Below are 57671 nucleotides of genomic sequence, written 5' to 3' on the forward strand. Positions count from 1 at the left end.
GAGTGCGGCAAGGGCACCTATGTCCGCGCGCTGGCCCGCGATATGGGTAGGATTCTCGGCACTTACGGCCATATCTGCGCGCTGCGGCGGACCCTGGTCGGCCCATTTGGCGAGAACGACATGATTCCGCTGGATCAGTTGGAGGCTTTGTGCGATAGAGCCGCGTCCGGCGAGGGTAGCCTCGCCGACGCGCTTATGCCCGTTGAGACCGCGCTGGACGACATCCCGGCACTGGCCGTCACTCGGGCTGATGCGGCAAGGCTCCATCGGGGCCAAGCCGTTTTGTTGCGCGGACGGGATGCGCCCACTTGTAGCGGCACAGTCTATGTCACGGTGGCAGGCCGGCTTCTCGCGCTTGCCGAAGTCGGCAATGGCGAAATCATCCCCAAGCGTGTGTTCAACCTGACCGGCCTGACTGCCAGCGCCGATCGCAACGAGAGAAATTGACCGATGTCGATTGCCGCAGAACGCAAAGCGGAAGTCATCAAGACGAATGCCAACAAGGCCGGTGATACCGGCTCGCCAGAGGTTCAGGTCGCGATCCTGTCGGAACGCATCGCCAACCTCACCAACCATTTCAAGACCCACGTGAAGGACAATCATTCGCGTCGCGGTCTCTTGAAGCTGGTCTCGACCCGCCGCTCGCTCCTCGACTATGTGAAGAAGAAGGACGAGGCGCGCTACAAGGCGCTGCTCGAGAAGCACAACATTCGTCGTTAAGAGTTCTTGCGCGCGCCAACCGGCGCGCGTTTTCGCGCGTGATTTCGAACGAAAGCGTTTGTTTAAAGGTTTTTCGTCGAGGCTGCGTGCGCGTCGGATGCGAGCCGTTGACGGCGAGCATCCGGGCATGATGGGCGAACACCGCGCTTCGGTGTTCGCGTTCGTGCCGACTGACAGTCCAGCAGCAATCCGGCGGCTGGGCACAACGGGCAAGGCGCCCGTATGACCCGAAGGGATGGACGCCATCCGAAATCCAAAAACCATGGCAGGATCGCAGGACGCTGATCGCCCGCTTCGATCAACGTCCCGCAATCTTGCGCATGGTTTTTGTTTTTCGACCCGTCCTTCTTTCGAGAACCCATGAAAGAAGACCTCTATGTTCAATAAGCATTCAGTCGAGATCGACTGGGGTGGACGCCCTCTCAAGCTCGAAACCGGCAAGATCGCCCGTCAGGCCGACGGTGCCGTCGTCGCGACCTACGGCGAGACCGTGGTGCTCGCGACCGTCGTAGCCGCGAAGTCGCCGCGCGAAGGCGTCGACTTCCTGCCGCTGACCGTCGACTACCAGGAGAAGACCTACGCAGCCGGCCGCATTCCCGGTGGCTATTTCAAGCGCGAGGGTCGTCCGACCGAGAAGGAAACGCTGGTCTCCCGCCTGATCGACCGTCCGATCCGTCCGCTGTTCGTCGACGGCTGGCGCAACGAGACCCAGGTGATCGTGACCGTGCTCTCGCACGATATGGAGAACGATCCCGATATCGTCGCGCTGGTGGCCTCATCGGCTGCGCTGACCCTGTCGGGCGCTCCCTTCAAGGGCCCGATCGGCGCCGCGCGCGTCGGCTTCGCCAATGACGAGTTCATCCTCAACCCGACGCTCGACGAGATGGTCGACACTCAGCTCGACCTCGTCGTCGCCGGCACTGCGGACGCCGTGCTGATGGTGGAATCGGAAGCCAAGGAGCTGAACGAAGAGATCATGCTCGGCGCCGTGATGTTCGGTCACCGCCACTTCCAGCCGGTGATCAACGCGATCATCGAGCTCGCCGAAAAGGCCGCGAAGGAGCCGCGCGAGGTCACCACGATCGACAATTCGGCGCTCGAAAAGGAAATGCTCGGCATGGTCGAGCAGGAACTGCGCGCCGCCTACGCCATTCCGGTCAAGCAGGATCGCTACGCCGCGGTCGGCAAGGTCAAGGAAAAGGTGATCGCGCACTACTTCCCGGAAGGCCAAGAGCCGAAATACGACAAGCTGCGCATTGGCGGCGTGTTCAAGGAGCTCGAAGCCAAGATCGTTCGCTGGAACATTCTCGACACCGGCAAGCGCATCGACGGCCGCGATTCCAAGACCGTGCGCAACATCGTCGCCGAAGTCGGCGTGCTGCCCCGCGCCCACGGTTCGGCGCTGTTCACCCGCGGCGAGACCCAGGCGCTGGTCGTGACCACGCTCGGCACCGGCGAGGACGAGCAGTACATCGACGCGCTGTCGGGAACGTACAAAGAGACGTTCCTGCTGCACTACAATTTCCCTCCCTACTCGGTCGGTGAGACCGGCCGCCTCGGCGGTACCAAGCGCCGCGAGATCGGCCACGGCAAGCTCGCCTGGCGTGCGATCCACCCGGTGCTGCCGCCGCACCACGAATTCCCCTACACCACGCGCGTGGTGTCGGAGATCACCGAATCCAACGGCTCCTCGTCGATGGCATCGGTCTGCGGCGCCTCGCTCGCGCTGATGGACGCCGGCGTGCCGTTGAAGCGGCCGACCGCGGGCATCGCAATGGGCCTGATCCTCGAAGACAAGCGCTTCGCGGTTCTCTCGGACATCCTCGGTGACGAGGACCATCTCGGCGACATGGACTTCAAGGTCGCCGGTACCGAGCAGGGCATCACCTCGCTCCAGATGGACATCAAGATCGAGGGCATCACCGAGGAGATCATGAAGGTCGCGCTCGGTCAGGCCAAGGATGGGCGTATCTACATCCTCGGCGAGATGTCGAAGGCGCTCACCAACGCCCGCGCCGAGCTCGGCGAATACGCGCCGCGCATCGAGACCTTCAAGATCGCCACCGACAAGATCCGCGAAGTGATCGGCACCGGCGGCAAGGTGATCCGCGAGATCGTCGAGAAGACCGGCGCCAAGGTCAACATCGAGGACGACGGCACCGTGAAGGTCGCTTCCAGCGACGGCGAGGCGATGAAGGCCGCGATCAAGTGGATCAAGTCGATCGCCTCCGATCCGGAAGTCGGCCAGATCTATGACGGCACCGTCGTCAAGGTGATGGAGTTCGGCGCTTTCGTGAACTTCTTCGGCTCCAAGGACGGCCTTGTCCACATCAGCCAGCTCGCCTCGGCGCGCGTGCAGAAGACCTCCGACGTCGTCAAGGAAGGCGACAAGGTCAAGGTCAAGCTGCTCGGCTTCGACGACCGCGGCAAGACCCGCCTGTCGATGAAGGTGGTCGACCAGGAGACCGGCGAAGACCTCGAGGGCAAGGGCGAGAGCCAGCAGCCCGCGCGCGAAGCGGCCGGCGAGTAAATCTCGCTACCTGCCAGAAACACGAAGGGCGGCCTCGCGGCCGCCCTTTTTGTTTGTCGCTTGCCGAACTTTGGAATCAGGCCGCGATGTCGTAGCGATCGAGGTTCATCACCTTGGTCCAGGCCTTGGCGAAGTCCTTGACGAACTGCTCCTTGGAATCCGACGTGGCATAGACCTCTGCGTAGGCGCGAAGCTGCGAGTGTGCGCCGAAGATCAGGTCGACGCGCGTGCCGGTCCACTTGACCGCGTTGGTCTTGCGGTCGCGGGCCTCATAGGTGCCGTCGGTGCCGGCCGGCGTCCACTGCGTGCTCATGTCGAGCAGGTTGACGAAGAAGTCGTTGCTCAGCGTTCCCACCTTCGAGGTGAGGACGCCGTTCTTCGAACCGTTCGCATTGGCACCGAGCACGCGCAGACCGCCGACGAGCACCGTCATCTCCGGGCCGGTAAGCCGGAGCAGCTGCGCACGATCGACCAGAGCCTCCTCGGGCATCATGAACTGCTGCCGCTTGCCGATGAAGTTGCGGAAGCCATCGGCCCGCGGCTCCAGCGGAGCAAACGAAGCGGCGTCGGTCTGCTCCTGCGAGGCATCCATGCGGCCCGGCGTGAAGCCGACCTTGACGTCGACGCCGGCATCCTTGGCGGCCTTCTCGACCGCGGCGGTGCCGCCGAGCACGATGAGGTCCGCCAGCGAGACCTTCTTCGCACCGGATGACGCGTTGAAGTCCTTCTGGATCGCTTCGAGCTTGCCCAGGACCTTCGAGAGCTGAGCCGGCTCGTTCACTTCCCAATCCTTCTGCGGGGCGAGGCGGATACGCGCGCCGTTGGCGCCGCCGCGCTTGTCCGAGCCGCGGAACGTCGAGGCCGACGCCCAGGCGGTCGAGACCAGCTCCGAGACCGACAGACCCGAGGCCAGGATCTTGGTCTTCAGCGAGGCGATATCCTGCTCGCTGGCCAGCTCGTGATTCACAGCAGGGATCGGATCCTGCCAGATCAGGGTTTCCTTCGGCACCAGGGGGCCGAGATAGCGCACCACCGGACCCATGTCGCGATGGGTGAGCTTGAACCAGGCACGGGCGAAGGCGTCCGCGAACTGATCGGGATTCTCGAGGAAGCGGCGCGAGATCTTCTCATAGGCCGGATCCATACGCAGCGAGAGGTCGGTCGTCAGCATCGTCGGCCGATGCTTCTTGGACTTGTCGAAGGCATCGGGAATGATCGCCTCGGCGCCCTTGGCCGTCCACTGCTGCGCACCGCCGGGGCTCTTGGTCAGCTCCCATTCGTACTTGAACAGGTTCTCGAAGAAGTTGTTGCTCCACTTCGTCGGCGTCGTGGTCCAGGTCACCTCGAGACCGCTGGTGATGGAATCGCCGCCAATGCCCGACGCGTGCTTGCTCTTCCAGCCGAGGCCCTGATCTTCGAGCGCGCCCGCTTCCGGCTCCGGTCCGACCAGCGACGGATCGCCGGCGCCGTGCGTCTTGCCGAAGGTGTGGCCGCCGGCGATCAGCGCGACGGTTTCCTCGTCGTTCATCGCCATACGGAAGAAGGTTTCGCGAATGTCCTTGGCCGCGGCGATCGGATCCGGCTTGCCGTTCGGGCCTTCCGGATTGACGTAGATGAGGCCCATCTGCACCGCGCCGAGCGGCTCGGCGAGCTGGCGTTCGCCGCTGTAGCGCTCATCGCCCAGCCACGTGCCTTCGGGACCCCAATAGAGCTCTTCCGGCTCCCAGACGTCGACGCGGCCGCCGGCAAAGCCAAAGGTCTTGAAGCCCATCGACTCCAGCGCGACGTTGCCCGCCAGCACCATCAGATCGGCCCAGGAAATCTTGCGGCCGTATTTCTGCTTGATCGGCCAGAGCAGACGGCGTGCCTTGTCGAGATTTGCGTTATCGGGCCAGCTGTTGAGCGGCGCGAAACGCTGCTGTCCGGCGCCGGCGCCACCGCGACCGTCGGTGGTGCGGTAGGTGCCCGCGCTGTGCCAGGCCATGCGGATCATGAGGCCGCCGTAGTGACCGAAGTCGGCGGGCCACCATTCCTGCGATTCCGTCATCAGAGCGGTCAGGTCCTTGATGACCGCGTTCAGGTCGAGCGACTTGAATTCCTTGGCGTAGTCGAAGTCCTTGTCCATCGGGTCGGACTTGGGAGAATTCTTGTGCAGCATCTCGATGCTGAGCTGGGTTGGCCACCAATCGCGGTTCGCCGGCACACGTTTTCCACCCGAAAACGGGCACTTTGAAGTGTCGTCCATGAATACCTCCTCTGGTGGCGTCGAACTCGCGCCTTTGACCAGGTAGAGGCACTCTAAGCTTCACGTTCGATCAGGGGAAGTTGACTTTAATGATCGCAGCGATAAGATTTTCTGATGCTAAACCTCACGCTGCGCCAGCTCCGTTATTTCGACGCCCTGGCGCGTCACAGTCATTTCGGGCGCGCGGCTGAGTCTTGCTCGATCTCGCAGCCTGCCCTGTCGATGCAAATCAAGGAACTTGAGGAGGCGCTCGGCGGTCTGCTGCTGGAGCGCAGCGCCCGGCAGGTGGCGCTGACCCGATTTGGCGAGGAGCTCGCGCAGCGCGTCCGCGACATCTTGCGCTCGGTCGACGAGCTCGGCGATTTCGCCCGCGCCTCGCAGGACCGGTTCTCCGGACGGCTGCGCATCGGCATGATTCCGACGATCGCGCCCTATCTGCTGCCGACGATCACCAAGAATCTGACGCGCATGCATCCGGAGCTCGATATCCGCGTCCGCGAGACGATGACGCCGCGGCTGATCCAGGAACTGGTGGAGGGTCGGCTCGATACCGCCATCGTGGCGCTGCCGGTGTCCGAGCCCTCGCTCACCGAGGTCGCCCTGTTCGAGGAAAAATTCCTGCTGGTGCGGCCGAGTGCGGATGAGGGAACGCCGGCACCGTCGCGGGAGATGATGCGCGAGATGCGGCTGCTGTTGCTCGAAGAGGGGCACTGCTTCCGCGATCAGGCGCTGTCATTCTGCAACATGCAATCGGCGCCGCCACGCGAGATGCTGGATGCCAATTCGCTATCGACGCTGGTCCAGATGGTCAGCGCCGGCATCGGCGTCACGTTGATCCCCGAGATGGCGGTGTCAGTTGAGACGCGATCGGCCTCGGTCTCGCTCGCGCGCTTCCGCGACCCGCAGCCGTCACGCACCATCGGCATGGTCTGGCGCAAGACCAGCCCGCTGGCGCGGCAACTGCTGCAAATCTCCGAGGTGGTGTGCCTGTCGGCGGGCAAGGTACGCGCACGCCCATCCGTGCGCAGCAAGCCGACCTGAGGCCTCGATGTCGCATCCCCTCATCCGCCCGGCCCGCGCGGACGAATACGACGAGATCGGCCGTGTCTGGATGGAGAGCTGGGTCTCGACCGGCCTCGGCGAGACGAGCGACTTCCTGCTGGCCAACCTGCGCGCACGCATCCGGCGCGAGATCGAGGACGGCTGGAGCCTGTTCGTCGCCGACGACAACGGCACGATCGCCGCAATGCTGGCGCTGCATTTGCCAAAACTCTATCTCGACATGCTGTTCGTCGCGCCCGCCTATCAGGGCCAATCGCTCGGCCGCCAATTGCTTGGCTTCACGCGCACACAAATGCCCGACGAGATGTCTCTGCGCTGCATCCGCGAGAACGAAAAAGCCTGGCGCTGGTACGAGCGCGAGGGCTTTGTGTTCGAGAAAGAAGAGGTCGAGCCGTCGAACGGGTTCATGATGAAGTATTATCGGTGGCGGCGGCAGCGACCCGCCGGATAGGCAGTGGTCGCCTGGTGCAGCTTGCGGTTGTCACGGTTCCAATTTACTGTGGCGTATCCGCCGTCCTCCTGTCCCCTGATCTCCCGGAATCGATGCTTCGAATTGCTGTCTCGCTGATCGCGTTGCTGTCCCTGCTCACTACGGCAGCCGCGCAAACCCCTCCCGCAACCACCGCGCCTCCCGCTCAGACGGCGGCGCCAGCCAAGAAGGCAGTCAAGAACGGCGCCGAAGGCCAAACCGGCTGCACAACAGCCAGTTGCGGCGGAGAGCGGCCCCTGTCAGATCGGCGTCATTTCCGCGATCGGAGACCAGTTCTCGGTGCAACATGTCGGCCTCACGATGTTCGGCAACGAGTATATGGAGGCGCCGATCGAGACGTGGGGTATCGATGATCTGTTCGTCGCGAGGGTTCGCGCCACGGCTCCCGGCACGGCTGTCCGAAAGGTCGCTTACGCAAGCGGAGCCTTTAGGCCGTACTATCATCCGGAAGCGAAACTGTTCCGCAATGACCGCGACGACCTGACGGCGCTGGTGCGGCAGATCGCCGGAGCTGCAAATTGCGAACGCTACGTCGTAGCCACGAAAGCCCGCGTTTCGGTGGATGGCACCAATCAATCAATCGAGGGCCTCGGGGTCTACAAGAATTGGGCGAGCCCTTCCGGGCGCGGCGTCGTGGTTTCCTATTTCCGCATAAACGTTTTTGACGGACGGACTTTCGACATCCATCGGGCGCCTACCCGCAGCTTCGGCGATGTGATTGCTTCGAGTTTCTCCAACAAGAACGACAATATGCAAATCCTCAACAATCTCGAATTTCCCAAGACCCCTGAACAGGTGACCAGCAGTGCATTGCTGCGTGACAGCACACGCAGTCTGCTCACGGCCCAGCTGGACAGGTATCTACCCGCGTATATCAAGGGCGAGTAAGCGCCTTTGCCGAGGGGACGCGACAAAGACTATCGCTCGTCAGCTTCCTGCGGCTGGGCTGCATTTGACGTTTTGGCCCGGCTCGTCGTCCTTGCGGCCGTCGCGTGGTGCTTTTCGACATCTGCTTGGGCGCAGACCAAATTGGTACCACCAGGGGCGGAAACGGCAGGATCAGCCGTCAAGCAAAGCAACAACAAGACGACCACGCGGCGTGAAGCGACGGGCAAACCCGCTCCCGTGGTCGGCGGCCCGTGCGACTTCGGTGTCGTCGTCACCACCGGCGATGAGTTCACCGTGCTGACGACCGGCCTGACCGTATTTCAGCACAAGAAGACGGTCGTCCCGATCCCGGGCTGGGGACTCAATGATCTGATCTTCGCGCGGATTCGCGCCACGATCCCTGCCGGCGTGTCCGTTCTGAGAATCCCCTACAACCCGGCGAAATTTCCTCCCCGCGATGAGTCCAAGGACACATTGAAGGACAGGTTGTTCCGCGATCTCAATGCGGAGCTGGCCCAATACATGCGCGACGTCGTGAAAGGAACGAATTGCCGGCACTACATCCAGATCCTCAATTCAATCAGCCCTTTCGGATCATCCAACTATACGGTCCGCGGCTTCGGCATCCTCAACCATGATGTGGTGCTCGGGCGTCGCATCTATCTCTACGCCCTGGCGTTTGTCCGCATCTTCGATGGGCGCGACTTCTCCGTTGTCAGACAGAGTTCTGCGCTGATCAACACGCATCATTCCCTTATGGTGCAGAGGCTCTTGGGCGTGCAAATCGGCGGCCCCTATCGCGAACTACCCGCAGAATCGTTTCCAACCCGCCCTGAAGATGCCGCCGACAATCCCGCACTGCGCGACGACGTGCGTGCCATGCTGACGGAAAGCCTCGACAAGACGCTGCCGCTGCTGATCGGGGTTCAACGAGCGGCGCGCAACAGCGACGCGCGCTGATCGACACGTCCTTCGCAGCAGGAACTGGTCTCGATTATTGAGAAATCGTGGGCACGTCGCTTGCGCGCCTTTGCCCACTCTACGAGAGCTAATCCTGCGCCTTCAAATCGTCCGGCCGCGGCATCAGGACGGTGTTGTAGCCGGAATCGACATAGTGGATCTCGCCGGTCACGCCGCCGGAGAGATCCGACAACAGATACAGCGCCGAGCCGCCGAGCTCGTCGAGCGTCACGCCCCGGCGGAGCGGCGAATGTTTTTGCATGAAGGCGAACATGGCGCGCGCCTCGCCGATGCCGGAGCCGGCGAGCGTGCGGATCGGGCCGGCGGAGATCGCGTTGACGCGGATGCCGCGCGGTCCGAAATCCGAGGCGAGATAGCGCACCGAGGCTTCCAGCGCCGCCTTGGCCACGCCCATCACGTTGTAGTTCGGCATCGCGCGTTCCGAGGCGCCGAAGGTCAGCGTGATCATGCTGCCGCCCTCCGTCATCAGCTCGGCGGCGCGTTTTGCCACTTCCGTGAAGGAGAAGCAGGAGATCACCATGGTGCGCGAAAAATTCTCGCGGCTGGTGTCGGCGTAGCGACCCTTGAGCTCGTTCTTGTCGGCGAAGCCGATCGCGTGGATCACGAAATCCAGCCGGCCCCACTTTTCGCGCAAGGCCGTGAATGTGGCGTCGACGCTGGTGATGTCCTCGACGTCGCAGGGCAGCACCATGTCGACGCCAAGCTGCTCCGCCAGCGGCTTAACACGCTTGCCCAGCGCCTCGCCCTGGAAGGTGAAGGCAAGCTCGGCGCCGTGGGCATGCAGCGTCTTCGCCATGCCCCAGGCGATCGAATGATCATTGGCGATGCCCATGATCAGACCGCGCTTGCCTTTCATTAAGCCTTCCATTGCCTGATAGCTCCCATTATTCCGGCGTCATCGCCCGCCTTGCGCGCACTTGCGCACTGGGGCAGGCGATCCAGTATTTCGAGGCGATTACTGCAAATCGAGAAGTTGCGGCGTGCTGGATGCCCGCCTTCGCGGGGCATGACAGCGTGCCAAAATTACGCATCCAGCCGGCTGAACACCAGCGTGGCGTTGGTGCCGCCGAAGCCGAAGGAGTTCGACAGCACGGTGCCGATTTTGACGTTGTCGATTCGCTTGCGCACGATCGGCATGTCGGCGAACACGGGGTCGAGCTCCTGGATGTGGGCGCTCTCGCAGATGAAACCATTGTTCATCATCAGCAGCGAATAGATCGCTTCCTGCACGCCGGTTGCGCCCAGGGAGTGACCGGTCAGCGCCTTGGTCGCCGAGATCGGCGGGCACTTCTCGCCGCTTCCGAACACCCTGCGGAGTGCGTCGATCTCCGGCGGATCGCCGGCCGGGGTCGATGTCGCGTGCGGATTGATGTAGTCGACCTTGGTCTTCACGGTCGACATCGCCATGCGCATGCAGCGCTCGGCGCCCTCACCTGATGGTGCGACCATGTCGTAGCCGTCGGACGTCGCGCCATAGCCGACGATCTCGCCGTAAATGCGTGCGCCCCGCGCCTTGGCATGCTCGAGCTCTTCCAGCACCAGCACGCCGGCGCCGCCGGCAATCACGAAGCCGTCGCGGTTGACGTCGTAGGGACGGGAGGCCGTCGCAGGCGTGTCGTTGTACTTCGAGGACATCGCGCCCATGGCGTCGAACAGCACCGACAGCGACCAGTCCAGCTCCTCGCAGCCGCCGGCGAAGATGACGTCCTGCTTGCCGATCTGGATCGTTTCATAGGCATTGCCGACGCAATGGTTCGACGTCGCGCAGGCCGACGAGATCGAATAGTTCACGCCCTTGATCTTGAACCAGGTCGCAAGCGTTGCGGAGGCCGTGGAGGACATCGCCTTCGGCACTGCAAACGGCCCGACACGCTTCGGTCCCTTGGTGCGGGTGATGTCGGCGGCTTCGACGATGGTGCGCGCCGACGGACCGCCGGAGCCCATGATGATGCCGGTGCGAATATTGGAAATTTCGTCGGGCGAAAGACCGGAATCCTGGATCGCCTGTTCCATCGCGACGTGATTCCACGCCGCGCCCTGACCGAGGAAACGCATGGCGCGGCGGTCGACTACCGTCGAAGGATCGAGCGTTGGCGCACCCTGCACCTGGGAGCGGAAGCCGAGCTCGGCATATTTCTCAGCCCGCGAAATGCCCGACTTCGCCTCGTGAAGGCTCGCAAGCACTTCCTGGGTGTTGTTTCCGATGGAGGAGACAATGCCCATCCCGGTGACCACAACCCGCCTCATGACAGCCTCGCCTCAATCGTTGTCTTCGTGGTGATGCGCTCAGCCCAGGCTCGTGCCCTGCTTGAACAGGCCGACCTTCAAATCCTTTGCGCGATAGATAATCTGGTCATCCACCGAAAGCCATCCGTCGGCGATACCGAGCACCAGCTTTGAACGCATCACGCGCTTGATATCGATGTTGTACACAACCTTGCGGGCCTCCGGCAGCACCTGGCCGCTGAACTTCAGCTCGTTCAGGCCAAGCGCGCGACCACGACCTTCACCGCCGCTCCAGCCCAGATAAAAGCCGACCATTTGCCACAGCGCATCGAGCCCGAGGCAGCCGGGCATCACCGGATCGTTCTTGAAGTGGCAGCCGAAGAACCAGAGGTCGGGCTTCACGTCGAGCTCGGCGCGCACCACCCCCTTGCCGAATTCGCCGCCGGTCTCGCTGATGTCCGTGATGCGGTCGAACATCAGCATCGGCGGCAGCGGCAATTGCGCATTGCCAGGGCCGAACATCTCGCCGCGGGCACATGCCAGCAGATCTTCATATTCGTAACCGTTGCGCCTGTTCAGCATGCGGAAGCCTTTGTGTTCAAACCCCGATTGAGCGGCGTTTCCGGCGAAAATGGGCCCCATCCTGTTCGAAAGGCGACATCTGTTGCCATTGTCAGCGAGAATACCGAAGGACCCTGGATGGATAGCGAGCGGCCCTCAATGCCGGGTCGCGCCAAAATGGGTTAAGCGGAACCGCGGGCTCTCTAACACAGGCCATTTCGGGTAGCAAAGCGCTCTCATGAAGGTAAAATGACGGGCCGCCACCCCGGTTCCCTGCCTGATTAGAACCACTCTAGTTGCGAGAAACTTGCATCTGCATCTATCTCTCCATATATGTTGGGCAACGACAGTGTTCACGCGTGCCCGAAGCTGGAAATGAACGAAAATAACGCGCCCCATCGCGACGAAGAGGCCCATGCGGCGGCTCTTATGTCCGGCCGCCAGCCGGCGTTGACCGGCTGCCCGTGGCACGACGTCAACGAAATGCTCCAGTCCGCAGGGCTTCGCCCCACGCGCCAGCGCATGGCGCTCGGCTGGCTCCTGTTCGGCAAGGGTGCACGTCACCTCACGGCTGAAATGCTTTACGAGGAAGCGACGCTGGCCAAGGTGCCGGTCTCGCTCGCGACCGTCTACAACACGCTGAACCAGCTCACCGATGCCGGTCTGCTGCGTCAGGTCAGCGTCGACGGCACCAAGACCTATTTCGACACCAACGTCACGACCCACCATCACTACTACCTCGAGAACAGCCATGAGCTGGTCGACATCGAGGATCCGCATCTGGCGCTGTCCAAGATGCCTGAGGTGCCCGCGGGTTACGAGATCGCCCGCATCGACATGGTCGTACGGTTGCGCAAGAAGCGCTGAGATCTATCCTGAACTGCTGATTTGATCGTCATGGCCGGGCTTGTCCCGGCTATCCACGTTATTCGGTCAGGCGTCAAAAAATGCGTGGATGCCCGGGCATGACGGTGGAGCAACAGCTCCGCTCCCGCCCAGATCAGTTCACCTGCTCGTCCGAGTAGACGCCCCAGAGGCGCTCCTGCTGGATCCAGCCGTCAAAGCCGTTACCGCTGACGCGGCACCAGTTTGCAGTGCACTTCTTCACCTGGGTGACGACACCGGCCTGGAGCCTGGCCGCAACCGCGCTCTCGGGATCGGCGCGGTCGTAGATCGGCGCGAGCTCGTCCTTGTGCTTCATGGTGACGACAGCGGTACGGCGGCCCGACAGCAGCGAGTGATAGACCCAACCCTCGGCGCCCTCGGAATCGCGGACCCGGCGCCAGTTCTCGAACTCGGCGGTGATTTCGACCGGCAGGCCGGAACGGGTGTAGACCCAGGCGACGTCGTTGTCCTTGGTCGGGCCGGCGCGGACGTTGACGTGATCCGATTTCAGGCTGACGTAGCGCGGCACCGGGAGGCCCGAGGCCGTCTGAGGGGTGTTGTCCTTTGCCGAATGCCCGGGACTGACCGAAGCGCTCAACCAGGTGCAAACGAGCGCCATCACCGAACAAAAACGCCCCAACGCCATCAACCCGTCTCCTGTCGAAGGTCCGGCCGAGCCGATCCCTCGCCCCTAAATTCCCAAACCAGGCCGCTGTCGCCCCTGACCCCGCCCCACGCGGGTGTTCCCGAGCCCTTTACCCGTGGTTCTTGTCTTGGCCCCGCCTTCTGCTAGAGAGGACGGACATCTGAACAACCGGTTTGTCCCGATTTTCCGGCCGGAAATGTCGGGAGAGCTTGAAGGAAACGCCGGGGACGACACGGCAAGCGCAGTGTCGAACAACCGGGTTAATGAGGCCTCAACGGCCGGCCTTTGGCGACAGAGGCGGCTCGCAACGCCTCATGAGGGCAGGACATGTCGGTGAAGAAAAAGCCCCTCGTCGTGGTGACGCGCAAGCTTCCGGACTCGATCGAGACCCGGATGCGCGAGCTGTTCGACGCGCGGATCAATCTCGACGACACGCCGATGTCGCCCGAGCAGATCGCGGAAGCCGCCCGTACCGCCGACGTGCTGGTCCCAACCGTGACCGATCACATCTCCGCCGACATCGTCAACCAGCCCGACTGCAGGTTGAAACTGATCGCGAATTTCGGCAACGGCGTCGACAACATCGATGTCGAGGCCGCGCATGCCCGCGGCATCACCGTCACCAACACGCCGAAAGTTCTGACCGAAGACACCGCCGACATGACCATGGCGCTGATCCTCGCCGTGCCCAGGCGGATGATCGAAGGCGCCTCGATTCTGACGGAAGGAAAACCATGGCCGGGCTGGTCGCCGACCTGGATGCTCGGTCATCGCATCGGCGGAAAGCGCCTCGGCATCATCGGCATGGGCCGGATCGGCCAGGCGGTCGCACGCCGCGCCCGCGCCTTCGGCTTGCAGATCCACTACCACAATCGTCGGCCGGTGGCGCCGAAGATCGCCGAAGAGCTGGGCGCGACCTATTGGGAAAGCCTCGACCAGATGCTGGCACGGATGGACATCATCTCGGTGAACTGTCCGCACACGCCGGCGACCTACCATCTGCTGTCGGCGCGCCGGCTGAAGCTTATTCGCAAGGACGCCTACATCGTCAACACCGCGCGCGGCGGGGTCACCGACGAGGACACCCTGATCAAGCTGATCGAAGGCGGCGAGATCGGCGGCGCCGGCCTCGATGTCTACGAGCACGAGCCCGCGGTGAATCCGAAGCTGGTGCGGCTCGCCAAGGCCGGCAAGGTGACGTTGCTGCCGCATATGGGCTCGGCCACGATCGAGGGCCGGGTCGAGATGGGCGAGAAGGTGATCATCAACATCCGCACCTTCCTCGACGCCCACAAGCCGCCGGACCGCGTGCTGCCGAGCATGCTCTGACGTCTATTTGCTGCGTGTTTCGCGCTTGCGCCAGTCGGCAACGAAATCGATAAAGGCCCGCAGCGCCGGCGGCGTTTGTCGCCGGCTTGGATAGTACAGGAACGGCCCGGGAAACGGCTCGCACCAATCCTGAATCAGACTGACGAGCGCGCCGGACTTCAGGGCTTCGCCGACATAACCATCAAGCGTCGCCCAGATGCCGGCGCCGTCGAGCGCGGCGCGCATGGAAAGGCCCATGTTGGTCGAGATCAGCTTTGCCGGCGGATCGACCTTCACGAGCTGGCCGGCCTTCTCGAACTCCCAATCGTGCATGACACCGCTGGAGTAGCGGGCACGGATGCAATCATGGTCGAGCAGATCCTTCGGATGCTCCGGCTTGCCGCGGCGCGCGAGGTAATCGGGCGAAGCGACCACGACATAGCTCTGCGGGCCGCTGAGCGAGATCGCGACCATGTCCTGCGCGAGATGCTCGCCATAACGCACGCCGGCATCGAAGCCCGCGCTGACGATATCGACGAACCCGCTCTCGGAGACGATGTCGAGGTCGACCTGCGGATAGGCCTTGAGGAACGGCCCGATCATGGGGGCCAGCACGAGATCGACCGCGGGCGGCGGCGCGTTGATGCGCAGCCGGCCCGAGGCCATCTCGCGCAGGCCGCGGACCTGATCGAGGGCGTCGCCGACATCGCGCAGCGCCGGAGCCACGCGCGACAGCAGCAGCTCGCCCGCCTCGGTCAGGGCGACGCTGCGGGTGGTGCGGTTCATCAGGCGGACGCCGAGGCGCTCCTCCAGGTCCCGCAATCGCTGGCTAAGGCTCGACACCGACACACGAATATCGATCGCCGCGCGCCGGAAATTGCGGGTGCGGGCGACCGCCATGAAGACGTCGAGATCACGCAGGTCGGGCTCAGCCATTGTTCGTTAATGTGAACAAGCCATTCTCGATTGTCCAGCTTATCGGCGCAATCGATCAAGCGCATATCAGGCCTCGTCACGCGGCGCAGTCAGCGCCTTTCGAGGAGAGCCATCATGGAACAGCGCAAACTCGGTTCGACCGGTTCCACCGTCTCCGCTCTCGGTCTCGGGTGCATGGGCATGTCCGAGGTCTACGGCCCCGCCGATCGCGGCGAGAGCATCGCCACGATCCACGCCGCACTGGATGCCGGCATCACCCTGGTCGACACCGGCGATTTCTACGCCATGGGCCACAATGAAATGCTGGTGCGCGAAGCGCTCAAGGAGGTGCCGCGCGACAAGGTGCAGATCAGTGTCAAGTTCGGTGCGCTGCGCGGTCCTGCTGGCGAATTCACCGGCATGGACACGAGGCCGGCCGCAACGAGGAACTTCCTCGCCTATTCGCTGCAGCGGCTCGGCACCGACTACATCGACGTCTACCGTCCGGCGCGGCTCGATCCCAACATTCCGATCGAGGAGACCATCGGCGGCATCGCCGATCTCGTGAAGGCCGGCTACATCAAACATATCGGCCTGTCCGAGGTCGGCTCCGCCACCATCCGCCGCGCGCATGCCGTGCACCCGATCGCCGATCTTCAGATCGAATATTCGCTGATCGAGCGTGGCATCGAACGCGACATCCTGACGACCTGCCGCGAGCTCGGCATCGGCATCACGGCTTACGGCGTGTTGGCGCGCGGCCTCATCAGCGGCCATTGGTCGAAGGACTCCGGCAAGACAGGCAAGGACTACCGGCTGATGACGCCGCGCTTCCAGGGATCGAATCTCGATGCCAATCTCGCATTGGTGGAGCAGCTGCGCGCCATCTCCGCTGAGATTGGCGCGACGCCGGCACAGGTCGCGATCGCCTGGGTGGCGGCGCAAGGCAAGCAGATCGTGCCGCTGGTCGGCGCCCGCACCCGCAACCGCCTCACCGAAGCACTCGGCGCGGCCAAGGTCACGCTGACGCCGGCTCATCTCGCCGTGCTGGCAACGGCCTTCCCGCCCGATGTCGCTGCCGGCACGCGTTACGCCGCCGAGCAGATGGCGCATCTCGACAGCGAGAAGCCGGCCACAGCATAACGTCTGCAATCAAGTGCGATGGGCGCTGAGATCGGTGATCACAGGCCCATCGCCATTGAGCGGATTGGCGGGATCGCGCGCGTAACGCAGCGTCTCGAAGCGCATCGCGCGCGCATCGATCATCAGGAGGCGGCCGACGAGGCCGTCGCCAAAGCCGACGATCTCGCGGATCGCCTCCAGCGCCATCATCGAGCCCATCACGCCCGCGAGCGCGCCCATGACGCCGGCTTCCGCGCACGCCGGCACGGTCCCGGCCGGCGGCGCTTCCGGGAATAGGCAGCGATAGGTCGGATTGAATTCGCCCTGCTCGTTTGTCTCATGCGCGCGGATGGTGGTCAGCGAGCCATCGAAGGTGCCGAGCGCCGCCGTGATCAGCGGCCTCTTGGCGAAGAAGCAGGCGTCCGAGGCCAGATAGCGGGTCGAGAAATTGTCGGAGCCGTCGAGCACGAGGTCATAGTCCCCGATCAGCGACAGCGCATTGTGGGCATTGAGCCAGGTGGCGTGACCGACGAAGCGGACATGCGGGTTGAGCGCCGAGATCCGTTCGGCCGCGCTCTCGACCTTGTGCCGGCCGATATCGGGCGTGGTGTGAATGACCTGGCGCTGGAGGTTCGACAGCGACACCACGTCGTCATCGACCACGCCGAGCGTACCGATGCCGGCGGCCGCCAGATACATCAAAGCGGGCGCACCGAGCCCGCCGGCGCCGATCACCAGCACGGAGGCCCGCTTCAGCGCAGCCTGGCCGGGGCCACCGACATCGCGCAGCACGATATGGCGGGCATAACGTTCGAGTTCGTCCGGGCTCAGCATCGTTATCCTTCCAGATCCTCTCCTCATGGTGAGGAGGCGCGAAGCGCCGTCTCGAACCATGCAGGCCCCGCTGCGGCTGCACGGCCTTCATCCTTCGAGACGCCGCTTACGCGGCTCCTCAGGATGAGGAGCTAGACCTCTCCTGCCGGTCTGAACCACCGCAACATTGTTCGCGACCAACGAGATGTGCTTCAATGGCATTGCGTTCAATGGGCGGGCTGGATTTGTCATGAGATCGATGCTTGCGGCAACACTGATGTTTGCGGCTGCGACAGGCGCGAACGCCCAGATGACGACACCGCAGCTTCCCGGCACCAAGCCGAAGCCGGTCCAGACCGTTCCGATCCGGCCTCCTGCATTGCAGACGCCGGCTGCGACGGCCGATGCCATGGCGCAGGCGGAGCGGCTGTCGCTGCAGTCCGACCTCGCCTGGGTCGGCCAGTATAACGGCGCCATCACCGGCGACGTCAGCGCGCGCCTGGTCGAGGCCATCAAGGAGTATCAGAAGGCCAAGGGCGGCAAGGCGACCGGCGTGCTCAATCCGCAGGAACGCGCAGCGCTCGCCGAGACCGCGCGCCGCAAACAGGACAGCGTCGGCTGGAAGATCGTGACGGAAATGACCAGCGGCGCGCGGCTCGGCATTCCCTCAAAGCTGGTGCCGCAGCAGGCGACCGACGCCAACGGCTCGAAATGGACCTCGCCCACTGGCACGGTGCAGGTTCTGCTCAGCCGCCGCAAGGAGGCGAACCCGACCACAGCCAAGCTTGCCGAAGCGGAGAAGAAAGAGCCGGGTCGCAAGGTCGACTACACCGTGGTAAAGCCCGACTTCTTCGTGCTGTCGGGTCTGCAGGGCCTGAAGAAATTCTATTTGCGCGGCACCTCCAGGGGTGACGAGGTCCGCATCATGACGATCCTCTACGATCAGGCGACCGAGAACACGGTCGAGCCGGTCGTGATCGCGATGTCGAGCGCCTTCAACGCGTTTCCGTCGGGGCCACAGGCGGGGCCGCCGCCACGCAAGACCGTCGAATATGGCACCGGCATTGTCGTCAGCGACGATGGCGCGATCCTCACGGACCGCCTCGTCACTGATAGCTGCCTCGCGATCACGATCGCCGGCTATGGCAGCGCCGACCGTCTCGCCGAGGACCGGGAACACGACCTCGCGCTGCTGCATATTTACGGCGCCCGCGGCCTGAAGCCCCTCAACCTCGCGGCCGGCGCAGCGAAGACGAGTGTCGATGTCATCGGTATCGCGGATCCGCAGAGCCAGGGCGGAGCCGCGGGTGTGTCGAGCCTCAAGGCTACGCTGGCATCCGTCGGTGGTGGCGATTCCCCACTCTCACCGCCACCGTCTGTCGGCTTCTCCGGCAGCCCCGCCATCGACGGCGACGGCAAGTTCGCCGGCATCGCACTATTGAAGCCGGCGATGGTTGCGGGCCCCGCGACGTCGGTGCCGGCGTCGCAGGCGGTGATGGTCTCCGCGGAGACGGTGCGCGATTTCCTGAAGGCGAACGGTGTCGCGGCGAACGGAACGTCCACAGATGCGAAAGCCGCTGTCGTGCGCGTGATCTGCGTGCGCAAGTAGCTCTCGTGTCCCGGGCGCGGTGCGGCATGAAATGCGCGCCGCTGAAGAAGCGCTGCGCTGCGTCCGGGGCATGAGACCTAGCTCAGCCTGAACCTGATCCCGGCCTTCGCAAGACCACCCGAGATCCCGACCGGCGTGCCGTCCGCACGCCAGCAAGCGGCGCCACTCATGGTGCCGTCGTCGTGGAAGGCGATACCATTCATGCCGCCGGCGACTGCCGCGACAGGCTGCACCTTGTGGCCGAGCTCCGCGAGCTTCGCGCGCACGCTCTCCGGCACCCTCTGCTCGACCTCAAGCGCATTGCCTTCGGTCCAGACCCGCGGCGCCTCGACTGCTTCCTGCAAGCTCATACCGTGGTCGATCAGATTGAGCAGCGCCTGCATCGCGCTCGGGAAGATTCGTTTTCCGCCGGGCAAGCCGAGCGCATAGCGCAACTTTCCATCACGGAGTGCCATCATCGGCGACATCGAGGTCGTCACCCGCTTGCCCGGCGCCAGCGACAGGGCGTGGCCTGGACGCGGATCGAACAGGTTCATGTAGTTGTTGGCGATGGCGCCCAGGCCCGGGATCATGATCTTGGCGCCGAACAGATTGTTGATGGTCTGCGTGGTCGCAACCACGTTGCCGAACGCATCCGCCGCCGTCATGTGCGTGGTGTGAGCGCCTTCAAGCTGCGACACGCCGGCGCCCCAGCTCTGCGCCCGTGCCGGATCGATCGCAGCGCGGCGCTCCTCGGCGTAGGCCTTCGAGGTCAGCCGCTCCACGGGGACGCCGACATAATCAGGATCGCCGCTGGCCGCGGCGCGGTCGGCGAATGCGATCTTCAGGACCTCGGCAAGATAGTGGATGGTCTCGGGCGTACCGAAGCCGAGGCCTTGGATGTCGTAGCCTTCCAGGATGTTCAGCATCTGTGCGATATGCACGCCGGAAGCCGCGGGCGGCGGCGGGCCAAAGATAGTCCAGCCGCGGTAATCGGCGCGGATCGGCTGCCGTTCGACGGTCTTGTAGCTGGTGAGATCGTTGCGCCGGATGAAGCCGCCGGCCTTTTCCATATAGTCGACCAGGATATCGCCAAGCGGCCCCTCATAGAGCGCCTTTTCGCCGTGGTCGGCGATATGCCGCAACGTCTCGGCATACTCGGCCTGTACCACGCGCTCGCCGACCTTGAGCGGCTCGCCGTCTGGCAGATAGATCGCCGCGATCGGCTTGTCCTTGCGCATCTCGGCGGCGCTCTCGGTGATGCATTCGTGCAGATAGGGTGTCGTCGCATAGCCGCGCGCGGCGTGCTTGATCGCGGGCTGCATGACGTCGGCAAGGCTCATGGTGCCGAAGCAGCGCAGCGTCTCGCACCAGGCTTTCGGCGAGCCCGGCGTAGCGACCGCCTTTGGTCCGTTGAGATTTTCATTGCCGACGGTGTCGAACACATCATGCGCGGAACCCGGCGTGGGGGTGTAGCTGGTGTCAAGCACCGCCGCAGGCACGGTGCTCTGCCCGTCGATGAAACGGTGGCTGCCGTCGGCGAGCCGGATGTGCGCCATGCCACCGCCGATGATGCCCACCATCATCGGCTCGACCACGGTCAGCGTGAACAGGGTCGCTATCGCGGCCTCGATGGCGTTGCCGCCGGCGGCCAGCATCTCCGCGCCGGCGCTGGAGGCCAGTGGATGGTTGCTGACCACCATGCCGCGGCTCGATACCGCGGGCATCTTCTGGCATTCGAAATTCGCCGTCGTCCGGTCGCGCCAGTTTCCGCCCATGCCGCTTGTCCTTATTATTCACGGCTGCAAGCACAGCACACGTACGAGTACGGGTCCAGTAATGGTACGGATTCGCTGGTATTCCCGATTCCGCCATCATCGTGACTGCTGATTCGGACCTCGGCGATCTCCTTTGGATCGGGCCGGCACGTCCTGAGCGAGAAGAGCTCAGCATCGAGATCGATGCACGTTCGCGTGGCGTTTCCCGAGACCCAAGCACTCCAAAGGATTGATCTTCAATGCACACGATCGCACTGGCCACCCAAAAGGGTGGCAGCGGCAAGAGCACGCTCGCCATCGGCCTCGCGCTGGCAGCCAAGCAGGCCGGCTTCACCGTTCGCCTGATCGAAACCGACCCGCAGGGCACACTGTCGAACTGGCAGCGCCGCCGCACCACCGATGATCTCGTCGTCGAGCCGATCTATCACGCCGCCGATATCGAGCCGCGCCTGAAGATGCTCGCCGACGGCGGTCTCCAGATTGCGATCGTCGATACCGCCGCCGGCCTCAGCGCCGCGACCACCGCCGCGATCCGCCATTCCGACCTCTGCCTGATCCCGGCACGCCCGAGCGTCGCCGACATCGAAGCCACCGTTTCGACGCTGAGCGTCGCGCGCGCCTGGAAGCGGCCTTACAGCTTCGTGCTGAACCAAACCCCGATCCGCGGCCAGCGCATCGACAACGCCGCCAACACGCTCGCCGAGGAAGCAGCGCTTGATCTCGCCGAGGTGCTCGCGCGTCCCCTGATCGTGATGCGCAACGATCACCAGGACTCGCTCGCCAGCGGCCTTGCGGTGAGCGAATTCGCGCCGAACGGCAAGTCGACCGAGGAGATCCGCGGCCTCTGGCATTGGATTGAGACCCGGCTCGAGCTCGACGTCACCACCAATGTCTTGATCGACCAGGTCATCGCGGCCGCGGATGGAATGTTGCACGTCGCCGCCGAGCTGGCCGCCGATGAAACTACGATACTGGCGTCCTGAGCGGGGGTATCGCTCGGATGGCAGCCGGACCTTCACCATCCGGAAGGGCCTTAGCGACGAAGCAATCCGGCCACCAGCCCGGCCGGATTGCTTCGCTTCGCGTTTTTGGGAAACCCTATCTCCGCTGTCATTGCGAGGAGCTTTGCGACGAAGCAATCCAGACTGCTTCGTTGGAAAGATTCTGAGCCTCCCCTAAATCGGTGGACACCTATAGCTTAGACGGCAAGAGGTGTCATATGACGAAACGGCAGCGACGTTCTTATTCGGACGAGTACAAGCGGCAGGCAGTTGATCTGGTTTTGTCGAGCGGCCGCTCGGCGAAGTCGGTATCGAAGGAGCTCGGGCTTGACGGCTCCGTGCTGAGCCGATGGGTGGCGGAGCAGGGCACGGCGAGAGCCGGCGGCAGCGCCGTGGCGCCCACATCGCAAGCGGCGGTGCCGTCGGCGGACCAAGCTGACGTGATTGCGCGGTTGCAGCGGGAAAACGAACAGCTGCGCATGGAGCGCGACATTTTAAAAAAGTCGATCGCGATCTTTGCTGGACCCCGGACATGAGGTTCCGTTTTATCGAGGATCGCCGCACGGACTATCCGGTCAAGGTCATGTGCCGTGTGCTCGGCGTCTCGCCCGCGGGCTACTATGCCTGGCGGTCGCGCCCGGAAAGCCTCCGGGCCTTGGCTAATCGAGCGCTGCTGGAAGGCATCCAGCGGGTTCATCGCGATAGCCATGGCCGCTATGGCAGCCCGCGCATTCATGTCGAACTCAAAGCCCAGGGACATCATGCAAGCCGTGGCCGGATCGAGCGGCAGATGCGCCATCATGGCATTCGAGCCATCTCGGCCGGGCCGCGACGATGCCGCACCACCGACAGCGGGCATGGCTATCCGATCGCGCCGAACCTGCTCGGCCGGAACTTCTCGGCCGCCATGCGCAATCAGATCTGGCTCGCCGACATCACCTTTGTCTGGACCGGCCAGGGCTGGTTGTATCTGGCGGCCGTCATGGATCTGTACAGCCGCCGTATCGTGGGCTGGGCGATGGACGACCATCTGCGCGCAGAACTGCCGCTCGCCGCATTACGAATGGCGATCAAGGGGCAAAGACCAGGTCCCGGGCTGATCCATCATTCCGATCGCGGCACACAATACGCTTCAACCGAGTACCGCCAAGCACTGCAAGCCGCCGGCTTCCGGCCTTCAATGAGCCGCAGAGCCGACTGCTACGACAATGCCCCGATGGAAAGCTTCTTCCACACTCTCAAGACCGAACTGATCCATCACCGTCAATATGAGACCCGCAATGAAGCCGAGCGCGACATCTTCGCTTACGTCGAAGGCTTCTACAATCAGACCCGAAGACACTCGGCCATCGGCTATATCAGCCCGGTCGAGATGGAGCTAAAATCGGCTTGATCCATGTCCACTTTTTTGGGGGAAGATCAGATTCTGGATTGCTTCGCTGCGCTCGCAATGACGGTCGTGGTGGGCTCGTCACCGCCGCTGAACTTACGACCTCTCGGATACGAGCCTGATTTTCACTTCTGACATTTCGGACACCAGAAGGTCGACCGGCCGTTCTGCGTAAAACGCTTGACGATGCCGCCACATCGCGGCGTGGTGCATTTCTCGCCCTCGCGATCGTAGACCTTGAACGAGTGCTGGAAATAGCCGAGCTCGCCCGAGGTCTGGCGATGATCGCGCAAGCTGGAGCCGCCGGCTTTGATGGCGTCGTTCAGCACGGTGTGGATCGCGCCGACCAGTCGCTTTGCATGGTCGGTCGGCTCGCCCCCGGCAACGCCCTTGCGTTGTCCGGCCTTGGTCGACAACGTCGCGGCGATCCGGCGCGGCGACAGATGCGAGCGATGCAGGGCTTCGCAGACATAGATATTGCCGAGCCCGGCGACCACGCGCTGATCGAGCAGCGCGGCTTTCAGGCTCGTGGTCTTGCCGGCGCAGGATCGCGCCAGCATCGCGGCGTCAAATTCGTTGCCAAGCGGCTCGGGCCCGAGCCCGCGCAGCAGCGGCTCCTCGTCGAGCGCGCTGCGCGCGATCACTTTCATGTAACCGAAGCGGCGCGGATCGTTGAAGATGATGTCGGCGCCGGAGGACATCCGAAACAGCACGTGATCGTGCGCGGAGTCCTTGGCTCGCGGATAGTGAAACTCGCCCGGCTGAGCCTCGTTGTCCGGCTTGATGACGCGAAACGAACCCGACATGCCCAGATGCATCAACAGCACGTCGCCGGAGGCGAGATCGGCCATGAGATATTTTGCACGGCGGCCGAGCCCCGTGACGACCTGCCCCTTCAGTCGGGCCACGAAATCCGGCTGGAAAGGAAAGCGCAAATCGGGCCTGCGGGTCTCCGCGACCAGGATTTTCGCACCCTCCATGACAGGCTGAAGGCCGCGGCGGACGGTCTCGACTTCGGGCAATTCGGGCATGGTCAGGCATTCACCTTATGAGGGCGGTGTGATAGCGCCATTGCGGCGGGCGCGCTATGGTCCGCCTCGTGGAGTAGAGTAATGGATCGGCCGGGCGAAACCACGCATTTTGGCTTCAGGGACGTCCCCCTGGGCGACAAGCAGACGCTGGTGAACGATGTGTTTCACAGCGTGGCGTCGCGCTATGATTTGATGAACGATTTGATGTCCGGTGGCCTGCATCGGGTCTGGAAGGACATCATGATCACCGCGCTCGACCCGCCGCGAGGCGACCGGCGGTTCGCGCTGCTCGACGTTGCCGGCGGCACCGGCGACATCTCGTTCCGCGCCGCCAAGGCCGCAGGCCCCGGCTTCCATGCCACCGTCTGCGACATCAATTCCGGGATGCTGGAGGTAGGCCGCGAGCGCGCCGCAAAGCGGCATCTCAAGACCCAGGTCGATTTCGTCGAGGGCAATGCGGAAGCGCTCGCCTTCGCCGACCGCAGCTTCGACGCATATACGATCGCTTTCGGCATTCGCAACGTGCCTCGGATCGATCTCGCGCTGGCCGAGGCCTATCGCGTGCTCAAGCCAGGCAGCCGCTTCCTCTGTCTGGAATTCTCCACCGTCGAGATGCCCGGACTCGATCGTCTTTATGACCTGTTCTCGTTCAAGGTCATCCCGCCGCTCGGCCGCATGATCACGGGTGACGCCGAGTCCTACCAATATTTGGTCGAGTCGATCCGCAAGTTCCCAAGACCCAACGCCTTCGCCGATATGATCCGTAATGCCGGCTTCGCCCGCGTGAACTGGCAGATATTGTCCGGCGGCATCGTCGCACTGCATTCGGGCTGGCGTTTGTGATCTCTGCCATAACCCATAGTGCGCGCCTGATGCGCGCCGCGTTCGTATTCGCGCGCGAGGGCGTGTTCGGCGCCGTCGATCCCAGCCTGGTGCCGCCGCCCGGACAGCTCGCGCTGAAGCTTGCGCGCATCGTCGAACGGGGCGGCCCTAAGGACGGGCCTCGGCTGTCGCGCGCGCTGACCCGGATGGGCCCGGCCTATCTCAAGCTCGGGCAATTTCTGGCGACGCGCCCCGATGTGGTCGGCGTTGCCATGGCGCGTGATCTGGAAAGCCTGCAGGATCGCCTGCCGCCGTTTTCGCAAGTCGAAGCGGAAGCCGTGATCGCGACGTCGCTGGAGCGTCCGCTGACGGACGTATTCGCGAGCCTCAGTGCGCCGGTCGCAGCGGCCTCGATCGCACAGGTGCATCGCGGCGAAGTCTTGCGCGATGGCATCCGCAAGGCAGTCGCCGTGAAAGTGCTGCGCCCCAACGTGGCCGCACGCTTCCGCCGCGACCTCTCCGACTTCTTCTTCGTCGCATACAAGGCCGAGTCCTATTCGTCCGAAGCGCGGCGCCTGCGTCTCATCGAGGTCATCAACACCATGTCGCGCTCGGTCGCGATGGAGATGGACCTGCGCCTCGAGGCCGCGGCGCTGTCGGAGATGGCGGAGAACACGCGCGACGATCCTGATTTCCGCGTACCGACCGTGGACTGGGACCGCACCACGCACAACGTGCTGACGATGGAGTGGATCGACGGCATCGCGCTGAACGATCACAAGCGCCTGGCCGAGTCGCAGGTCGACCTGCCCGATCTCGGCCGCAAGGTGATTCAGAGTTTCCTGCGCCACGCGCTGCGCGACGGCTTCTTCCACGCCGACATGCATCCGGGCAATCTGTTCCTGGATGACGCCGGTCGCCTCGTCGCGGTTGATTTCGGCATCATGGGCCGGCTCGGCATGAAGGAGCGGCGCTTCCTTGCCGAAATCCTGCTCGGCTTCATCACCCGCGACTATCGTCGTGTCGCGGAAGTGCATTTCGAGGCAGGCTACGTCCCGGCGCATCACTCGGTCGAGAACTTCGCGCAAGCGATCCGCGCCATCGGCGAGCCCATTCATAACCGCACGGCGGAAGAGATCTCGATGGCGCGGCTGCTGACGCTGCTGCTCGAGGTCACCGGCCTGTTCGACATGACCACGCGGCCCGAGCTGATCCTGCTCCAGAAAACCATGGTGGTGGTCGAGGGCGTGGCACGCGGCTTCGATCCCAAGCTCGACATCTGGAAGGTCGCCGACCCCGTGGTGCGGGAATGGATCGAGCGCAATCTCGGTCCGATCGGCCGGGTCCAGGGCGCGATCTCCGGCACCGGCGATCTCGCGCGCATCCTGATGCGCCTGCCTGATATCGCCGCGCGCTCGGTTGCGGTGCTCGAACAGCTGGAGACCATGACCCGGGAGGGCATCCGGCTGTCGCCGGAGAGCATCGCGGCGATGGGCCGCAGCGAAGGCCGCAAGAACCGTTGGCGCACCGTGGCGCTCTGGATCATCGCCGCGACCTTCATCGGCATCCTGATCGCCGTCCGGAATCTTTGATTGCAGTGCAATCATGCGAATGATAGCATCGCCATCATTTGTGCTGGAGGGGCGTCATGGCGAGCCTGACCATTCGCAAGCTCGATGAAGGCATCAAAACTTACCTTAGGCTGCGCTCGGCCAGGAACCGCAGGTCGGTCGAGGAAGAGGTCCGGGTCATCCTCGGCGAGCTGATCGAGGGCCGCGAGGAGCCCCTGACGCCGTTCACGGCGCCGCCCGCGGCTTCCGCCACCCCCACGCCCCAGCGCAGCGGCGCCCTCCCCGAGGCCAACGTCACCCTGATCATCGGCGGCGGGATCGCGGCCTACAAATCGCTCGACCTGATCCGCAGGCTCAAGGAGCGGCGGATCGAGGTCCGCTGCGTGCTGACCAAGGCGGCGCAACAATTCGTCACGGCATTGGCCGTGAGCGCGCTCTCGCATGAGCGCGTCTACACCGACCTGTTCGATCCCCAGAGCGAGTTCGACGCCGGTCATATCCGGCTGGCGCGCGAGTGCGACCTGATCGTGGTGGCGCCTGCGACCGCGGATTTGATGGCCAAAATGGCCAACGGCCATGCCGACGATCTCGCCAGCGCCATCCTGCTTGCGACCAACCGCAAGGTCCTGCTCGCGCCGGCGATGAACCCGCTGATGTGGAACAACGCGGCGACGCGGCGCAATGTCGCGCAACTTCAACGCGACGGCGTGATGCTGATCGGGCCGAATTCCGGCGAGATGGCGGAAGCCGGTGAAGCCGGCATCGGTCGCATGTCCGAGGCGATCGAAATTGCGGCTGCCACCGAGCGACTGCTGCGGCCGCCGGTGCCGCGCCCCCTCGCCGGCAAGCGCGTGCTGATCACGGCTGGTCCGACCCACGAGCCGATCGATCCGGTGCGCTACATCGCCAACCGATCCTCCGGTAAGCAGGGCTTTGCGATCGCCGCCGCGGCACAGGCCGCGGGCGCCGAGGTAATCCTGGTCAGCGGCCCGGTCGATCTCAGCGATCCCCAGGGCGTGACAGTCAAGCATGTGGAATCGGCACGGCAGATGCTGGAGCAGGTGCGGGCCGCGCTCCCCGCTGACATCGCGATCTTCGCCGCCGCCGTCGCCGACTGGCGGGTCGCCAATGAAGGCGAGCAGAAGCTGAAGAAGACTTCGGCCGGCATGCCGCCGCTCCAGCTGGTCGAAAACCCCGACATCCTCGCGACGATCGCCAAGCTGACCGACCAGCGGCCGCCACTGGTGATCGGCTTTGCCGCCGAGACCGAGCACCTCATCGACAACGCCAAGTCGAAGCTTGCCCGCAAGGGCTGCGACTGGATTGTCGCCAACGACGTCTCCCCCGCAACCGGCGTCATGGGCGGGGACCGCAACACCGTGCACCTCATCAGCCGCAAGAGCGGTGAGAAGGATGGCGAGCTTGCAGTTGATTCCTGGCCGGCGATGACCAAGGAACAGGTCGCCATCGAACTGGTCGCGCATATCGCAAAGAGCGTGACCGGCAAATCCCGGGAGCCCGCATCTTGAGCACCAAAGTCACCGTCGAACTGCAACGCCTGCCCCATGCGGAGGGGCTGCCGCTGCCGGCCTATCAGACCAATGATGCCGCCGGTCTCGACCTGATGGCGGCGGTGCCTGAGAACGAGCCGCTGACGCTCGCGTCCGGCCAATACGCGCTGGTGCCGACGGGACTCGCGATCGCGTTGCCGCCCGGCTACGAGGCGCAGGTGCGGCCGCGCTCCGGGCTTGCGGCCAAGCACGGCGTCACCGTGCTGAACTCACCGGGCACGATCGACGCGGACTATCGCGGCGAGATCAAGGTGATCCTGATCAACCACGGCCAGACCGCCTTCGTGGTCAAGCGCGGCGAGCGCATCGCGCAGATGGTGATCGCGCCAATGGTGCAGGCCGCGCTGGTTCCCGTGTCGACATTGTCCGCGACCGATCGCGGGACCGGCGGATTCGGCTCGACCGGCCGCTAACACACGGCACATCCTGCCGAATCACCCGAGAAACTACGTGAATTGGAACACCGCCTCCGGCATTTTTTTGGGACCGCCGTTGCGTTCACGATCTGGACTCTTACCGGTGGAGTCACGGTGAGGGTATTGTCGTTTGATTCGCGCGCGACGGGGGTCGCCGCGCGCAAATTCGTGCGATCTTGGGGCAACTATGTCAGGCGTGATCGTGTCGATGCGTCGGACGCTGCTGTCGTGCACATCGCTCGTGCGCAACGGCTTGTTGGGAAGCGCTCTCGCAGCGCTGCTGCCGGCTGCGCCGGCTGAGGCCGCCGACCTCGTCGACACACTCTCAACGTTGCTGGATTTCAACCGGCAGGAGCTCGCGGTGCTGGCCACCGCGCTGGCCTTGCTCGGCTTCTCGGTGGTCGCCGCGATCCTCCTGATGCGCACGCGCGTGCGCACGGCGAAGAACGAGGCGCGGCTGCGCGCCCGGATCGGGGAACTCCAGCTCCAGGCCGACCGCTTCGGCGCATTGCTGTTCGCCGAGCCGCAGATCCTGATCTCCTGGCCGGCCGGCGACAATCGCGCGCAGATCTCCGGTGACATCTCCATGGTGCTGCCGCGCGACTCCTCTCCCCAGCGCGTGCTCGCGTTTGGAACCTGGTTGCCGCCGGAACCGGCGCTGCAGATGGATCACGCCGTCGATGCGCTGCGCGACCGCGGCGACGGGTTCCAGCTGACGCTCACCACCGCGCATGGCCACACGCTGGAGGCCATCGGCCGCGCCATCGGTGGCCAAGCCATCGTCAGGATTCGCGAACTCTCGGGGCTCCGCCGCGATCTGGCCGAGACCAATCTGCGTTACAAGGCACTTTCCGACGAGACGGAGATGTTGCGCGGCTTCGCGACCGCCGCCCCCTGGCCGATCTGGGCCAAGGGCGAGAACGGCGCGCTGGCTTATGCCAATCCCGCCTATGTCCGTGCGACCGAGGCGGCGAGCATCACCGACGCCCAGGAGCGCAAGCTCGAGCTGCTCGACAGCGCCGACCGCACCGCGATGGAGCGGGGACTGAAGGAAGCGGCCAATTTCACCTCGCGGCTGCCGATCGTGATCGGCGGCGAGCGGCGCATCTATGATGTGCGCGCCGTCAATGTCGGTGGCGGCAATGTCGGCGTTGCCATCGATGCCAGCGAGGCGGATGCCTTGAGCTCGGCGCTGGTGCGGATGGCGGAGGCGCATCGCCGTACGCTGGACCAGCTCTCCTCGGGCGTTGCCGTGTTCGACGGCCAGCGCCGGCTTGCCTTCTACAATGATTCCTACCGCCAGCTGTGGGACCTCGACCGCACCTTTCTCGACGCCAACCCCGATGATTCCAGCGTGCTCGACAAGCTTCGCGCCGCGCGCAAATTGCCGGAGCAGCCGGACTTCCGCGCCTGGAAGGCCAAGCTGCACGAGGCTTATCGGGCGGTCGAGGCCGCCAAGGACACCTGGTATCTGCCCGATGGGCGCGCGCTCTCCGTCGTCACCACGCCGAATCCCGAGGGCGGCGTCACCTATCTGTTCGACGACGTCACCGAGAGCCTGGAGCTCGCCCGCCGCTTCGACGGCATGATCCGGGTCCAGCGTGAGACGCTGGATAGCCTCGCCGAGGGCGTTGCGGTGTTCGGCAGCAATGGCAGGGCGCAGCTGTTCAACCCGGCGTTCGTCCGGATGTGGAAGCTGTCCGCTGACGCCATGCGCGACGAGCCGCACATCCAGACGGTCGAGGGCTGGTGCCATCAGCTGTTCGACGACGCGATCGTTTGGCGGCAGATCCGCGAGGCCGTCACCTCGATCGAGAGCCGCGCCGACATTCCGCTGAAGCTTGAGCGCAAGGACGGCAGCGTGCTCGACGGCATGATCCGGCCGCTGCACGACGGCGCCACGATGCTGACGTTCCAGGACATCACCGACACCGAGAACGTCGAGCGCGCTCTGCGCGAGCGCAACGAGGCGCTGGAGGCGGCCGACCAGATGAAGGTGGATTTCGTCCACCACGTCTCCTACGAGCTGCGCTCGCCGCTCACCACCATCATTGGCTTTGCGCATTTCCTCAGTGATCCCTCGACCGGGCCGCTGACCCCGAAACAGGCCGAATATCTCGACTACGTCACCAAATCGACCAATGCGCTGCTGGCGCTGACCAACAACATCCTGGATCTCGCCACCATCGACGCCGGCGCCATGAAGCTGGAACTCGGTCCGGTCGACGTCAGCAAGACCATCGAGCTCGCCGCCGAGGGTCTCCAGGACCGGCTCGCCACCGACCGCATCCGCCTCAAGGTCGAGATCGCGCCCGATGTCGGCAGCTTCACCGGCGACGAGAAGCGCGTGGTGCAGGTGCTCTATAACCTCCTCGCCAACGCCGTCGGGTTTTCTCCACCGGATTCCACCGTCGGCATCAGCGCCCGCCGCACCGAACGCAGTGTGGTCTTCACCGTGACAGATTCCGGGCCTGGAATACCTGCCGACATGAAGGACAAGGTGTTCAACTGGTTCGAGAGCCGCTCGCAAGGCTCGCGTCATCGCGGCGCCGGGCTCGGCCTGTCGCTGGTGCGCTCCTTCGTCGAGCTGCATGGCGGCAATATCCGGGTGGATTCGATCGTGGGCAGGGGCACGGTGGTGATCTGTGACTTCCCGACCGACCAGGCGGCGCATCGCGACGCCGCCGAATGACTGCGCCAACCACATTCGCCGTCGCGCTCCACAACGAGACAGCCACTGCGCAACTGATGGCCGACCTCGCGCTGCTGGTCGGCCCCGGCGATGTCATCACGCTCACCGGCGATCTCGGGGCCGGCAAGACCGCGGCGGCGCGGGCCATGATCCGCTACCTCGCCGGTGACGATGCACTGGAAGTGCCGAGCCCGACCTTCACGCTGGTGCAGGGCTACGAGCTGCCACCGTTCCCGGTGATGCATGCCGACCTCTACCGCGTCGAGGACGAGAGCGAGCTCGAAGAGATCGGGCTGTCGCCGCTGCCGGAAGCAACCCTCGTCCTGATCGAATGGCCGGAGCGCGCGCCGTCGGCGATGCCTCAAGACCGCATCGACATCGCGCTGACGCACCGGCCGGCGCTGGGCTCGAATGCACGCGCCGCCGACATCACCGGCCATGGCAAGGCTGCCGCCATCGTCGCGCGGCTGCAGGCGCTGCGCGAATTCCTCGATGCATCCGGCTACATGGAGGCAACGCGCAAACGCATGGCGGGCGACGCCTCGACGCGCTCCTATGCGCGGCTGCAGCGCGACGACGAGATCGTCATCCTCATGAATTCGCCGCAGCGCCCCGATGGTGCTGCGATGTACAACGGAAAATCCTACAGCGCCGCGGTGCATCTCGCCGAAAACATCAAACCCTTCGTCGCCATCGACGAGGGCCTGCGCGCGCAGGGAATCTCGGCGCCCGCGATCCATCATTCCGACCTCGACCACGGGTTCCTGATCAGCGAAGACTTCGGCACCGAAGGCGTGATCGAGGGCGATCCGCCGCGCCCGATCGCCGAACGCTACGAAGCCGCGGCCGATCTGCTGGCCGTGCTGCACGGCAAGACGCTGCCGCAAACGCTGCCGCTCGGGCGGCAGACCTACGCCATTCCCGTCTTCGATATCGAGGCGCTGCTGATCGAAATCGGCTTGATGCCGGAATGGTACCTGCCTGATCGCAACGCGCCGCTGGACGACGCGAAGCGCGCCGAATTTTTCGCCATGTGGCGCGAGTTGCTGCAGAAGGCGCAGGCCGCGCCGAAGACCTGGATCATCCGCGATTATCACTCGCCGAATCTGATCTGGCTCAGCAATCGCACCGGCATCGAACGCGTCGGCGTGATCGATTTCCAGGACACCGTGCTGGGGCCGCAATCCTACGACGTGGTGTCGCTGCTCCAGGACGCCCGCATCGACGTGCCCGAGGCGATCGAGCTGACGCTGCTGTCGCGCTACATCAAGGCGCGCCGCGCCAGCGAGGCGAGCTTCGATGCGGCCGGCTTCGCCGAGCTCTACGCCATCATGTCGGCGCAGCGGAACACGCGTCTGCTCGGCACCTTTGCCCGCCTCAACCGCCGCGACGGCAAGCCGCATTATCTGCGTCACCAGCCGCGGATCTGGACCTATCTCCAGCGCTCCCTGGCGCATCCCGCGCTCGCCCATCTGCGCGACTGGTATCTCGCCAACGTCCCGCCGCCCCAAAGGCAGGCCCAAGGCTGAGGCCCAAGGCTGAAAAGGCTAGTAGGGGCTGAAAAGGCTGATTCAGGGCTCGATTTACCGGCTGTTAGCCAAGACGCCGGTAATCTGGCGGCGGAGCAGCCGGATGATTACGGGCTGGAGCAGGGCAGATGGCGGTGAAGACGGACCAGCGCGGCAGCAGCCGGGTTGTTTTCGAGCGCGGGATCGCGCCCCAGATGATGGGTATCGACGGCACCTGGCGGCGCGACTGCACCATGGAGGACGTCTCCGACAGCGGCGCCAAATTGACCATCGACGGCTCGGTCGAAGGCTTGCATCTCAAGGAGTTTTTTCTGCTGCTATCGTCCACCGGACTTGCATACCGACGCTGCGAGCTCGCCTGGGTCAATGGCGACCAGATCGGCGTCAACTTTCTCAAGCTCGGCGACAAGAAGAAAAAGACGCGGTCAACGTCCATCGGGGCGTAACGGCAACACCTGTCGTACAAGCGTCACGGCAGGTGGTTAAGGCGGTTAAGACGCGGTGCGGTCGGTCGAACCTCATGTTAGGATTGCTGCGAACGCGAGATCAGTAGGTCTGAGAAAGCGAAGGATGCCCGTCAAACCGACCAAAGCCATGGTGCTCGCCGCAGGGTTCGGCCTGCGCATGCGTCCGTTGACGGACAAGATGCCGAAACCGATGGTTCCGGTGGCCGGCCAGCCGCTGCTCGACCATGTGCTCGACAAGCTCGGTCGGGCCGGCGTGAGCGAGGCGGTGGTCAACGTGCATTACCTGCCGGACCAGATCATCGATCACACCGCATCCCGCCAGCATCCGCGCGTGACCATCTCGGACGAGCGCGACCAGGTGCTCGGCACCGGCGGCGGCGTGGTCAAGGCACTGCCGCTGCTCGGGGACGCACCGTTCTTTCACGTCAATTCCGACACGCTGTGGATCGACGGCGTACGCTCCAACCTGACGCGGCTCGCCGAAAACTTTGATCCCGCGCGGATGGACATTTTGCTGCTGATGGCGCCGACGGCGACCAGCATCGGCTATAGCGGCCGCGGCGATTACGGCATGCTGGCCGACGGTGCCCTGCGCAAGCGCAAGGAAAAAGAGGTCGTTCCGTTCGTCTATGCCGGCGCTGCGATTTTGTCGCCGTCGATCTTCGCCGATGCCCCCGCGGGCGAGTTCTCGCTGACCAAGATGTTCGATCGTGCCAACGAGCAGGAGCGGCTGTTCGGCCTTCGCCTCGACGGCGTCTGGATGCATGTCGGCACGCCTGATGCCGTGCACGCGGCGGAAGAGGCGTTTCTGGAGAGCGTGGCGTAGGGCTGCGCCATTGTCCCCTACGGCACCTGTTCTGGTCCGGCAAACAGCGGGGACTATCCCACCTCCGCCCATGACCATTTGACTCCGCCTCCCTATATTGGCGCCTGATTCCCGAATCAGGCAGCTCATGCGCGTTTTCAGCGTTCCCATCTCAGTTCCGTTCCTGCGCACCGTCGTCTCAGGCTTGCTCGACGGCCGGCTGGTCGAGGGCTTTGAGGCACGCAAGGAGCCGGCACGGCTGGCGGATACCACACTGTACCTGCCGACACGGCGCGCCATGCGCGTCGTCCGCGAGATCTTCCTCGACGAGATGAAGGCGGATGCTGTCGTGCTGCCGCGGATCGTCGCGCTCGGCGACATCGACGAGGATGAGCTCGCTTTCGCCGATGAGGGCGAACAGTTTTCCGGCGCAACGCCGCTCGACATTCCGCCGCGGCTCGGCGAGCTCGAACGGCGGCTGACACTGGCGCAACTCGTCGCGGCCTGGGCCAAGGGTCCGGTGCTGTCTCCGCTGGTCGTCGGCGGCCCCGCATCGACGCTGGCGCTCGCTTCCGATCTCGCGCGGCTGATCGACGACATGGTCACGCGCGGCGTCGACTGGAGCGCGCTCGATGGCCTCGTGCCCGATATGCTCGACCGCTACTGGCAGCATTCGCTCGAATTCCTGCGCATCGCGCGCATCGCCTGGCCCGGTCATCTCGCCGAAATCAAACGCATCGAACCCGCTGCCCGCCGCGACCTCCTGATCAATGCCGAAGCCAGGCGGCTGACCGTGCATCGCCATGGCCCCGTGATCGCGGCCGGTTCGACCGGCTCGATGCCGGCCACGGCAAGATTTCTCCACGCAGTCGCTTCGCTGCCGCATGGCGCCGTGGTGCTGCCCGGCCTCGACACTGATCTCGATGACGATGCCTGGCGCAGCATCGGCGGCGTCCGCGATGCGCTCGGCAAGTTTGCGGAGCATCCGGTCTCGAACCATCCGCAATATGCCATGCACGCGCTGCTGGATCGCTTTGGCATCAAGCGCAGCGACGTCGATATCCTCAAGCCTCCGGCGGAAGGCGGTCGCGATCTGCTCGCCTCCGAATCGATGCGGCCATCGGCCAAGACCGAGATCTGGCACGACCGGTTGAAGCAGCCGGATGTGGCCTTAAAGATCACCGGCGGCATGAAGAACCTCGCGGTTGTCGAAGCTCCCAACCCTGAAATGGAAGCGCTCGCCATCGCCATTGCGATGCGCGAGGCGCGGCACCTCGACAAATCCGCCGCACTTGTCACGCCCGATCGCGCCCTGGCGCGGCGGGTGATGGCCGCGCTGACCCGGTGGGATCTCGCATTCGACGATTCCGGCGGCGACGTCCTGATGGAAACCTCCGCCGGCGTCTTTGCCCGACTGACAGCTGAGGCTGCGACCAAGGGACTGGAGCCGCCGACGCTGCTCGCAATGTTGAAGCATCCGCTGTGCCGGCTCGGCCGGGCCCCTGGCGCATGGAAGGCTGCGATCGAAGGCCTGGAGCTCGCCTTGTTGCGCGGCACGCGCCCGCCTGCAGGCACCGCCGGCCTCTTGCGCGAATTCAATCGCTTTCGCGAGGAGCTGACCAAGCTGTGGCGCAGCGAAGTCTCCGCGCTGCATAAGGCCGAGCCGCGCGCACGTCTCAAGGCGGAAGACCTCGATCGCATCCAGGCGCTGATCGATGCCTTACGACAAGCCTTGGCGCCGATCGAGAGTCTTGCGTCATCAAAACCGTATGACTTCGCCGAACTCGCGCATCGGCATCGCGAGATCATGATCGAACTGTCGCGCGACGAGCAGGGCATTTCCGTGGCCTTCGAGGACCGCGAGGGCCTCGCGCTCGCGAGCGCCTTCGACGATCTCCTGCGCGGCGGCACGACCAGCGGACTGATGGTCACGCTGCCCGACTACGCAGACGTGTTCCAGACCGCGTTCAGCGATCGCGCGGTGCGGCGGCGGGACAGGCCAGGCGCGCGGCTCCAGATCTACGGACCGCTGGAATCACGCCTGATGCAGGCCGACCGCATCATCGTCGGCGGGCTGATCGAGGGGGTCTGGCCACCGGCGCCGCGCATCGATCCGTGGCTGAGCCGGCCGATGCGGCACCAGCTGGGCCTCGATCTGCCGGAACGCCGTATCGGCCTCTCCGCGCATGATTTTGCGCAACTGCTGGGCGGCGACGAGGTCATCCTCACCCACTCCGCCAAGGCTGGCGGTGCCCCGGCGGTTGCCTCGCGCTTCCTGCACCGGTTGGAGGCGGTCGCGGGCGATGCGCACTGGAAGGCCGCGATTCGCGCGGGCGAGAAATACGTGCAGTTCGCAGCCGCGCTGGACCAGCCCGACGAGGTGAGGCCGATCAAGCAGCCCGAGCCGCGACCGCCACGCGCGACCCGGCCGCTCAGGATGTCTGTGACTGGGATCGAGGACTGGCTGCGCGATCCCTATACGATCTACGCAAAACACATTTTGCGGCTCGACGCGCTCGATCCCGTCGACATGCCGCTGTCGGCCGCCGACCGCGGCTCGGCGATCCACGATGCGCTCGGAGAGTTCACGGAACGCTACGCCACCGATCTGCCCGACGATCCGGCGCGCGTGCTGCGCGCGATCGGCGAAAAATACTTTGAGCCGCTGATGGAGCGACCCGAGGCGCGGGCGCTGTGGTGGCCGCGCTTCCAGCGCATCGCACGCTGGTTCGGCGAATGGGAGACGGCGCGGCGCGACGCGATCGAGGCGATCGCCGCGGAAACTCGCGGCGAGATCTCGATCCCGCTCGACCATGGGCGCAGCTTCCGTCTCTCCGCGCGCGCCGACCGCATCGAACGGCGCCGGGGCGGCGGCTACGCCATCCTCGACTACAAGACCGGCCAGCCACCGACCGGCAAGCAGGTCCGCATGGGCCTGTCGCCGCAGCTCACGCTGGAAGCCGCGATCCTGCGCGAGGGTGGTTTTCCCGACATTGATGCCGGCGCGTCCGTGAGCCAGCTCGTCTATGTTCGCCTGAGCGGCAACAATCCGCCGGGCGAAGAACGCATTCTCGAACTCAAGTTCAAGCAGGGCGACGAGCCGCAGCCGCCGGACACCGCGGCTGCCGAGGCCAGGGCCAAGCTCGAGGCGCTGATTCGCGCCTTCGAGGACGAGAACCAGCCCTATACCTCGTTGAACCTGCCGATGTGGACCAACCGCTACGGCGCCTATGACGATCTCGCCCGGATCAAGGAATGGTCCGCGGCCGGCGGATTGGGGATCGAGGAATGGTGAAGGCACCGCGCCCCATCCCGGATGAGGTGCGCGCCAGGCAAGCGCGCGCATCGGACCCGTCCGCGTCGGCCTTCGTGTCGGCCAATGCCGGCTCGGGCAAGACGCATGTGCTGGTGCAGCGCGTGATCCGCCTGCTGCTCGCGGGCGTGCCGCCGGAAAAGATCCTCTGCATCACCTTCACCAAGGCGGCCGCCGCCAACATGGCCGAGCGCGTGTTCACCACGCTCGGGCATTGGGTGACGCTCGACGACACGGCACTCGATGCGGCGATCCGCGCGGTCGGCATCCCGCACCCCACTACAAAATTGCGGCGCGACGCACGTAAGCTGTTCGCCTGTGCGCTGGAGACGCCCGGCGGGCTCAAGGTGCAGACCATCCACGCGCTGTGCACGCGTTTGCTCCAGCAGTTTCCGTTCGAGGCCAATGTCCCCGCGCGCTTCGCCGTGATCGACGAGCGCGACCAGACCGACATGATGGAGCGCGCCAATCTGAAGGTGCTGCTGGAGGCCGCGCGCGATCCTGACAGCGTCACCGGCCGCGCGCTGCTGACCGCGATGGCGAGCGCCGCCGATGTCACCTTCAAGGAAGTGGTGCGCGAGGCTTGCCTGAGCCGCGATCACTTCATGGCCTGGACCGATGAAGCCGGCAGCGCGGAGCTGGCTGCCGCGCAGATGGCAGCGGCGTTGGGGGTGGACGCGAACGATCGGATCGAGGACATCGAGACCGAGATTGTCGACGGTCCGTTCCTGCCGCGATCGCGCTGGGACGACATCGCCGTTGCGCTGGAGGACGGCAGCAAGTCCGACAACGACCAGGCCTGCCGGCTTCGCGAGGCAATGGTCTTTTCCGGCGCCGCGCAGGTCGATGCCTATCTCAGCGTCTTCCTCACGGACGAAAAGCTGCCGCGCAAGGCGGTGCTGACCAAGAAGTTTTGCGATCACAACCCGTCCGTCGCCCGCCTGTTCGAGAACGAGGCGCAGCGCGTCAGTGGGTTAATCGAGACGCGCCGTGCGGTCACCATGCGAGACCGCACCGCGGCCCTGCTGCATATCGCGACCGCGGCTGCCGCAAACTACCGCCGCGAGAAGCAGGAGCGCGGGCTGCTTGACTATGACGACCTCATCGACAAGACGCTGGCGATGCTCGATCGCGTTTCCTCGGGCTGGGTGCATTACAAGCTCGACCGCGGCGTCGATCACGTGCTGATCGACGAGGCCCAGGACACCAGCCCGCGGCAATGGGACATCGTCGCGCACATCATCTCGGAATTCACAGCCGGCGAAGGTGCGCGCGAAGGCCTGAACCGCACCGTCTTTGCTGTCGGCGACGAAAAGCAGTCGATTTTCTCCTTTCAGGGCGCCCAGCCCCGGGAATTCGATGCGCGCCGGCGCGAACTGCACCGCAAGTTCACGGGGGCCGGACTGAAATTCGATCCGGTCGCCTTCACCTATTCGTTCCGCTCCGGCGCCGCGATCCTGCATTCGGTGGACCACGTCTTCCGCGAGCCCGCGATCTACAAGAGCATCCATTCGGTCGAGACCGGTCATCCCCTGCACAATGCACTCGGCGATGCCGGCCCCAGCGTGATCGAGCTGTGGGACCTGGCGGAAGCCGACGACAGGCAGGAGATCGAGGGCTGGCGCGCACCGTTCGACGGGGTCGCCGCCACCAGCCCCGAGGTGAAGCTCGCGCGCCGGATCCAGACCGAGATCAAGCGGCTGGTCGAAAGCGGCACGCTGACCGGGCACGAAGGCGAGCGGCGTCCCCTACGCTATGGCGACATGCTGATCCTGGTGCGCCGGCGCGGCAATGCGTTCGACGCGGTGATCCAGGCGCTGAAGCACGCCAACGTTCCGGTCGCCGGCGCCGATCGGCTCAAGCTCACCGAGCACATCGGAATCATCGACCTGATGAATCTCGCCGATGCGCTGCTGCTGCCGCAAGACGATCTCGCGCTCGCGGTGGCGCTGAAGAGCCCGCTGTTCGGGCTCGATGACGACGATCTGTTCCAGCTGGCCCATGACCGCAAGGGATCGCTGCGTCGCGCGCTCGGCGAACATGCCCCGACAAGCGAGACATTCGCTGCGGCCCTGCGACGCCTCGAAGCCTGCGAAATCCGAGCCCGCGAGGAGACGCCGTTCGCCTTTTACGCCTGGTTGCTCGGGGGAGACGGCGGACGCGCGCGCATGCTGCGCCGGCTCGGTCATGAGGCCAATGACGCGCTCGATGAGTTCCTGGAGCTGGCGCTGAACTACGAGCGCAAGGCGCCCGCCTCGCTGCAGGGTTTCATGGCCTGGCTGCGCTCGGCCGATACCGAGGTGAAGCGCGACATGGAGATCTCGCGCGATGAGGTGCGGGTGATGACCGTGCACGGCGCCAAGGGCCTGGAGGCCTCGGTCGTGTTCATGGTCGACACTACATCGTCGCCAGCGGATTCGCAGCGGCTGCGGCTGATCCATGTCCCGCGCGGCAATGGCGGCGAGGTGGTGGTCTGGGCCGGACGCAAGGCGGATGATCCCAAACCCGTCGTCGAGGCGCGCAAGGCGATGCTCGAGGAGACCGAGGACGAATATCGCCGCCTGCTCTACGTCGCGATGACGCGCGCCGCCGACCGGCTCATCGTCGGCGGCTGCATGCCCGGCAACATGAAGACGGTTCGCAAGCTGAGCTGGTACGATCTGGTCGACACCGGGCTCGCCGGCTCGGGCCTGACGAAGGAGACGATCGAGACGCCGCTGGGAAAGGCGACGCGCTTCTCCCGACCGGAGGATGTCGTGGCGCTGGGCACGCCCGCGGCCTCGTTGGACCAGGCGACCGCGCTCCCGGACTGGCTGCGGACGCCGGCACCGCGCGACACCATCGACGACGATCCGGTGCGCCCCTCCGGCCAGCCGTCCGGGGACGGCCGCGCCGTGCAGTCGGGCGAATCAGTGCAGTCCCGCGCGCTCGCGCTGCAACGCGGCACGCTGGTGCACCGGCTATTGCAATCGCTCCCCGACATCGCCACTGAGCGCCGACGCGAGGCCGCGCTCGGCTTCATGGCGCGCAACGCGGCGGATTGGGCGGAGGCCGACCGGACCGCGCTGGCCGACAAGGTGCTCGGCTTGATCGCCGAGCCACGGTTTGCGCCCGTGTTTGCGGCCGGCAGCCGGGCGGAGGTCGCGATCGTCGGCCGGCTGGAACGGCCGGGCCACGCCCGGGCGCTGGTGTCGGGGCAGATCGACCGGTTGGTCGTTCGGCCGGATGAGGTCCTCATCGTCGATTTCAAGACCAATCAGGCGGCTCCCAGGAGCGCCGATGCGGCGCCCGCCGCCTATGTCCGGCAGCTTGCGCTCTATCGGGCGGTGCTATCGCGGCTTTATCCCCAAAAGCCTGTCCGCGCCGCCCTGCTTTGGACCGAGGCCCTTGAATATATGGAGATTTCGGCTCCCGCGCTGGACGCGGCGCTGGCATCTCTTCATCTCGGTGTGAGCGTCCTTGACCCGGCAAGGAGCCATTCATAGGTTGACGCCATGATCTTGGCGCGATTCCCGTCGCGCCGTTCTCTCAGGTACGAGGTACTCCCATGGCCGTTGGTAAGGTTTCTGACACCGATTTCGAAGCCGAAGTGCTCAAGGCAAACGGCCCCGTGGTCGTCGATTTCTGGGCCGAATGGTGCGGCCCCTGCCGCATGATCGCACCCGCGCTCGACGAGATCGCCGGCGCGATGGGCGACAAGGTCAAGATCGTGAAGCTCAACGTCGACGAGAGCCCGAAGACCGCGTCGAAATATGGCGTGATGTCGATCCCGACCCTGATGATCTTCAAGGGCGGCGAGATGGCCTCCCGCCAGGTCGGCGCGGCGCCGAAGGCGAAGCTGCAGCAGTGGATCACTTCCGCGGTCTGATCCGCCGCGCGCAAGATTATTTTTGGAAACGGCCGGCGAAAGTCGGCCGTTTCGCGTTGATGGGACATGTCCAGCGTATGATGAGTCCCGCCTGTTGCCTCCTCCTCCCGCAAAACGCGCGCGAAAGTCGGACCCCCTCGTGGCGATGGAGGCGCGCTCGGTCGACGCGATCCCGCGCGGCAAGGAGTGGCAATACGAGCCGAAATGGGATGGCTTTCGTTGCCTGCTCTCGCGCAACGGCGGCAGCATTGATCTGCGCTCGAAATCCGGTGAAGACCTTGCGCGTTATTTCCCCGAGATCGTCGCCGCGGCGCTGAAGCTGAAGGCGGATCGCTTCACCCTCGACGGCGAGATCGTCGTGCCGCACGGCAAGGGGTTTTCCTTCGACGCGCTGCTGCAACGCATTCACCCTGCGGCGAGCCGCGTGAAGAAACTCTCGGAGGAGACGCCGGCGCTCTATCTCGCCTTCGATCTGCTTGCGACGGCCAGGGAGAAGCAGCTTGCCGGGCAACCGCTGAGGGAGCGGCGACCGGCGCTGGAAGCGTTTGCCAAGGCCAATCTGAAAGGCAGCATCTTCCGCCTCTCACCGGCGACGACGAGCTACGCCATTGCGAAGAAATGGCTGGCGCAATCCGGCGGCGGCTCGGACGGCGTCATCGCCAAGCGCGTCGACCTGCCCTACCAGGCGGGAAATCGCGACGGCATGCAGAAGATCAAGAAATTCCGCAGCGCCGATTGCGTGGTCGGCGGTTTCCGCTATGCGACCAACAAGATCGCCGGCCGGAGCGTGGTCGGTTCGCTGCTGCTCGGGCTTTACGATGACGATGGTCTCCTGCACCATGTCGGCTTCACCTCGGCGATCAAAGCGGCGGAAAAGCCTGACCTGACCGATCGGCTTGAGGCGTTGATCGGCGAGCCCGGCTTCACCGGCAACGCGCCGGGCGGCCCCAGCCGCTGGTCCACCGAGCGCTCGGCGAAGTGGTGTCCGCTCAAACCGAAACTCGTGATCGAGGTCTGCTATGATCATTTCAGCGGCGAGCGCTTTCGCCACGGCACCTCGATCCTGCGCTGGCGCCCCGACAAGGCCCCGCGGCAATGCAGCTTCGAGCAGCTGAAGCAGAAGGCGGTGGATCCGATGAAGCTGCTAAAACAGCCGTAGCCGGTCGCCCGGATGGAGCGGCAACTATCCGATCCATCCCGTCGCCAGCGCATTCGCCAACTCCGGCTGGCCGTTGCGGCGAGCGAGCGTGGCCATCGCCTCGTGATCATAGACCACATGGCGGAACGTGACCTGCCAGGCACCATCGGTTAGCTCAAGGATCGCATAGCGCGCGTGCGGCGTGCCGGCCTCCACGACATGCGGGAACGGATGCTTGTCACGGAAGCCCGGGCCGCCCAGGCTGCCGGGATTGACGATCAGCCTTCCGTCGCGAAGTCGCACGGCACGGGCGAGATGGGTGTGGGCGCACAGGATCAGTGATTGCGCGATACCTTGCGCAAACTGCTCGATGCGATCGAGCGGCGACAGCGCCACCGCGCCGTCGGGATGCACGGTATCGAGCCAATACACCTCGTCATTGTCGGGAGTCGCATGACACATGAAAATCTGCTCGCGAAAGACGCGCGTCATCGGCTGCGCGCGCAGCCAGTCGAGTTGCGCGGCATTGAGCGCTGCATGGGCCGGGCGATCCCACGAGCCCATCTTCTCGGGCGCACGGTCGAGCAGATAGCGATCGTGATTGCCGAGCACGTGCACGGCATCGAGCTTCATCAGGATTTCGATGGTTCGGCGCGCATCAAGCGGGCCGCTCAGCATGTCGCCGAGATCGACAATCTCGGAGACGCCTTGCGCGCGGATGTCGGCGAGCACAGCTTCCAGCGCGAGGTAGTTTCCGTGAACGTCGGCAATCGCGGCAAAACGCATGGGTCTTCCCGTAGCTCGGATGGAGCGAAGACTATACAGGAGGCGTGCCGTTGATGGCGAGCACGTGGCCGGCGAGATAGAGCGAGCCGGTGATCAGAATGCGCGGCGGCACTTCGTAGGCGAGCTTCGCCAAGGTGCGCAGTGCGGCCTCCACGCCGGGCGCGGGCTCGACGCGCATGCCGAGGCTGCGCGCGGCATCCGTAAGGCGGTCGACCGGCATCGCGTTGTCGGTGTCGGGAATCGGCACCGCGATGATGTGACGGGTCAGACCGGCGAAATTGGCGAGAAAGCCTTTCGCGTCCTTGTTGGCCATCATGCCCGCGATCACGACCAGCGGCCGCGACACCCGCTCTTCGAGATCGCCGAGCGCGGCCGCCGCGACGCGGCCGCCTTCCGCATTGTGGCCGCCGTCGAGCCAGATCTCCGAGCCCTGCGGGCCGAGAGCGAGCAGCTCGCCCGAAGCGATGCGCTGCATCCGCGCCGGCCATTCCGCACCGACGATCCCCGCCTCGAACGCCGCCTGGTTGATCTTGAAGGCGTTGGTGGCCCGCAACGTCGCGATGGCGAGACCGGCATTGTCGAACTGGTGCCGGCCGAACAGGCGCGGCGCTGTGAGATCCATCAAGCCGCGCTCATCGGAATAAACCAGCCGCCCGTTCTCGACATTGACATGCCAGCTCTCGCCCGCGGCAAACAATGGCGCGCGCATGCGCCTGGCCTGCGCCTCGATCACGGCCATCGCCTCAGCCGGCTGCTCGGCGCAAACCACGGGCACGCCACACTTGATGATCCCAGCCTTTTCGCCCGCGATCGACGTCAAGGTGTCACCGAGCAAATCCATGTGGTCCATGCTGACAGGCGTGATCACGCAGGCCGCCGGCGCGTCAACCACATTGGTTGAATCAAGCCGGCCGCCAAGGCCGACCTCCAGCAGAACCACATCGGCCGGGTTCCGCGCGAACAGATGAAATGCAGCCGCCGTCTTGAGCTCGAACACGGTGGCCGGCTCGCCGGCATTGACACGCTCGACCTCTTCCAGTGCCGCGCGCAACTCGTCGTCGCCGACCAGCACGCCGCCCCCGACGCGGCCGAGCCGGAAGCATTCGTTGATGCGAACGAGATAGGGTGAAGTGTAAGCGTGGACGCGCAGGTTAGCTGCCTCCAGCGTCGCGCGCAGATAAGCGAGCGTCGAGCCCTTGCCGTTGGTACCGGCGATGTGGATCACCGGCGGCAGCTTGCGCTCGGGGTGACCGAGCCGCTCGAGCAGGCGGTGCATCCGCTCCAGCCCGAGATCGATGCGTTTCTGATGCAGGGCCGACAGCCGCCCGATCAATTCGCCGAGCGGCGGCTTTGCGCTGTCAGAGGAAGCGTTCACGCGTGCGGCGCGGCCGGCGCCGTTTCGGGAGCCGATACGATCTGCGCCGGACTGACGACCGGCTGTACCGGCTGTGATGCGGCCTCAAGCGCAGGTGCCCTGGTCAACAGTCGGCAGAGCCGCGCCAGGGTCGGGCGCAATTCGTGGCGATGCACGACCATGTCGATCATGCCGTGCTCCTTGAGGTATTCGGCGCGCTGAAACCCCTCGGGGAGTTTTTCGCGGATGGTCTGCTCGATCACGCGCGCGCCGGCAAAACCGATCAGCGCACCGGGCTCGGCAATCTGCACGTCGCCGAGCATCGCATAGGACGCAGTGACGCCGCCGGTGGTCGGGTTGGTCAGCACGACGATGTAGGGCTGTTTTGCTTCACGCAGCATCTGCACCGCGACCGTGGTGCGCGGCATCTGCATCAGCGACAAGATGCCTTCCTGCATGCGCGCGCCACCACTGGCGGCGAACACGATGAAGGGTGACTTCTTCTCGACCGCGAGCTCGAGCCCGCGCACGATGGCTTCGCCCGCGGCCATGCCGAGCGAGCCGCCCATGAAGTCGAAATCCTGCACCGCGACGACGACGGCGGCACCTTCGAGCTTGCCGTAGCCGACCTTGATCGCGTCGTTCAGATTGGTCCGCGCGCGGGCATCCTTGATGCGATCGACGTACTTCTTCTCGTCACGGAACTTGAGCGGATCGGGCGTGACGTCAGGCAGCGCGACGTCGTACCAGGTCTCATTGTCGAAAATCGACTTCAGACGCGCCACCGCATTCATGCGCATATGATAGTTCGAGCCGGGGATGACGAACTGGTTGGCCTCGACGTCCTTGTAGAACACGAGCTGTCCGGAATCCGGGCACTTGATCCACAGATTCTCCGGCGTCTCCCGCCGCAGCATGTTGCGGATCTTCGGCCGGACCACATTGGTAAGCCAGTTCATGGTTTGCTCCGATGTGCGATCCCGCCTGGGGACCACCTGAAGGGATATATGGCGGCCGGGACCCGGCCCGGCAAGCCGCCGTATCGTCCGCCTTGCTCGTCGGACTTGGCAGCGGAATTAAGGCCTATTCCGCCGCCTGTTGCGCGCCCTTGACGCCCTGGGCCAGTGCCGCCGTCAGCTCGGCGACGGCGTTGACGGTTTTGGCCGTCGCGCGCCCTTCCGCATCGAGGCTGTTCTTGAGCGCATCGACCAGCGCGGTGCCGACTACCGAGCCATTGGCCTTTTCGGCAATGGCGCGCGCCGCCTCCGGCGTGCGGATGCCGAAACCGACGCATATCGGGAGCTTGGTATGCCGCTTGATGCGCGCGACCGCGTCGCCGACGGCATTGGCGTCCGCCTCCGCTGCACCGGTGATGCCGGCGATAGAGACATAGTAGACAAAGCCTGACGTGTTCGCGAGCACGGCCGGCAGGCGCTTGTCGTCGGTGGTCGGCGTCGCCAGGCGGATGAAATTGAGGCCGGCCTTCATCGCGGGCAGGCAGAGCTCGTCGTCCTCTTCCGGCGGCAGGTCGACGATGATGAGGCCGTCGATGCCGGCACTCTTCGCATCACCTAAGAACTTGTCGACGCCATAGATGTAGATCGGGTTGTAGTAGCCCATCAGCACGATCGGCGTGGCATTGTCGTCCTTGCGGAAGCCGCGCACGAGATCGAGCGTCTTCTTCAGCGTCATGCCGGCCTTAAGCGCGCGCAGGCCTGCCGCCTGGATCGACGGACCGTCGGCCATCGGATCGGTGAAGGGCATACCGAGCTCGATCACATCGGCGCCCGCCTTCGGCAGCGCCTTGATGATCTCGAGCGAGGTGGCCGGATCGGGATCGCCGGCCATCACGAAAGTGACGAAGGCCGCGCGGCCGGCTTTCTTCAGCTCGGCGAAGCGGGTGTCGATACGCGTGGTCACTTGCTCTTGCCCCTCAGGATGTCGCCGACCTGCGGGACGTCCTTGTCGCCGCGGCCGGAGAGGTTGACGACCATCAGGTGATCTTTGGTCCGCTTCGGCGCGAGCTCCATCACCTTGGCGATGGCATGTGCCGGTTCGAGCGCGGGGATGATGCCTTCCAGCTTTGACAGCACCTGGAACGCTGCGAGCGCCTCGTCGTCGGTCGCGGAGAGATAGTTCACGCGGCCGATCTCGTGCAGCCAGGAGTGCTCGGGGCCGATGCCGGGATAGTCGAGCCCGGCGGAGATCGAATGCGCGTCCTGGACCTGGCCGTCGGCGTCCATCAGGAGATAGGTGCGGTTGCCGTGCAGCACGCCGGGACGACCGCCCGCGATCGACGCCGCATGCAGTTGCGTCAGCCCGTGGCCCGCAGCTTCGACGCCGAAGATCTCGACGGTGGAATCGTCGAGGAACGGATGAAAAAGGCCCATCGCGTTGGAGCCGCCGCCGATGCAGGCCACCAGCGAGTCCGGCAGGCGGCCTTCGATCTCCTGCATCTGCGCCTTGGTCTCATTGCCGATGATCGACTGGAAGTCGCGGACCAGCGTCGGATAGGGATGCGGACCCGCGACCGTGCCGATGCAGTAGAAGGTGTTGTGCACGTTGGTGACCCAGTCGCGCAGCGCCTCGTTCATGGCATCCTTCAGCGTGCGCGTGCCCGACTGCACTGGAATGACCGTTGCGCCCAACATCTCCATGCGGATGACGTTGGGCTGCTGCCGCTCGACGTCGACGGCGCCCATGTAAACGATGCATTCGAGGCCGAAGCGCGCGCACAGCGTCGCGGTGGCGACACCGTGCTGGCCGGCGCCGGTCTCGGCGATGATGCGCTTCTTGCCCATGCGTCGCGCCAGCATGATCTGGCCGAGCACGTTGTTCACCTTGTGCGAGCCGGTGTGGTTGAGCTCTTCGCGCTTGAGGTAGATTTTCGCGCCGCCCAGATGCTCGGTCAGACGCTCGGCGAAATAGAGCGGCGAGGGCCGGCCGACATAATTCTTGAGATAGCCGTTCATCTCGATCTGGAAGGCCGGATCGACCTTGGCCTCGGTGTAGGCTTTCTCCAGATCGAGGATCAGCGGCATCAGGGTTTCGGCAACGAAGCGTCCGCCGAAAATGCCGAAATGGCCGCGCTCGTCGGGGCCGCTGCGATAGGAATTGGGTTTTGCAACATTCATCGGACGCTCAACTCTTGACTTGCATCTTGGCTTGCGCGCGCGGCGCGAATGAAGGCCTTGATCATCTCGGGGTCCTTCACGCCCGGGGCGCTCTCGACACCGGAGGAGACGTCGACGCCACCGGCCCGGGTGACGCGAACGGCTTCGGCGACGTTGTCGGCGCTGAGGCCGCCCGAGACCATATACGGCAACGCGAGCTCCAGGTTTCCGAGCAGATGCCAATCGAATGGTGCGCCGAGGCCGCCTGGCCGCGTTGCGTCCTTCGGTGCGCGCGCATCGAACAGGATGCGTTCGGCAACCTCTGCGTAACCGGGCAGCACGGCGAGATCGGCTGACGTTGCGACCGGCACGACCTTCATCACCGGACGACCGACCCGTTGCCTGATGTCGCGCAGCCGGGCCACGCTCTCCGTGCCATGAAGCTGGAAAATGTCCGGCGACAGCGCGTCCATGATGTTGTCGAGCGTGGCATCGTCGGCATCGACGGTGAGCGCGACCTTGAGCGCGCGCCGCTTCACCTGCCGGCCGAGCTCCCGGCCGGCTTCCAGCGACAAATGTCGCGGCGACGGCGGGAAGAACACGAAGCCCACCATGTCGGCACCCGCCTCGAGCGCCGTTTCGAGCGTCTCGGGCGTGGACAGGCCGCAGATTTTGACGAGCAAGGACATGTTCTCGACGGATATGGGCTCAAAGCAAATGGAGGGCCGCGGGTCCGCGGCCGGAAAACGGGCTTTTCGGTTGCGGCCGCTTCTACAACGTCGCGCGCTGCTTGTCTCGCCCGACGGGCCCGTAAAGCCCCACACCGGAGGGAACGGGGAGGCGCTGGGACTCAGGCCTTGCTGCGGCAGACTGGGCCCGCAGATCAGCCAGCTCGCCTCGCGCGGCCCGGGCATCCGCGTCATGCCGGCGCGCCGCACGCCGCCAGTGCCGCTGGCCCAACCAGACGGCACAACCACCCGCGACCACCCCGAGCGCAGCCACCACGATCAGGAGCAGGAACAGCGGCAGCGTGACCGAGAATGACGGGTCATTGGACACGAAGGGATCGAACGAGACCGTGACGAAATGCCGGTTGGCGACGGCAAACACCATCAGGATCAGGCCCAGCGGAATCACGACCAGCGCGGTCAGGAATTTTCGCATCTCGGCTCGCTCGCCTTGAATCAAGCTTGCGGTCGCATCGCTCGCGACCGCGGGAAACCCTGAGGTGGACCTCAGTCTGGCGCGCCTGGATCCGGATGGTCGCGATTCAGCCGTTCGCGCATTTCCTTGCCGGTCTTGAAGAACGGAACGCTCTTCTGATCGACAGGCACATGGGCGCCGGTGCGCGGATTGCGCCCTGCGCGTGCAGGGCGATGCTTGACCGAGAAGGCACCGAAGCCGCGCAACTCGACGCGATCACCGCGCGCGAGAGCCGCTACGATCTCTTCGAGAATCGCATTCACAATGTTCTCGACATCCCGCTGGTACAGATGCGGGTTGTGCTCGGCGATACGCTGAACAAGTTCGGATTTGATCATCGAGAGATAGGACCCGGGAGCGTGCGGACGACCATTTCCGTGAAAATACCGTGATCTGTCAAGACGCTAAATGAGGGTTGAGCGTCGTGAAAACACGTGACAAATGCCGAAAAAGCGGGCTGGACCTACACGCGCCGAACGGGAAAAACCTCTGTAGCTCGCCCGGTTCCGGTCAGTTCGACGCCGCCGGCTGCCACAAGGCGAGCATTCCATCCATTCCGAGCCGATCGACCGCCTGTGCGACGCCGGTTTGTCCGATTTGATGCGCAATCGAGCCTAAACCCAGTGCTTCCAGCGTTACTGCGGCCGCCGTCTTGAGGAACGGCAGATCGCTGAAGCGCGGCTGCAGCTTGTAATCGCGCACGGAGAGCCCCTTCTTGACGCCCTTCTGCTCGACCAGCCAGGTCACGGCGGTCTTCTCGTCGCCGATCTGATCGATCAGCTTGAGATCGATGGCCTGGCGTCCGGTGAAGACACGGCCATCAACCACTTTCTCGAGCTGCGTGTCATCCATGCCACGCCGTTCCTTCACCAATCCCTTGAACCAGGCATAGGAATCCTTCACCAACGCATCGAGCGCCGCCCGTGCCTCAGGGCTGGTTGGCTCGAAACCGTTGGGCGCGGCCTTCAGCGGCGTGGACTTTACCTCCTCGACCTTGACGCCGACGGTCTTCAACAGCTCCGAGACGTTCGGAAACTGGAACAGCACGCCGATCGAGCCGACCAGCGAGCTCTGCTGGGCGATGATGTGATCGCTGGCGATCGCGGTGATGTAGCCGCCGGAGGCGGCGAGGCCTTCGACGACGACAACGAGCGGCTTCTTTGCCTTCAACCGTACAAGCGAATCATAGAGCTGCTCGGAGCCGGCGGTGGTGCCGCCCGGCGAATTGATGTGAACGATGACGGCGGCGGCCTGCGAATTCTCCAGCCGCTCGAGCGCCTGGGTCCGATCGGAATCGCTGCGGATCAGGCCCTCGATCTGGACCCGCGCGATCGAGCCGGCGGACGCGAACGTGCCGCGCGCACCAGGCGTCGCGACCAGCGCGAAGCCTGCGATCGCCGCGATCGCGATCAGCGCGGCCAATACGCGCCAGAACGTCAGCTTGCGGCGGATCCTGCGGCGATCGACGATGATGTCCGAATCGAGTGACATCTCAATATCTCCAAATGAAAGGCCAGGCGCGTTGTGCCGTCGCAGCGTCGCCATTGGCTTATCTGGATACATCAATTGCGGCGCAATTAGAAGAAAACAAGGCCGGCTGCCGCGTAGCCCGGATGGAGCGCAAGCGTAACCCGGGGTTCTCGCCTCACGGAGAGGCTTTCCCGGATTTCACTTCGCCCCATCCGGGCGACGACCTCACTACAAAAAAGCCCCGGCTCGCGCCGGGGCTTTGATGCAGTGAAACCTGCGTTTCGCTTACTTGGTGTCGCGGTTCTTGAGCGCGGTGCCGAGGATGTCGCCGAGCGTTGCTCCCGAATCGGAAGAGCCGTACTGCGCGATGGCTTCCTTCTCTTCGGCGACTTCGAGCGCCTTGATCGACACCTGGACCTTGCGGGCCTTCTTGTCGAACTGGATCACGCGGGCATCGACCTTCTCGCCGACGGCGAAGCGTTCGGCGCGCTGATCGTTGCGGTCACGAGCGAGCTCCGAGCGCTTCACGAACGTGGTGAAGTCGGTACCGGTGATCTTCACCTCGATGCCGCTCTCCTTCACTTCGATCACTTCGCAGGTCACGACCGCGCCCTTCTTGACATCGCCCGGCTCGGCGAAGGGGTCGCCTTCAAGCTGTTTGATTCCAAGAGAAATGCGCTCCTTCTCGACGTCCACATCGAGCACCACGGCCTTCACCATGTCGCCCTTCTTGTAGTTGTCGATCACCTGCTCGCCCGGCTGCTTCCAGTCGAGGTCGGAGAGATGGACCATGCCGTCGACGTCGCCCTCGAGGCCCAGGAACAAACCGAATTCGGTCTTGTTCTTGACCTCGCCCTCGACCGTCGAACCGGTCGGGTGACCTTCGACGAAGACCTCCCACGGGTTGCGCATGGTCTGCTTGAGGCCGAGCGAGATGCGGCGCTTGACGGAATCCACTTCCAGCACCTGCACTTCGACTTCCTGCGAGGTCGAAACGATCTTGCCGGGGTGCATGTTCTTCTTGGTCCACGACATCTCGGAGACGTGGATCAGGCCTTCGATGCCCGGCTCGAGCTCGACGAACGCGCCGTAGTCGGTGATGTTGGTGACGCGACCGGTGAAGCGGGCACCCAGCGGGTACTTGGCTTCGATGCCCTGCCACGGATCGTCCAACAGCTGCTTCATGCCCAGCGAGATGCGGTGCGTCTCGTGGTTGATCTTGATGATCTTGACCTTCACGGTCTGGCCGATCGAGAGCACCTCGGTCGGATGGTTGACGCGGCGCCACGCGATATCGGTGACGTGCAGCAGACCGTCGATGCCGCCGAGATCAACGAACGCACCGTAATCGGTGATGTTCTTGACCACGCCGTCGATGACCTGACCCTCTTCGAGGTTCTGCACCAGTTCCTGGCGCTGCTCGGCGCGGGTCTCTTCGAGAACCGTGCGGCGGGACACGACGATGTTGCCGCGGCGACGGTCCATCTTGAGGATCTGGAACGGCTGCGAGTTGTTCATCAGCGGCGCAACGTCGCGGATCGGACGGATGTCGACCTGCGAACGCGGCAGGAAGGCCACGGCACCGTCGAGGTCGACGGTGAAGCCGCCCTTGACCTGGTTGAAGATGACGCCGTTGACCTTCTCGTTGTTCTGGAAGGCCTTCTCGAGCTTGCCCCAGCTCTCTTCGCGGCGCGCCTTGTCGCGCGACAGCACGGCTTCGCCGAGGGCGTTCTCGATCCGATCGAGGAACACTTCCACCTCGTCGCCGACCTTGAGCTCGCTGTCACGGCCGGGGCCGGAAAATTCGCGCAGGGCAACGCGGCCCTCCGTCTTCAGGCCGACGTCGATGACGGCCATGTCCTTTTCGATTGCAACAACCTTGCCCTTGATGACTGAGCTTTCCTGCAGGTTGCCGCCTGCGAAGGACTCGTCGAGCATCGCGGCGAAATCGTCGCGCGACGGGCTATAGGTATCAGCAGAAGTCGAAGCCATTTGTTCTCCAGTTGCGGATGTCGTGCCGGCCGTTGGGTTCTTGGGCGCCTCGTACGCGCAGTGTCGGAAGGTCCGCAGAACCTTCGAGCGACCGCTCGCTGCTCCGACCTGGAGGGCGGAACAGCGGAAGCGGGCCGGCTGAGGCCCGCGCGTTCGATACGTGGAAATCTTTTGTCCGGAGCCTGGATCGCGTCGGCCCCAAGCAGGGACCGAGAGTATCGACCTCAAAGAGCGGGAGCGGGCGCTTCCTCCAATGACGGCAGCGGCTTAACCCCGCGACCGGCCCGCTCGGACGGCCTCGATAATGTCGATGGCGGCCCGGACGCCGCCTTCTATATCCAGTTGGGAGTTATCTAGCAAGTAAGCATCCGCGGCCGGCTTCAGGGGGGCGATCGCCCGGTTCTTGTCGCGTTCGTCGCGCTGGATGATGTCGGCGAGCACGGCCGCCTCGTCGGCCTCCTCGCCCCGCGCCTTGGCCTCCATGGTCCGGCGGCGGGCACGGACCTTGGGGTCGGCGACGACGAAGATCTTCACGTCGGCATGGGGGCAGATCACGGTTCCAATATCGCGCCCATCGAGCACGGCGCCGGGCGGATCGGCGGCGAATTGCCGCTGAAAGTTGATGAGGGCCTCGCGCACCTTGGGGATCGCCGAGACGATCGAGGCGCCCTCGCCGGCCTTCTGGGTCTTCAGCGCGGGATTGCCGAACTTTTCGGGATCGAGTTCCAGCGCCGCAGCGACCGCCGCCGCCTCGTCCCGGAGATCATGACCGGACTGCATCAGGGAATAGGCCACCGCGCGATAGATCACGCCGGTATCAAGGTGACGGTAGCCGTAATGGTGGGCAAGGCGCTTGCCGAGGGTGCCCTTGCCCGACGCCGCGGGCCCGTCGATGGCAATGATCATGAAAAATCGGCCCCAAGCGAACGCATCATCGGGATGAAATCCGGAAAACTGGTGGCGATGAAGGCGGTGTCATCGACGGTTACCGGCTGATCGGAGGCGCAGCCCATCACCAGCGCGGACATCGCGATGCGATGATCCATGTGGGTGGCCACGACGCCGCCCCCAGGAACGTGGCCGCGGCCTTCGACGATCAAATCGTCGCCGGAGACCTCGACCTTGACACCGTTGACGCGGAGCATGGCGGCGGTTGCCTCCAAACGGTCGGATTCCTTGACGCGCAGCTCCTGGAGGCCGCGCATGATGGTCGTGCCCTCGGCAAAGGCGGCCGCCACCGCCAGCACCAGATATTCGTCGATCATCGACGGTGCACGCTCCGGCGGCACCTCGACACCGCGCAATTTCGAGGCGCGTACCCGCAGCTTTGCCATCGGCTCGCCAGCGTCGCCGCGAACTTCGCTTTCCTCGATCGAGGCGCCCATTTCGCGCAGCGTGGTGAAAAGACCCGTCCGCAGCGGATTGGTCATGACGTCGGGCAGGACGATTTCGGAGCCTTCGACGATCAGCGCAGCAACGATGGGGAACGCCGCCGACGAGGGATCGGCGGGCACGACGACATTGGCGCCATGCAGTTCCGGCTGCCCCACGAGCGTGATACGGCGGCCGTGCTGACCTTCTTGCACCGAGCTGATCTCGGCGCCGAAATGCTTGAGCATCAGCTCGGTGTGGTCGCGACTGGCCTCGGTCTCGATGACGGTCGTGGCGCCCGGCGCGGCCAGGCCCGCGAGCAGCACGGCGGATTTGATCTGGGCCGAGGCCACAGGCGTCTTGTAGGTGATCGGCAGCGGATCGCGCGCACCCTGGACGGTCAGCGGCAGACGGCCGCCCGCGCCGCCGGAGACGACCTTCGCGCCCATCTTTTCCAGGGGATCCAGGATCCGGCGCATGGGCCGGCTGCGCAGTGAGGCATCGCCGTCGAAAACCGCGGAGATCGGACAGCCGGCGACGGCGCCCATGACGAGCCGGCAGCCGGTGCCGGAGTTGCCGAAATCCAGCGGCGCTTTGGGCTCCGCGAAGCCTGCGACACCCACGCCGTTCACCTTCCAGGCGAAATCTCCGGTACGCTCGACCCTGGCGCCGAGCGCCTGCATGGATTTGGCGGTGTTAAGGACGTCCTCGCCCTCCAGGAGGCCCGAAATCCGCGTCTCTCCGACCGCGAGCGCGCCGAGGATGAGGGCACGGTGGGAGATCGACTTGTCTCCGGGCACCCTTACTTTCCCGGTCAGGGGACCGCTGGCGCGCGACTGGAGCGGCGTCGGCTTGTCGGAATCGGTCAAGTTTGTGTCCTTGGGTAGGCCCGAAACGTCCCTGCGGGACTCGCGGGGCAGGTACCACATGGTCTCCCCGCCGTCACGGGCATGTCGTTCTCCCGCAATGCGCTATTGACAGCGGGCCGCCAACTAGCCAAGTGAAGCACCGCTTTTCAGACATTTCCAGGATTCCTCTGCCGTGGCCAAGTCCGAACTCGGAACTAAACGTATTTGCCCGACCACGGGCAAAAAGTTCTATGACCTCAACAAGAATCCGGTGATCTCGCCCTATACCGGTGAAGTCGTGCCGATCGCGCCCATCGCGCCGGCTCGCGCACCCCGCGGTGCCGAAGCCCGTCACGCAGCCGCTGCCGCCGACGCCACGCCAGAGCCGGCGGAGGTCGAGGAGGTCTCGCTCGAGGAGGCCGATGCCGAGGAGAACACCGGCAAGGTCAAGGCCGTCGTGCCCGAATCCGAGGACGACATCGAAGTCGATGAAACTATCGAGGACGATGACGACGATGATTCGACCTTTATCGCCGACGACGAAGAAGGCGATGAGGACGTCACCGACATCATTGGTGATGTCGGCGGTGACGAAGAGACTTGAGATAATTCCAGAACTGTGGTTCTGGGTCTTTCCCGACGCGTCGCCCAAGGCGCGTCGGACGGTTAAGGGGCCATAGCTCAGCTGGGAGAGCGCTTGCATGGCATGCAAGAGGTCGGCGGTTCGATCCCGCCTGGCTCCACCACGCTTCGCCCTTCGGGCTACGCGTGGCGCAGCCGCGCGGAGCTCGAAGGGCGAAGCGTGGACTGGTGAGACTCCCACGCAGCGGCTGCCCGGGCGATAATCGTCAATGTGGTACGTCTACATCCTCCGCAGCATCGAATTTCCCGAGCAGGAATACGTTGGGGCTACGGAAGATCTGAAGCGCCGGTTTCCAGAGCACAATGCTGGCAAATCCACCCACACTGCCAAGTTCAAGCCTTGGAAGCTGATCTGGTACTGCGCCTTCCCTGACAAGCACAAAGCGCTCGCTTTTGAAGCCTACCTGAAGTCTCACTCCGGCCGAGCCTTCACAAAGAAGCGGCTGTCCTAAGAGCGCACCTCTAACCCTACTCCCCGATCACCGCATTCAACCGATCGCGCAACGCCACAATCTCGTCCTTCATCGCGACAAGCTCCGAGACCGAGCAGTCCGATGCCGCCAGAATCGATTGCGGCACGGCCCGCGCCTTGTCCTTCAAGGCCTGGCCCTGCGGCGTCAACGCGATCAGCACCTGACGCTCGTCCTCGCTCGAGCGCGTGCGCTTGACGAGGTGGGCCGCCTCGAGCCGCTTGAGCAGCGGTGTCAGCGTGCCCGAATCCAGGTGCAGCTTTTCGCCGATGCTCTTGACCGGCACGTCGTCGCGCTCCCACAGCACCAGCATCACCAGATATTGCGGATAGGTCAGGCCGAGCCGGTCCAGCAGCGGCTTGTAGACGCGGTTGAACGCATGCGCGGCGGAATAGACCGCGAAGCAGATCTGGTTGTCGAGGCGCAGCGGCGCGTCCGCTGCCGAATGTTTCCGGGGCATCGAGAATCTCACAGGACTTGCTCCATTCTGGGGCCGGCCGTCGCTACATTCAATTGCGAACAATTAAATGTGAGACGCTATAATTTCAATTGCGCGCAATCTAATTGCTTGCGATAAAGATGGCGCCCCCACCCCGAAAACACAGGGAGACAAAAATGTCAGTGAACGTCCTCTACAAGACCAGCGCAAAGGCCACCGGCGGCCGCGACGGCCATGCCGCGACCCTCGACGGCGCGCTCGACGTCAAGCTCACCACGCCGAAGGAGCTCGGCGGCGGAGGCGGCGCCGGCAACAATCCCGAGCAGCTGTTTGCTGCGGGCTATGCCGCCTGCTTCATCGGCGCGATGAAGTTCGTGTCCTCGCAGGGCGGCCCCAAGGTTCCGGCCGACGCCTCCGTGACTTCGACCGTCGGCATCGGCCCGCGCGCGGCCGGCGGCTTCGGTCTCGACATCGACCTTGCCGTCTCGCTGCCAGGCCTCGCCCGCGCGGAAGCCGAGGCGCTGGTCGAGAAGGCGCACCAGGTGTGCCCGTATTCCAACGCGACGCGCGGCAATGTCGACGTCCGCCTGACGGTGGTCTGACCGGTTTCGGTGAAGCGGCTGGCCCGGGATACCCCCGGGCCGGCCGCTTCCCTTTATTTGCCATCTCGCGGGATTGCGGCGAGCGGCCTGCATGACGCCCTACGCGCGAAGCCATTGCCGGCTCGGACGAACCTCGTTAGGCCTGTGATCACATCGACACAGGGGACGCGAAGGCATGACTGAAGCCGCCAGTTCTGGAGCTGCCATGGGTGCAATGAGCGGCCTGCGCGTCATCGATCTGACGCGCGTGCTCGGCGGCCCCTATTGCACCCAGATCCTCGCCGACCATGGCGCCGACGTGATCAAGGTCGAGCCGCCCGCAGGCGACGAGGTACGCGACTGGGGCCCTCCCTTCCACGAGGAAGACGCGGCCTATTTCATCGGCATCAACCGCAACAAGCGCTCGATCGGCCTCGACCTCGCCTCCGAGGGCGGCCGGACCGTGCTGCTCAAGATGCTGGAGAGCGCCGACGTCCTGATCGAGAACTTCAAGCCGGGCACGCTGGAGAAATGGGGCATCGGCAACGAGGTGTTACGCGAGAAATTTCCGCGCCTCGTGCATTGCCGGATCTGCGGCTTCGGCGCCGACGGCCCGCGCGGCGGCAATCCCGGCTATGACGCCATCATCCAGGCCATGACCGGCATGATCGCGGCGACCGGCTCGCCCGAGAGCGGACCGATGCGGATCGGCGTGCCGCTGGTCGACATCGGCACCGGCCTCTATGCGGCGATCGGCATCTTGATGGCGCTGTCGGAGCGGCAGCGCTCGGGCCAGGGCCAGTTCCTGGAGACCACGCTGTACGAGACCGGTCTCGCCATCATGCATCCGCACACCGCGAATTATTTCATGCATGGCAAGCCGCCGTCGCTCACCGGCAACGAGCATCCCAACCTCGTGCCCTATGCGATCTTCCCGACCAAGACCGACGACATCTTCATCGGCGTCGGCAATGACGGCACCTTCCGCAAGCTCGCCAAGGAGATCGGCAAGCCCGAGCTCGGCACCGAT

51 protein-coding genes and 1 tRNA gene (2 of these 52 cut by a window edge) are annotated in these 57671 nt (G+C 64.6%); 30 read left to right on the plus strand and 22 right to left on the minus strand.

What is annotated here, in order from left to right; all coding sequences use genetic code 11:
- The 3 genes from truB to pnp form a co-directional block, all read left to right on the plus strand.
- On the plus strand, positions 1–447 hold the 3' end of the coding sequence (truB, locus tag RX329_RS00245) for a tRNA pseudouridine(55) synthase TruB (protein WP_085385550.1). The gene continues 672 nt to the left of window position 1, outside the view; 447 of the gene's 1119 nt are visible here — the last part of the coding sequence; its start codon lies off the left edge, out of view; the stop codon is at positions 445–447.
- A 3-nt stretch (positions 448–450) separates the two neighbouring features.
- Entirely contained in the window at positions 451–720 is a 270-nt protein-coding gene (rpsO, locus tag RX329_RS00250; RefSeq protein ID WP_007598346.1) for a 30S ribosomal protein S15, read from the plus strand.
- Between the two features lie 376 nt (positions 721–1096).
- Entirely contained in the window at positions 1097–3250 is a 2154-nt protein-coding gene (gene pnp, locus RX329_RS00255; protein ID WP_007603907.1) for a polyribonucleotide nucleotidyltransferase, read from the plus strand.
- Between the two features lie 76 nt (positions 3251–3326).
- On the opposite strand, the gene katG is transcribed toward pnp, so the two are convergent.
- Positions 3327–5495: a catalase/peroxidase HPI gene (gene katG, locus RX329_RS00260; RefSeq protein ID WP_085362008.1), complete on the minus strand. Its 2169-nt coding sequence runs from the start codon at positions 5493–5495 to the stop codon at positions 3327–3329.
- Between the two features lie 114 nt (positions 5496–5609).
- On the opposite strand from katG, the gene RX329_RS00265 reads away from it, so the two are divergent.
- The 4 genes from RX329_RS00265 (at position 5610) to RX329_RS00280 (ending at position 8895) form a co-directional block, all read left to right on the plus strand.
- Positions 5610–6536, plus strand: a complete 927-nt coding sequence (locus RX329_RS00265; RefSeq protein WP_018455793.1) for a hydrogen peroxide-inducible genes activator — start codon at positions 5610–5612, stop codon at positions 6534–6536.
- A gap of 7 nt (positions 6537–6543) precedes the next feature.
- A complete protein-coding gene (locus tag RX329_RS00270; protein WP_085362009.1) occupies positions 6544–7008 on the plus strand; it encodes a GNAT family N-acetyltransferase in 465 nt (154 codons plus the stop codon).
- A 318-nt stretch (positions 7009–7326) separates the two neighbouring features.
- A complete protein-coding gene (locus RX329_RS00275; protein WP_240543372.1) occupies positions 7327–7935 on the plus strand; it encodes a hypothetical protein in 609 nt (202 codons plus the stop codon).
- A 72-nt stretch (positions 7936–8007) separates the two neighbouring features.
- On the plus strand, positions 8008–8895 hold the full coding sequence (locus RX329_RS00280; RefSeq protein WP_240550533.1) for a hypothetical protein: 888 nt from the start codon (positions 8008–8010) through the stop codon (positions 8893–8895).
- An 88-nt stretch (positions 8896–8983) separates the two neighbouring features.
- Here RX329_RS00280 and fabI read toward each other — a convergent pair whose 3' ends face one another.
- The 3 genes from fabI to fabA all read right to left on the minus strand — a co-directional run bounded on the left by fabI (position 8984) and on the right by fabA (position 11724).
- Entirely contained in the window at positions 8984–9784 is an 801-nt protein-coding gene (fabI, locus tag RX329_RS00285) for an enoyl-ACP reductase FabI (protein ID WP_085349883.1), read from the minus strand.
- Positions 9785–9939: 155 nt separating this feature from the next.
- Entirely contained in the window at positions 9940–11163 is a 1224-nt protein-coding gene (fabB, locus tag RX329_RS00290; protein ID WP_026233025.1) for a beta-ketoacyl-ACP synthase I, read from the minus strand.
- A 39-nt stretch (positions 11164–11202) separates the two neighbouring features.
- Positions 11203–11724, minus strand: coding sequence for a bifunctional 3-hydroxydecanoyl-ACP dehydratase/trans-2-decenoyl-ACP isomerase (fabA, locus tag RX329_RS00295; protein ID WP_007603915.1), 522 nt, complete (start codon positions 11722–11724; stop codon positions 11203–11205).
- A gap of 354 nt (positions 11725–12078) precedes the next feature.
- On the opposite strand from fabA, the gene irrA reads away from it, so the two are divergent.
- The gene (irrA, locus tag RX329_RS00300; RefSeq protein ID WP_018455787.1) at positions 12079–12570 is read left to right on the plus strand and encodes an iron response transcriptional regulator IrrA; all 492 of its coding nucleotides are present in this window, start codon (positions 12079–12081) and stop codon (positions 12568–12570) included.
- Between the two features lie 133 nt (positions 12571–12703).
- Here irrA and RX329_RS00305 read toward each other — a convergent pair whose 3' ends face one another.
- Entirely contained in the window at positions 12704–13234 is a 531-nt protein-coding gene (locus RX329_RS00305) for an SH3 domain-containing protein (RefSeq protein ID WP_026233024.1), read from the minus strand.
- Between the two features lie 327 nt (positions 13235–13561).
- Between RX329_RS00305 and RX329_RS00310 the strand changes: the two genes are divergently transcribed.
- Positions 13562–14563, plus strand: a complete 1002-nt coding sequence (locus RX329_RS00310; RefSeq protein WP_018455785.1) for a 2-hydroxyacid dehydrogenase — start codon at positions 13562–13564, stop codon at positions 14561–14563.
- 3 nt (positions 14564–14566) lie between these two features.
- On the opposite strand, the gene RX329_RS00315 is transcribed toward RX329_RS00310, so the two are convergent.
- Positions 14567–15478, minus strand: a complete 912-nt coding sequence (locus tag RX329_RS00315; protein WP_085362011.1) for a LysR family transcriptional regulator — start codon at positions 15476–15478, stop codon at positions 14567–14569.
- Positions 15479–15592: 114 nt separating this feature from the next.
- Here RX329_RS00315 and RX329_RS00320 point away from each other — a divergent pair, with 114 nt between their 5' ends.
- Positions 15593–16600: an aldo/keto reductase gene (locus tag RX329_RS00320; RefSeq protein WP_085362012.1), complete on the plus strand. Its 1008-nt coding sequence runs from the start codon at positions 15593–15595 to the stop codon at positions 16598–16600.
- Between the two features lie 9 nt (positions 16601–16609).
- Here RX329_RS00320 and RX329_RS00325 read toward each other — a convergent pair whose 3' ends face one another.
- On the minus strand, positions 16610–17413 hold the full coding sequence (locus tag RX329_RS00325) for a HesA/MoeB/ThiF family protein (protein ID WP_085362013.1): 804 nt from the start codon (positions 17411–17413) through the stop codon (positions 16610–16612).
- 229 nt (positions 17414–17642) lie between these two features.
- On the opposite strand from RX329_RS00325, the gene RX329_RS00330 reads away from it, so the two are divergent.
- The gene (locus RX329_RS00330; protein WP_085385575.1) at positions 17643–19001 is read left to right on the plus strand and encodes a serine protease; all 1359 of its coding nucleotides are present in this window, start codon (positions 17643–17645) and stop codon (positions 18999–19001) included.
- A 77-nt stretch (positions 19002–19078) separates the two neighbouring features.
- On the opposite strand, the gene ggt is transcribed toward RX329_RS00330, so the two are convergent.
- A complete protein-coding gene (gene ggt, locus RX329_RS00335; protein ID WP_085362014.1) occupies positions 19079–20758 on the minus strand; it encodes a gamma-glutamyltransferase in 1680 nt (559 codons plus the stop codon).
- A 239-nt stretch (positions 20759–20997) separates the two neighbouring features.
- Here ggt and RX329_RS00340 point away from each other — a divergent pair, with 239 nt between their 5' ends.
- Positions 20998–21741 (plus strand): ParA family protein, encoded by a 744-nt coding sequence (locus tag RX329_RS00340; RefSeq protein ID WP_085362015.1) that lies wholly within the window; start codon positions 20998–21000, stop codon positions 21739–21741.
- A gap of 236 nt (positions 21742–21977) precedes the next feature.
- Positions 21978–23152 (plus strand): IS3 family transposase gene (locus tag RX329_RS00345; protein ID WP_317245481.1). Its coding sequence is split into 2 segments (ribosomal slippage): positions 21978–22287 and positions 22287–23152, totalling 1176 coding nucleotides; the frame shifts between segments, so codons are not numbered across the junction.
- Between the two features lie 122 nt (positions 23153–23274).
- Here the strand turns inward: RX329_RS00345 and mutM are convergent.
- Complete coding sequence (gene mutM / locus RX329_RS00350; protein WP_085362016.1) at positions 23275–24180, minus strand: bifunctional DNA-formamidopyrimidine glycosylase/DNA-(apurinic or apyrimidinic site) lyase; 906 nt, start codon at positions 24178–24180, stop codon at positions 23275–23277.
- Between the two features lie 81 nt (positions 24181–24261).
- On the opposite strand from mutM, the gene ubiE reads away from it, so the two are divergent.
- The 12 genes from ubiE to RX329_RS00410 all read left to right on the plus strand — a co-directional run bounded on the left by ubiE (position 24262) and on the right by RX329_RS00410 (position 42393).
- Complete coding sequence (gene ubiE / locus RX329_RS00355) at positions 24262–25023, plus strand: bifunctional demethylmenaquinone methyltransferase/2-methoxy-6-polyprenyl-1,4-benzoquinol methylase UbiE (RefSeq protein WP_085362017.1); 762 nt, start codon at positions 24262–24264, stop codon at positions 25021–25023.
- Positions 25020–26594: a 2-polyprenylphenol 6-hydroxylase gene (gene ubiB / locus RX329_RS00360; RefSeq protein ID WP_085362018.1), complete on the plus strand. Its 1575-nt coding sequence runs from the start codon at positions 25020–25022 to the stop codon at positions 26592–26594. The genes ubiE and ubiB overlap by 4 nt, the downstream gene beginning before the upstream one ends.
- 56 nt (positions 26595–26650) lie before the next feature.
- Entirely contained in the window at positions 26651–28102 is a 1452-nt protein-coding gene (coaBC, locus tag RX329_RS00365; protein ID WP_085362019.1) for a bifunctional phosphopantothenoylcysteine decarboxylase/phosphopantothenate--cysteine ligase CoaBC, read from the plus strand.
- Complete coding sequence (dut, locus tag RX329_RS00370) at positions 28099–28557, plus strand: dUTP diphosphatase (RefSeq protein WP_085362020.1); 459 nt, start codon at positions 28099–28101, stop codon at positions 28555–28557. The genes coaBC and dut overlap by 4 nt, the downstream gene beginning before the upstream one ends.
- 190 nt (positions 28558–28747) lie before the next feature.
- Complete coding sequence (locus RX329_RS00375; RefSeq protein ID WP_018455773.1) at positions 28748–31252, plus strand: sensor histidine kinase; 2505 nt, start codon at positions 28748–28750, stop codon at positions 31250–31252.
- Positions 31249–32781 carry a tRNA (adenosine(37)-N6)-threonylcarbamoyltransferase complex ATPase subunit type 1 TsaE gene (gene tsaE / locus RX329_RS00380; protein WP_085362021.1) on the plus strand — a complete coding sequence of 511 codons (1533 nt, stop codon included), beginning with the start codon at positions 31249–31251 and terminating at the stop codon, positions 32779–32781. The genes RX329_RS00375 and tsaE overlap by 4 nt, the downstream gene beginning before the upstream one ends.
- 128 nt (positions 32782–32909) lie before the next feature.
- Positions 32910–33227, plus strand: a complete 318-nt coding sequence (locus tag RX329_RS00385) for a PilZ domain-containing protein (protein ID WP_317245482.1) — start codon at positions 32910–32912, stop codon at positions 33225–33227.
- Between the two features lie 124 nt (positions 33228–33351).
- On the plus strand, positions 33352–34074 hold the full coding sequence (locus tag RX329_RS00390) for a nucleotidyltransferase family protein (protein WP_018455770.1): 723 nt from the start codon (positions 33352–33354) through the stop codon (positions 34072–34074).
- Positions 34075–34201: 127 nt separating this feature from the next.
- Positions 34202–37348, plus strand: a complete 3147-nt coding sequence (addB, locus tag RX329_RS00395) for a double-strand break repair protein AddB (protein WP_085362023.1) — start codon at positions 34202–34204, stop codon at positions 37346–37348.
- Complete coding sequence (gene addA, locus RX329_RS00400) at positions 37342–40851, plus strand: double-strand break repair helicase AddA (protein ID WP_085385556.1); 3510 nt, start codon at positions 37342–37344, stop codon at positions 40849–40851. The genes addB and addA overlap by 7 nt, the downstream gene beginning before the upstream one ends.
- A 62-nt stretch (positions 40852–40913) precedes the next feature.
- Positions 40914–41234: a thioredoxin gene (trxA, locus tag RX329_RS00405; RefSeq protein ID WP_007598398.1), complete on the plus strand. Its 321-nt coding sequence runs from the start codon at positions 40914–40916 to the stop codon at positions 41232–41234.
- Between the two features lie 145 nt (positions 41235–41379).
- Positions 41380–42393: an ATP-dependent DNA ligase gene (locus tag RX329_RS00410; RefSeq protein WP_085362025.1), complete on the plus strand. Its 1014-nt coding sequence runs from the start codon at positions 41380–41382 to the stop codon at positions 42391–42393.
- A gap of 24 nt (positions 42394–42417) precedes the next feature.
- Here the strand turns inward: RX329_RS00410 and RX329_RS00415 are convergent, their stop codons facing one another.
- The 12 genes from RX329_RS00415 to aroA all read right to left on the minus strand — a co-directional run bounded on the left by RX329_RS00415 (position 42418) and on the right by aroA (position 54590).
- Complete coding sequence (locus RX329_RS00415) at positions 42418–43158, minus strand: metallophosphoesterase family protein (protein ID WP_085362026.1); 741 nt, start codon at positions 43156–43158, stop codon at positions 42418–42420.
- 31 nt (positions 43159–43189) lie between these two features.
- Complete coding sequence (locus RX329_RS00420; protein ID WP_085362027.1) at positions 43190–44533, minus strand: bifunctional folylpolyglutamate synthase/dihydrofolate synthase; 1344 nt, start codon at positions 44531–44533, stop codon at positions 43190–43192.
- Positions 44530–45471 carry an acetyl-CoA carboxylase, carboxyltransferase subunit beta gene (accD, locus tag RX329_RS00425; RefSeq protein ID WP_085362028.1) on the minus strand — a complete coding sequence of 314 codons (942 nt, stop codon included), beginning with the start codon at positions 45469–45471 and terminating at the stop codon, positions 44530–44532. The genes RX329_RS00420 and accD overlap by 4 nt, the downstream gene beginning before the upstream one ends.
- Before the next feature lie 124 nt (positions 45472–45595).
- The gene (trpA, locus tag RX329_RS00430) at positions 45596–46432 is read right to left on the minus strand and encodes a tryptophan synthase subunit alpha (protein ID WP_085349901.1); all 837 of its coding nucleotides are present in this window, start codon (positions 46430–46432) and stop codon (positions 45596–45598) included.
- On the minus strand, positions 46429–47646 hold the full coding sequence (gene trpB, locus RX329_RS00435; RefSeq protein ID WP_085362029.1) for a tryptophan synthase subunit beta: 1218 nt from the start codon (positions 47644–47646) through the stop codon (positions 46429–46431). Before trpB ends, trpA begins: the two co-directional genes overlap by 4 nt.
- A complete protein-coding gene (locus RX329_RS00440) occupies positions 47643–48314 on the minus strand; it encodes a phosphoribosylanthranilate isomerase (protein WP_085362030.1) in 672 nt (223 codons plus the stop codon). The genes trpB and RX329_RS00440 overlap by 4 nt, the downstream gene beginning before the upstream one ends.
- A gap of 82 nt (positions 48315–48396) precedes the next feature.
- Positions 48397–48789: a lipopolysaccharide assembly protein LapA domain-containing protein gene (locus tag RX329_RS00445; RefSeq protein WP_085362052.1), complete on the minus strand. Its 393-nt coding sequence runs from the start codon at positions 48787–48789 to the stop codon at positions 48397–48399.
- Positions 48790–48860: 71 nt separating this feature from the next.
- Complete coding sequence (locus RX329_RS00450; protein WP_007598410.1) at positions 48861–49166, minus strand: integration host factor subunit beta; 306 nt, start codon at positions 49164–49166, stop codon at positions 48861–48863.
- Between the two features lie 172 nt (positions 49167–49338).
- Entirely contained in the window at positions 49339–50319 is a 981-nt protein-coding gene (gene sppA, locus RX329_RS00455; RefSeq protein ID WP_018455760.1) for a signal peptide peptidase SppA, read from the minus strand.
- Between the two features lie 264 nt (positions 50320–50583).
- The gene (rpsA, locus tag RX329_RS00460) at positions 50584–52290 is read right to left on the minus strand and encodes a 30S ribosomal protein S1 (RefSeq protein ID WP_027566167.1); all 1707 of its coding nucleotides are present in this window, start codon (positions 52288–52290) and stop codon (positions 50584–50586) included.
- A 267-nt stretch (positions 52291–52557) separates the two neighbouring features.
- Entirely contained in the window at positions 52558–53196 is a 639-nt protein-coding gene (gene cmk, locus RX329_RS00465) for a (d)CMP kinase (protein ID WP_085362031.1), read from the minus strand.
- Positions 53193–54590, minus strand: a complete 1398-nt coding sequence (gene aroA, locus RX329_RS00470) for a 3-phosphoshikimate 1-carboxyvinyltransferase (protein ID WP_143273913.1) — start codon at positions 54588–54590, stop codon at positions 53193–53195. Before aroA ends, cmk begins: the two co-directional genes overlap by 4 nt.
- Positions 54591–54702: 112 nt before the next feature.
- Here aroA and RX329_RS00475 point away from each other — a divergent pair, with 112 nt between their 5' ends.
- From RX329_RS00475 to RX329_RS00485, 3 genes are all read left to right on the plus strand, one after another.
- Positions 54703–55113, plus strand: a complete 411-nt coding sequence (locus tag RX329_RS00475; protein WP_007598417.1) for a TIGR02300 family protein — start codon at positions 54703–54705, stop codon at positions 55111–55113.
- 66 nt (positions 55114–55179) lie between these two features.
- Positions 55180–55255: transfer RNA gene (locus tag RX329_RS00480), tRNA-Ala, on the plus strand.
- Between the two features lie 105 nt (positions 55256–55360).
- Complete coding sequence (locus RX329_RS00485; protein ID WP_018455755.1) at positions 55361–55603, plus strand: GIY-YIG nuclease family protein; 243 nt, start codon at positions 55361–55363, stop codon at positions 55601–55603.
- 16 nt (positions 55604–55619) lie between these two features.
- Here RX329_RS00485 and RX329_RS00490 read toward each other — a convergent pair whose 3' ends face one another.
- Positions 55620–56081, minus strand: coding sequence for a MarR family winged helix-turn-helix transcriptional regulator (locus RX329_RS00490; RefSeq protein WP_018455754.1), 462 nt, complete (start codon positions 56079–56081; stop codon positions 55620–55622).
- 155 nt (positions 56082–56236) lie between these two features.
- Here RX329_RS00490 and RX329_RS00495 point away from each other — a divergent pair, with 155 nt between their 5' ends.
- Together RX329_RS00495 and RX329_RS00500 are read left to right on the plus strand one after the other, a co-directional pair.
- Positions 56237–56662, plus strand: coding sequence for an organic hydroperoxide resistance protein (locus RX329_RS00495; protein WP_007598424.1), 426 nt, complete (start codon positions 56237–56239; stop codon positions 56660–56662).
- Positions 56663–56837: 175 nt separating this feature from the next.
- Positions 56838–57671, plus strand: partial view of a CaiB/BaiF CoA transferase family protein gene (locus tag RX329_RS00500; protein WP_026233020.1) — the 5' portion only. Its footprint extends 384 nt past the window's final position; 834 of the gene's 1218 nt are visible here — the first part of the coding sequence; its start codon is at positions 56838–56840; its stop codon lies beyond the right edge, outside the window.

The organism is Bradyrhizobium sp. BWC-3-1 (genome assembly GCF_032917965.1).
Lineage (GTDB): Bacteria > Pseudomonadota > Alphaproteobacteria > Rhizobiales > Xanthobacteraceae > Bradyrhizobium > Bradyrhizobium canariense_D.

What these genes read in the sequence shown, in the direction of transcription:
- RX329_RS00375 (WP_018455773.1), top strand. Translation starts at nt 28,748, where the DNA reads ATGTCAGGCGTGATCGTGTCGATGCGTCGGACGCTGCTGTCGTGCACA.
- RX329_RS00445 (WP_085362052.1), bottom strand. Translation starts at nt 48,789, where the DNA reads ATGCGAAAATTCCTGACCGCGCTGGTCGTGATTCCGCTGGGCCTGATC.
- RX329_RS00390 (WP_018455770.1), top strand. Translation starts at nt 33,352, where the DNA reads ATGCCCGTCAAACCGACCAAAGCCATGGTGCTCGCCGCAGGGTTCGGC.
- RX329_RS00490 (WP_018455754.1), bottom strand. Translation starts at nt 56,081, where the DNA reads ATGCCCCGGAAACATTCGGCAGCGGACGCGCCGCTGCGCCTCGACAAC.
- addA (WP_085385556.1), top strand. Translation starts at nt 37,342, where the DNA reads ATGGTGAAGGCACCGCGCCCCATCCCGGATGAGGTGCGCGCCAGGCAA.
- tsaE (WP_085362021.1), top strand. Translation starts at nt 31,249, where the DNA reads ATGACTGCGCCAACCACATTCGCCGTCGCGCTCCACAACGAGACAGCC.
- RX329_RS00315 (WP_085362011.1), bottom strand. Translation starts at nt 15,478, where the DNA reads ATGGCTGAGCCCGACCTGCGTGATCTCGACGTCTTCATGGCGGTCGCC.
- RX329_RS00440 (WP_085362030.1), bottom strand. Translation starts at nt 48,314, where the DNA reads ATGTCCTTGCTCGTCAAAATCTGCGGCCTGTCCACGCCCGAGACGCTC.
- RX329_RS00415 (WP_085362026.1), bottom strand. Translation starts at nt 43,158, where the DNA reads ATGCGTTTTGCCGCGATTGCCGACGTTCACGGAAACTACCTCGCGCTG.
- rpsA (WP_027566167.1), bottom strand. Translation starts at nt 52,290, where the DNA reads ATGGCTTCGACTTCTGCTGATACCTATAGCCCGTCGCGCGACGATTTC.
- katG (WP_085362008.1), bottom strand. Translation starts at nt 5,495, where the DNA reads ATGGACGACACTTCAAAGTGCCCGTTTTCGGGTGGAAAACGTGTGCCG.
- RX329_RS00270 (WP_085362009.1), top strand. Translation starts at nt 6,544, where the DNA reads ATGTCGCATCCCCTCATCCGCCCGGCCCGCGCGGACGAATACGACGAG.
- RX329_RS00305 (WP_026233024.1), bottom strand. Translation starts at nt 13,234, where the DNA reads ATGGCGTTGGGGCGTTTTTGTTCGGTGATGGCGCTCGTTTGCACCTGG.
- accD (WP_085362028.1), bottom strand. Translation starts at nt 45,471, where the DNA reads ATGAACTGGCTTACCAATGTGGTCCGGCCGAAGATCCGCAACATGCTG.
- RX329_RS00330 (WP_085385575.1), top strand. Translation starts at nt 17,643, where the DNA reads ATGAGATCGATGCTTGCGGCAACACTGATGTTTGCGGCTGCGACAGGC.
- coaBC (WP_085362019.1), top strand. Translation starts at nt 26,651, where the DNA reads ATGGCGAGCCTGACCATTCGCAAGCTCGATGAAGGCATCAAAACTTAC.
- addB (WP_085362023.1), top strand. Translation starts at nt 34,202, where the DNA reads ATGCGCGTTTTCAGCGTTCCCATCTCAGTTCCGTTCCTGCGCACCGTC.
- sppA (WP_018455760.1), bottom strand. Translation starts at nt 50,319, where the DNA reads ATGTCACTCGATTCGGACATCATCGTCGATCGCCGCAGGATCCGCCGC.
- aroA (WP_143273913.1), bottom strand. Translation starts at nt 54,590, where the DNA reads ATGTGGTACCTGCCCCGCGAGTCCCGCAGGGACGTTTCGGGCCTACCC.
- RX329_RS00385 (WP_317245482.1), top strand. Translation starts at nt 32,910, where the DNA reads ATGGCGGTGAAGACGGACCAGCGCGGCAGCAGCCGGGTTGTTTTCGAG.
- pnp (WP_007603907.1), top strand. Translation starts at nt 1,097, where the DNA reads ATGTTCAATAAGCATTCAGTCGAGATCGACTGGGGTGGACGCCCTCTC.
- ggt (WP_085362014.1), bottom strand. Translation starts at nt 20,758, where the DNA reads ATGGGCGGAAACTGGCGCGACCGGACGACGGCGAATTTCGAATGCCAG.
- trpB (WP_085362029.1), bottom strand. Translation starts at nt 47,646, where the DNA reads ATGAATGTTGCAAAACCCAATTCCTATCGCAGCGGCCCCGACGAGCGC.
- RX329_RS00310 (WP_018455785.1), top strand. Translation starts at nt 13,562, where the DNA reads ATGTCGGTGAAGAAAAAGCCCCTCGTCGTGGTGACGCGCAAGCTTCCG.
- mutM (WP_085362016.1), bottom strand. Translation starts at nt 24,180, where the DNA reads ATGCCCGAATTGCCCGAAGTCGAGACCGTCCGCCGCGGCCTTCAGCCT.
- trxA (WP_007598398.1), top strand. Translation starts at nt 40,914, where the DNA reads ATGGCCGTTGGTAAGGTTTCTGACACCGATTTCGAAGCCGAAGTGCTC.
- RX329_RS00450 (WP_007598410.1), bottom strand. Translation starts at nt 49,166, where the DNA reads ATGATCAAATCCGAACTTGTTCAGCGTATCGCCGAGCACAACCCGCAT.
- irrA (WP_018455787.1), top strand. Translation starts at nt 12,079, where the DNA reads ATGAACGAAAATAACGCGCCCCATCGCGACGAAGAGGCCCATGCGGCG.
- fabA (WP_007603915.1), bottom strand. Translation starts at nt 11,724, where the DNA reads ATGCTGAACAGGCGCAACGGTTACGAATATGAAGATCTGCTGGCATGT.
- RX329_RS00340 (WP_085362015.1), top strand. Translation starts at nt 20,998, where the DNA reads ATGCACACGATCGCACTGGCCACCCAAAAGGGTGGCAGCGGCAAGAGC.
- fabB (WP_026233025.1), bottom strand. Translation starts at nt 11,163, where the DNA reads ATGAGGCGGGTTGTGGTCACCGGGATGGGCATTGTCTCCTCCATCGGA.
- ubiE (WP_085362017.1), top strand. Translation starts at nt 24,262, where the DNA reads ATGGATCGGCCGGGCGAAACCACGCATTTTGGCTTCAGGGACGTCCCC.
- RX329_RS00495 (WP_007598424.1), top strand. Translation starts at nt 56,237, where the DNA reads ATGTCAGTGAACGTCCTCTACAAGACCAGCGCAAAGGCCACCGGCGGC.
- RX329_RS00410 (WP_085362025.1), top strand. Translation starts at nt 41,380, where the DNA reads ATGGAGGCGCGCTCGGTCGACGCGATCCCGCGCGGCAAGGAGTGGCAA.
- RX329_RS00265 (WP_018455793.1), top strand. Translation starts at nt 5,610, where the DNA reads ATGCTAAACCTCACGCTGCGCCAGCTCCGTTATTTCGACGCCCTGGCG.
- rpsO (WP_007598346.1), top strand. Translation starts at nt 451, where the DNA reads ATGTCGATTGCCGCAGAACGCAAAGCGGAAGTCATCAAGACGAATGCC.
- RX329_RS00325 (WP_085362013.1), bottom strand. Translation starts at nt 17,413, where the DNA reads ATGCTGAGCCCGGACGAACTCGAACGTTATGCCCGCCATATCGTGCTG.
- cmk (WP_085362031.1), bottom strand. Translation starts at nt 53,196, where the DNA reads ATGATCATTGCCATCGACGGGCCCGCGGCGTCGGGCAAGGGCACCCTC.
- fabI (WP_085349883.1), bottom strand. Translation starts at nt 9,784, where the DNA reads ATGGAAGGCTTAATGAAAGGCAAGCGCGGTCTGATCATGGGCATCGCC.
- RX329_RS00485 (WP_018455755.1), top strand. Translation starts at nt 55,361, where the DNA reads ATGTGGTACGTCTACATCCTCCGCAGCATCGAATTTCCCGAGCAGGAA.
- RX329_RS00320 (WP_085362012.1), top strand. Translation starts at nt 15,593, where the DNA reads ATGGAACAGCGCAAACTCGGTTCGACCGGTTCCACCGTCTCCGCTCTC.